The sequence below is a fragment of the Marinobacter salinexigens genome (assembly GCF_008370345.1).
GTDB classification, from domain to species: domain Bacteria; phylum Pseudomonadota; class Gammaproteobacteria; order Pseudomonadales; family Oleiphilaceae; genus Marinobacter; species Marinobacter salinexigens.
The window spans coordinates 115344-172719 of the sequence record NZ_VTUU01000001.1 but is presented as its reverse complement, the minus strand read 5'-3'; the positions used below and the strand labels follow the sequence as shown (position 1 = coordinate 172719).

Sequence of the window (57376 nt, the reverse complement as noted above, 5' to 3'; positions counted from 1 at the left end):
ATGGTTCACGCGAATATGACTACCTGTCGACAGCCGTGAATGGCAGCCTCTCCCGCTACCTCAACAACAAGAACACGACCCTGACTGGCGGTCTGTCCCTGGGGGTTGATATTGTTGATCCGGTTGGCGGCGCACCCGTCGGCCTCTCGCGAATGGCGCTGAGGGACAACAAGATTGAAGCAGAGTTCGATCAGGAGTTTGCCGCTACCCGCGAGAGTGACGACACCAAGACTCTGGTCGATGCTCTCTTCGGTGTTACCCAGGTTATAAATCGCCGCACGCTGATGCAATTCAACTACGGTGTCAGTTACTCAAGCGGGTATCTCACCGATCCATACAAAATCCTGAGCGTGATCGATGAGTCTGCAGGCGCCAACTATGGTGGCAACCTGATCGGAGCCGATGGTAACCCGGTCTACCTGTATGAAAACCGTCCCGACACACGGATGAAACATTCGCTGTACTGGCAAACCAAGTACATGCTGGACAACGGCGATGTGATGGACGGTTCCTACCGGTTCATGATCGATGACTGGGGCATCACCTCCCATACCATCGATCTGAAATATCGCTGGCGACTGGCGAACAGCTATCTGGAACCCCATTTCCGCTACTACATGCAGTCAGAGGCGGATTTCTACCAGCGCTACCTGACTGAAAGCGAATACAACAGCGGCACTCCGACAGTCTCGGAAGCCAGTGCCGACTATCGCCTGGGCGAGCTCACCGGCATGACCTTCGGTGCCAAGTGGGGATACCGCCTGGACGAGGACCGGGAACTGGCCATCAGGGCCGAGTATATGATCCAGAGCAATGACGGCGACGAGGGCTTTGGCAAGCTCACCAGCCACGATCTTTACCCTGATACCAACGCCATGTGGCTGCAGCTCAGCTATAATTTCTGACCGTAGCGAATGCAATCCAGCCAGCCCCGCCCATCCTCCGGATCGGGCGGGGTCTTTGTTCAGGACGCCATGACTTCTATCACCATTGCTCCCGCAGACAACCCTGCCAAGCATCCTCAGCCACAACTAGAGGGCTCCGGGCGCAACTGGCAAGGCCGCTTTAAGGCTATGGCCAGCCCCTGTGAAATTCTGATGGAGGGCGTAAGCCGGGCTCAGGCGGAAGAGGCACTCCGTTATGCGGCCCGGGAAACCTGGCGCCTGGAACACAAGTTTTCCCGTTACGTCGAAGGCAACCCGGTCGACAGGATCAACCGAAGTCACGGCAAACCTGTCGTTGTCGATGACGAGCTCTCACTGATGCTCGATTACGCAGCCCAGTGTTTCGAACTCAGCGATCGCCGATTCGACATCACCTCTGGTGTTCTGCGCCGGGCCTGGAGATTTGATGGCAGTGACCGCCTACCGGAGAAGTCCGATACGGACAACCTCCTGCGACTCGTGGGCTGGAACAAACTGAACTGGCAACGCCCCACTCTGACATTACCAGAGGGCATGGAGATCGATTTCGGGGGAATCGGAAAGGAATATGCGGTCGACAGAATCGTGCTGGATCTGAACCGGAGCCTGCCGAAGGGCACCTCTCTACTGGTCAATTTCGGCGGCGATCTTGCCTGCAATGGCGCCAGAACCAACGGCCAGGCCTGGGTAGTCGGGGTGGAGGATCACAAGAAGCTGAGCGATAGTACCGAAACGCTGTCACTTCGAGGCGGTGCCCTGGCGACCAGCGGTGATAGCCGACGCTACCTGGTCAAAGACGGTGTTCGCTATGGCCATATTCTGGACCCGCGAACCGGGTGGCCGGTGCCCGAAGCACCACACAGCGTAACGGTTGCTGCCCCCACTTGTACCCTCGCCGGCATGCTGGCCACCTTCGCCATGCTTCAGGGCAGCGAAGCCGAAGAATTCCTGCAACAGCAACAGGTGCAATACTGGGTACAACGCTCCTGATGCACCCCTCCGGGGCGTTAGCGTTTGAGCCCCATCGCCTCAGCTGCAATGCGATTCTTGACCGGTGCGAGCTGGTCAAGCCAGCGCATACCGGTGTTACGAAGCCAGCGCAGAGGTAACTCGTCCCGCGCAAACAGTTGCTTGAAGCCTTCCATCGCAGCCATCATGGCGAGGTTCTCGCCTTTACGACGGCGCTGAAAACGCGACAGCACCATGGAATGCCCGGGGGCCAACCCTGATTGCCGGGCGCGAGCCAGCTCCTCCAGCAGGACACGGACATCGCCATAGCCAAGATTCGCACCTTGTCCAGCCAGCGGATGGATGGTGTGAGCCGCATCACCCACCAGAGCAAAGCCGGGCGCAATATAGTCCTTGGCGTGACGCTGCCTCAACGGGAAGGCAAAACGCCGGGAAACCTGCTCCACCACTCCCAACTCTCTCTCGATAGCCCGCTCCAACTCCGCCCTGAAGCGCTCTTCATCCAGCGCCATCAGGCGCCGGGCCTCGTGGGTGTCCTGGGACCAGACGATCGAACAGAACCGGTCTTCACCCTGTTCATTCAGCAACGGCAGGAAAGCCAGCGGTCCGGAGGGAGAGAAGCGCTGCCAACAGGTATTCTGATGATTCTGGGAGGTTTGGACCGTACAGACAATGGCCTGCTGATCGTAATCCCACTCCCGGGTAGGCAGGCCAACCCACTGACGCAACCGGGACTGGGCACCATCAGCCGCTACCACGAGCCCGGCAGAAAGAGTCTGGCCATCGGCCAACTCAACAGAGCGGACATCCCCCCGCTGGCGACAGCCAACAACCTGCGCTCCGTCCATCACTGCCACATCACTGTCGACCAACGCCGCCATCAGTGCACGGACAATGCTCCGGTTCTCGATGATGGTCCCCAGAGACCGGGACTGAAGCTCGGCAGCATCGAAGTGGATACGGCCGGTGCCGTCGCCATCCCACACGGTCATCGCCTGATAGGCGCAATGGCGCCCGGCGGTAGCTGACCGCCAGACTCCGAGTTCATCGAGCAATTGCTGACTGGCAACGGAAATGGCACTGACCCGGGGTTCAAAATCATCAACATCCCTTGCCGGCGCAGACTCCTCCAGCAGCACATCACGCTTGCTGCCTTCCACCAGACCAACGCGCCAGCCCTGCCGGGACAGGCCCAACGCCAGTGCGGAACCAATCATACCGGCACCGACAACCAGCACATCGTACGGTTCATTGCACGGTTCTTTGCGCTGTTCATTGAAACTACGACGATCACTCATGCCCTGACAACTCCCCGACAGATGATCCGCGACCGTGAATATCAGCTCGCCGGCCTCCGGTTCCCATTGCTTTGCGTGCAAACCAGCGTTTTGCGCCAGGCAGCATATCCAGCCCGACCAGTCCTACATCCCTGGCCGCCAGTATGGGTACAGAGCCATCACCAAAGACACGAATCAGGGAATCGGAAAACTGCACCGTTTGCTGCCAGTCCTGGCGATGCTGTTCCTGATAGCGGCGCAGCACCCTGAGATCACCAATGGATCGCCCGGATGACTGGGCCAGTCGAAACTGCTCCACAAGGGTCATCAGGCCTCTGAGCGCCAGATTGAAACCCTGACCGGCAACCGGATGCAGGGCATGTGCTGCGTTGCCAACAAGCGCCACGCCAGCCCGCACCGGCTCGTCAACGGTGGTCAGCGTCAGTGGGTAATGGCTGCACTCTCCAATACGGTTAAAACGGCCAAGCCGCCAGCCGAACCGCTCCTGCAGACGCTGGCACTTCCCGGCATCGGACAGTGACAAAACCTCGGCCAGCGCTTCATCTGTCAACGTCCATACCAGCGCGGACTGATTGCCCGCACGTCGGGGAGAGCCGTGCGGTAACAGAGCCATGGGACCAGCACTTGTGAAGCGTTCGAATGCGGTAAACTGATGGCTCTCGCCGGTCGAGACGTTGGCGATCAGAGCATTCTGGCCATAGGACTGCTGGCGAACCTGAAATCCCAGTTTCTCCCGGAGACCAGAACGGCCACCATCGGCCACCACCAGACATTGTGCGGTCAGGGTGCGAAGATCGCCCCCTTCTTTAATGGACACGCCGACACCGCCCGGTTGCGGCGTCATATCCACTACTTCTGCAGGGGCCAGCCACTGAACACCGGTCGCCAGCAATTCACGCATCAGACACAGCCCCAGCCAACGATTATCCGCTACATAGCCCAATGCCGGCTGGCTGTGGTCTGAAGCATTCAGTCGTGTGGCGCCAAAACGGCCGCGGTCCGAGACATGAATGTGCTCAATCGGTGTTGCGTGTTCTGACAGGCGTTGCCAGAGGCCAAGTTCCTCGAAAATCAGGCGGGAGCCCCACGCCAGCGCCGTGGAACGGCTGTCATAGCTGGGCTGGTAGTCTTCCGGGACAGCGTCAGGCGACAGAGGGAACGACTCCACCACCGTGACCCGCAGCTCCGGAACCGCTCGTGATAAAGCCAGCGCCAGTGTCGCCCCGGCAAGGCCGCCACCAGCAATAATCAGGTCGGTATCGGTTGTTGCCACGGGGTCAGTCCGCCATCAGCGCTTCAATCTCTGCAATGGTTTTAGGCACGCCATCAGTGAGTACCCGGCAACCTTCTTTGGTGACGACAACGTCATCCTCAATGCGGATGCCAATCCCCCGCCACTTTTCGTCTACGTCTTCGTTATCCGGCGCAATATAGAGCCCTGGCTCAACGGTCAGGACCATCCCGGGCTCCAGTTCTCGCCAGGCATCGCCCACTTTGTAGTCGCCCACATCGTGCACGTCCATACCAAGCCAGTGGCCGGTGCGATGCATGAAGAAGGGCTTGTAGGCCTCGTTGGCAATCGCATCCTCCAGAGAGCCGGACAGCAGTCCAAGATCAATCAATCCCTGGGTAAGCACTTTCAGCGCAGCTTCGTGGGCATGGTTCCAGTGATTACCGGGACGGACTGCATCAATCGCTTCATACTGAGCAGCCAGCACCACCTCATAAAGTGCGCGCTGTTCCGGGCTGAACTTGCCACTGACGGGGAAAGTACGGGTGATGTCAGAGGCATAGCACTCCAGTTCACAACCGGCATCAATCAGCACCAGATCACCGTCCTTCAAAGGTGCCGTGTTTTCGATGTAGTGCAGGATACAACCGTTGACCCCGGCACCGACGATTGACGGATACGCGGTCGAGCGGGCGCCATTCTCCATAAAGGTATGGATCAGCTCGGCCTCCAGGTTGTATTCGAAACCACCCTGGCGAGCCCGCTTCATCGCGCGGCAATGAGCCTCCGCACTGATCGCACCCGCCTTGGCCATGACTTTGATTTCGTTTGCACTTTTGTATAGACGCAGGTCATGCAGCATGTATTCCAGGGCGACGAATTCCCCGGGGGGATGGGCGCCGGTGCGCACCTTGCTGCGAATCGTCTTGACCCAGTCCATCACGCGGCTGTCAAAGCTGTCGTCCTTACCCAGAGGATAATAAACACGGCTCCGGCCTTCTATCATACCCGGAAGAATGTCGTCGATATCCGAAATCGGGAAGGCATCGTCCAGTCCGAAACGTTCTATGGCACCCTCTGGCCCCACGATAAAACCGTCCCACAGCTCTTTCTCCGGATTCCGTTCCTTGCAGAACAGAACCGATTCACCATGCTCCCGACCGGGAATAAGCGCCAATACAGCTTCCGGCTCATCAAAACCTGTGAGGTAGTGAAAGTCACTGTCCTGCCGAAACGGATGCAGTACATCCCGGTTGCGCACACGCTCGGGCGCAGCAGGAATGATGGCAATACTCTCGGGCGCCATCCGCTCCATCAGCTTGCGGCGACGTTCAGCAAATTCCTTGACGGGTATCATGGACGACATATTCTCTCCCGCAGTCTTCTGCCTGCTTAGTGCAGGGTCGGTGATTTCGAATCTGAGGTTTCCGGGGCATTGAATTCGGTAAAGACCGCCAGAGCGCCGAGCCGGATATATTCGGTAATTTCCAGCAACTGCTGTTCGCTCTCCTCGTCAGCTTCCTCATCCTCGGAAAGCTGGCTGATCGCAACCATGTCCTCTATCAGTTCCCGAATTTCATCGGGAGCCTGCCCCAGAGACTCTCCAGCAGCCAGCGCCATTCCTTCCAGGAAACCGCGCACCCAAGCCACCAGAGCTTCAAGTCGCTGCTCAATGGCGTAATCATCATCCGGCAACAAGGGGTGGAAACTCATGTCCGCCGCCTTCAGAAGATCCAGCGTCTGTTCGTAGGCCTTATTCATGAACGGCGCCAGGTCCGCAGACTCATCAATGGCAGTGTCGGGCAGGCCCATGTGTTCACACACCATCGTCAGCCATTCCGGTTCTTCTATGCGACTACCGGCAGCAAGACGACCACACAGGACGCCATGCAACTCTGAAGGGTGACTGAAAGCCTTGTGGGCAGTAAAAACGTTGGCCCAACGCTCGAATTCGGCGGCGCGTGCAGCACCAGAAGTGTCAGTTTCTGACATGAACCGGAGCAATCCTGTGTTATTGAGTGAAGTGCCTATCGTAGCATCCAGGGTGACTGGAGGCACTGATCGGTTGCTTTTCCCAACGCGAATACCCAATATGTTATAACATATCAACCTGAAGGAGTGCCCCGTAATGAAGTTCACCCCCGCCCTATCGCTGCTGGCCTTCTCACTTTTTGTCAGCGCGCCGCTACTGGCCAGCGACAACCCGGCGGCCCATCAACATGGACATGCAGAAATGCAGTTTGCAATCGACGACGGCCGGGTTGACCTGATCTTCACCTCCCCAGCCCACAACCTGCTGGGATTCGAGCACAAAGCCAGAACACCTGAGCAGAAGCAGCAAGTACTGGCAATTCAGCGCTGGCTGGAGAACACACCGCTGATCAACACCATCAGCTCAACCTGTACTGTCGAAAACGCCGTGGCCGATATTGATGCACTCAAAGATCGCGAAAGCGACGAACACGGACATGACGAGCATGCCGGCAACCACGAACAGAGCCATTCCGATATTGAAGTAACACAGGTACTTGCCTGCACCGAGATTGCTTCCAGCAGGGAACTGGTCACCAGCCTCACTCGTCAGTTCCCGGCCGTAGACCGACTGGACATTTCCTGGGTCGGACCTGAAGGACAGGGCTCAACCCGGCTGGCCAGTGGCGAGAATAACGTCAGCCTCGCCCAGTAGGTTTACTCTTCATAGGGCGAGACCGAGTCCGCCACAATGGCATACGACGAGGTGCCAATCGCGTGTTCGGTACGCTGGATCATCAGCGTACCCTCAACCCATATCGGATCGTAGAGGGCCTCGATGGTGAAACCCTCGGGGTATTTCACATGAATGATCTGGTTGGGCGGCGGGGGTGGCACGTGGATGCAGGCGCCGTAGTAAGGCACCAGGAAAAATTCGAGAATGCGCATGTCCTCCGTGGTTTTCAAAGGCACAACAAACCCGGGAATTCGCCCATTGACGTTCTCCATCTCCGGAACCACACGGCCAGTCATGATTTCATCCGGCAGCAGAGCCGGGCCGTCGCCCTGATGCTCCACTTCTGGCATATTCTCCAACAATGCGAGATCTTCTGCCGGCATGAGTTCAAGCCAGTCGATTTCCCGGGGCTCCGCGTGAACCCTGAACGACACAACGCACAAGCACGCCAATACAACCGACAACATGAGCCTCGCGGGCAACGAGTGATAAACAGAAAACATCCGACAGCATTCTCCGTGTCAAATAAGCGATGAGACCTGACGCATCATACACGGACCAGGCCACAACCAACATGAACAGCGAGACAGCATCCATGCCCCACGGTTCCCCGGACACGACACCGGCACTGCACGTGAGCAATCTGAGTTTCCGTTGGCAGGCAGACCTTCCGTTACTCAGGTTCCCGGATATCCACATTGCGGCCGGCGAGCACCTGTTCATTCATGGGCCCAGCGGCACCGGGAAAAGCACCTTCCTCAGCCTGCTTGCCGGTATGCTGACGCCGTTAACTGGCACCATTCACATGCTGGGGAAGGACATTCATCAGGCACGGTCCGGAGAAAGGGACAGGTTCAGGGCCGATCACATCGGCGTGATATTCCAGCAGTTCAACCTCGTCCCCTACCTGACTGCAGAAGCCAATGTCACTCTTCCCTGCAAGCTGTCGGCTACGCGCCGGGAGGCAACCGACCCTGACCCTGAGAATGAAGCCCGCCGGCTGCTCACCGCCCTGGCCATCCCTGAGGACCACTGGCAGCGCAAGGTGACCAGTCTCAGTATTGGCCAGCAGCAACGAGTGGCGGCAGCCCGCGCGCTGATCGGCTCCCCGGAGTTGATCCTGGCAGATGAGCCCACGTCAGCTCTGGACGCCGATAACCGGGACCGATTCCTGGATCTGCTGCTGACCCTGGCCGAAGAACGGGGCACTTCGGTGCTGTTTGTCAGTCACGACCGATCCCTTGCGCCCCATTTCCATCATCAGATTGAGCTGGGAGGGCCTGCTGAATGAAGCTGAAGCTCGCACTTTTCCTGGCCCGGTGCAGCCTGTGGCACCGGCGCCGGGTACTGGCCCTGGTCTGTCTCACCCTCACCCTGAGCGTCACCCTGCTTTTGGGCATCCAGTACCTGAGGACCGAGGTCAAGCAGTCGTTCACCAACACCATTTCAGACACCGACCTGATCATCGGTGCCCGCAGCGGCCAGATAAATCAACTGCTGTATACGGTGTTTCATATTGGCAACGCCACCAACAACATTCGCTGGTCCACCTTCCAGCAGCTGGAAGAAGACCCGAGAATAAGCTGGCTGATCCCGATATCACTGGGTGACTCCTACCGTGGGTACCGGGTGGTCGCAACCGACAAACGGATGCTGGATCACTTTCGCTACGGCCAGGGCAGCCCGCTGGAGCTGGCCAGGGGCCGGTGGTTTGACAAGGTATTCGATGTAGTGCTCGGTGCTGGCGTCGCCCGCGGGCTCGGGCACAGCCCGGGTGACCGGATCGTGCTGTCCCATGGCGGAGGCAAAACCAGCTTTTCCAATCACGAGCAAACCCCCTTTACCGTGATCGGAATCCTGTCTCCTACGGGTACGCCTGTCGACCAGGCTGTTTACATCAGTCTGGACGGAATGGAGGCCATGCACGTGGGCTGGTCTTCCGGAGTCGCAATTCCCGGGCGCACCCTGACGCCGGAAAAAGCCGATGGCCTTAGCTTTACTCCGGACGCCATTACTGCCGCCTTTGCCGGACTCGATCAGAAGATCCTCACCTTCAGGGTTCAAAGGGAGATTAACCAGTCTACCTTGGAGCCTTTGTCTGCCATTCTTCCCGGTGTAGCCCTGAGCGAGCTATGGCGCCTTATGGGCCAGTTCGAACGGGCATTGCTCGGCATTACCGGCTTTGTCGTGATCACCAGCCTGATCGGGCTTATTGCCGTGTTGCTGACACTACAGGCTCAAAGAGCCCATGAGATTGCGGTACTAAGGGCCATCGGGGCATCCCCCTCCCTGATTGCAGTTCTTTATGTGATCGAGTGCGTGGCACTCGCTGTGGTTGCCTGCATGTTTGCGGTGATACTGGGGGCACTGGCCATTGCCACCCTGAGCCCCTGGATGCTGGCCAGCTATGGACTGCACATACCCTTACGCCCCCTGAACTCGTTTGAATGGGCACTGTTGGCAAGCATCCCTGCCACGGCATTTGCAGTGGCACTTATCCCGGCCTTCAGCGCCTGGCGCCAGAGCCGGGCCATGGGCCTCGGGGATACAGGAGAGAAGTGACAGACGTCACGCAGTGTGGGCCATGACAACCCTGTAAATTGACCGACTTAGCGTCCACACTTATAGTTACTTGCATTCACAACAACCGATGTTGGGCAAGTCATGGAACAGTCCGAAGTACAGGTATTAGCGGACAAGCTGGACAAGCTGATAGAGCACTGCCAAAAACTGGAGCGCGACAACGCCACCCTCCGGGAGCTACAGGACGACTGGAACCGGGAACGGGCCCAGCTCATGCACAAGAATGATCTTGCCAAAAACAAGATCGAAGCGATGATAGGCCGCCTTCGGGCACTGGAGCACCACTGATGTCACAGCACCCCACCACCGTTGAGGTGAAGATTCTCGACAAGGAATACCTGGTGGCCTGCCCGCAAGAGGAGCAGGCAGCTCTGATTCGCGCTGCCCAGCATCTGGACGGGAAAATGCGTGAAATCCGGTCCAGCGGCAAGGTGTTTGGCACCGAACGCATCGCGGTCATGGCCGCATTGAACATCACTCACGAATTGCTGGAACAGGACACCATGTCTGATGCCACCAGCACGCTGTTGAAGGCAATGAGTGGAAAACTCGACAGTGTACTGGGCGAAAAACCAGCAACCTGATCAGTTGTTGCGCGACACCTGAACAGTCTCTGAACAGTGCCATGCCAGAGACACGGATTTTCCGAGACAGGTGTTGCAATCGGCCCCGTGTCTGCCCCTATAATGGACTCAACTTCCTGGGCTGTTCGCGATGGTCGGATACGTCCTCGAGCCGATGCGCACTACCCAGGTGGCTACTTCAGGACATTGTGAGCAAGTCCCCGTCAGGGGAAAGCCTAATATGTCACAGCGGCCACCGACCTTGAACTTTGGGTTCAAGGGCCACATCCGATAACGGCAGCCCGGGAAGCTTTATTTTCAACGAGTTACCCTGAAAACAGTTACTTACGGTCTTTGTTCAATACCGAACTGGTACAAAAGACTGGTACAAAAAGTGACTGTTCTACGCCTCAAAGCTAGCCTCCACCGACGCCCTGAAAGCGTCAACCTTTTCTTCCGAAAAGCCATCCCAGTAGAGTTGCGTCCCTACTTCGGCAAACGCGAGATCAAATACAGCTTCCAGACTGCAGACCCGGTAACAGCACGAAGCCGTTATTACCAGATCAGCGCATGCGTTGAGCGACAAATTGCCAACGCGAGAGCGCAACTTTTTGGTACCGTGGAAATCACCGACCTCCAACTACAAAAGCTGGCGAACGAATGGTATTCCCTCGCGAGGTCCGGTGCCGATTCCGGTGATCCAATATCCCCACTCTCTCTTCACCAATTGCCGGGTGGACCAAGAACGTCTTCCTCATTTCTTAATTTAGATTCCTGCCCTCAAGCCAGCAGCCTGGAGAAGTTGGATAAAGCACTCGGTACAGATGCTCGATCCCTACTCCTACACCACGGCATTGCCCTCAACCACAAGAGCGCGAAATTTCATCAGCTGCTCATTTTATTGGCAGAGAAAGCACTCCTAATCGAGGGGCGCGACCCTGTCGAATCTCGCAGGCAAAGCACCATCGTCGAAAACACAGAAACACCGACACTAAAAGACATTTGGAATCGATTTGAAGCCCTCTACAGCGACTCAGCCAACCCCAAAGACCGAGGCAAGGTGGCAACCTATCGCAGCGACTTTTCCAAGCTCATACAGCACACAGGCGACATTAGGTTATCAATGCTAACTCGCGAGCATGCGTTATCGTTCCGCGACGCGCTCCGCGAACTTCCCGATACCACTATTCCAAACTTTGAGCAGCGTTCGGGTATAAAACCAAAAGAATTTCGCCAGCTGTCACTCGATCGACAGCGAGACATGGCAAGCGAAGAAAACCTTCCGGTCCGAACCGCTAGCGGAGTCACAGCCGCTCTGAAGCGGGTTGCCGCAGTAACGGGGTAGAACCCCTTCTTCTAGTTCGACCTTAAGCATTTGATATCACGTATACTTTGGGGTAGCCTCCGAATTGGCTTATGGGCAGATTTTGGATCGCGGATCGCGATCAGTGGAAAAAATGTCCCAGTACATTGCCCTTAAGATTGCGTCTCGTAATGCTGCAGTCTCCCCCAGGGTGCGTAGGAGTGCCCATAAGCCACTCTCTTTCCCCATCTTTGAGCAGGCTGAACTGTGAGCAAGCTTACAACCTTAAAATCAATAACCACGAAAAAAGAACTTGCAGATTTACTGGAAATAAAACGATCCAATTTGACTTATACACTATATGTTCTAAAGCCCAGCACTCAGTATTTTCAGTTCCAAATCCCCAAAAAAAACGGTGGCTTCAGAACAATCGATGCGCCAGCCAAAAGACTCAAAGATATACAGTCCAAGCTATCAGACCTTTTTTTAGACTGCATTGACGAAATAAACAAAGGCAAAGAGAAAAACCAGCACAACGAAAAGCATGGCATCCACACCTACCCAATGCTCTCCCATGGTTTCTCAAGAAAAAAGTCGATCATCACAAATGCCTTGATGCATATTAACAATAAAAATGTACTTAACTTAGACTTAGATGACTTTTTTGATAGCTTCAACTTTGGACGCGTCAGAGGATTCTTCATAAAAAATAGAAATTTTGAGCTTCACCCAGATATCGCTACAGTGATTGCTCAGATAGCATGCTATAACAATAAACTTCCGCAAGGCAGTCCATGCTCACCGGTTATAACAAATTTGATCACCCACTCGCTTGACATAAAGCTCGCGAGTTTGGCAAGAAAATACTCATGCACTTACTCAAGGTATGCAGACGACATCACTTTCTCTACAAGAGAAGAAGTTTTTCCGCGCCAGTTGATGGCTGAAGAAAAGGGGAAATACACTCCTGGAAAACGACTTAGACGAGAAATAGAAAGTTCGGGATTCACGATAAACTCAAAGAAAACCAGAATTCAATACAAAGACTCAAGACAAGATGTTACCGGCTTGATTGTTAACAAAAAGCCTAACATTAAAAAAGAGTACTGGCGTACTGCGAAGTCTCAATGCCATTCCCTTTTTAGAACCGGAACATTCTACAAACTTACAGACCAAGGCATGGCGATCGGAAACATCAATGAACTGGAAGGTCAGTTGAACTTCATTGATCAAGTTGACTTTTTCAATCGACTTCGCCAAAAACCACCACTAAACCCTCTTTACAAGTTAGAGAACCATAGAAAAAATACCAGCAATCTTCTAACCGGCAGAGAAAAAACTTTCAGCCGATTCTTATTTTATAGGTACTTCTATGGAAATAATAAGCCGACCATTTTGTGCGAAGGAAAAACGGACAATGTATACCTGAAAAGCGCGATTAATGTTCTTCAAGACCATTATCCCAGGTTAGCAAAAAGCAAATCTAAACACGGCGAATATAAACCTATAGTTCATTTCTTCAACTACTCGAAGAGAACGCGATTCTTGCTGGAAATATTTGGTGGCGCAGACTACTTAAAAGGATTTGTCGAAAACTACCAGAAAAACTATTCTTTCTATAAGGCTCCGAAGCCAAAAAACCCTGTCATACTGCTGCTCGATAATGACTCGGGGTCTAATGGAATAATAAACCTTATTAAAGGTCTTCGCACTACTACCATTCATCCAAGTACTACCAAGAAAAATGATATAAAAAATGCAGACTTTATTCATATAATGCACAATCTTTATCTTATCTTAACACCACTGAACGGATCATCTGATACGGCAATCGAAGACCTTTTTGACGCAACGACAAAGAGTATTAAGGTCGGCGGAAAATCCTTCAATCCAGGAAAGCCTGACACCTCCAAAGAATATGGTAAAGAAATCTTCGCGAACAGAGTTGTTAAAGAAAAGAAAAACTCAATCAATTTTGATGGTTTTAAACCTTTACTGAATCGAATTTCCGCAGTCATCGAACATTACTCTAAGCACACTTAGCTTGAAACTTACTCAGAAGCGCAGAGGGCGAAAGCGAAGCCTTCCCTGAAATCTTAGACCAACGTATCTCCTAAGAGGCGATTGAGAATAGCAGCTTACTCGTATTGAGTTCACGCCAACGGGCGGGTGTCGACCTCAAACACGAAATCCAAAACGAACGTAACCAATCTAAAGTAGCCCGAGAGCGATTCTAGTTTACATCATTCACAATAGTTGACAGACCGGAAGCTAGTTGACAGATTCTATTTTTTGCATCAAACTTCTGCCAGGTGATCATTGATGGAGTGGACCGGCATGCTGCAACCCTTCGAAATCAACGAAAAGCTGACCAATGAACGAATTGATACTGTTGGTCAGTTGCTTGTTGAAGCTCACAACGAAGTGATTGATAAAGAGGAAACATACGACAACGGCTGGAGCACTGGCTGCAGGTCTTATGCCTGGAGAAGCTCCAAAGTCAGCCAAGCCGTTGATAGTGGAGAGTTTCCTTGGCTTTCAATCATCGACGGCTCTTTGCGGTTCATTTTTTCAATAGGCGGTACCCCGGTGAGTATGTTTAGGGGCAATACCGACAAACCAAAGCAAAACATCCTATCCCGAGCCACCTCTTATCCTGAGCTTCGACAGTTTGGGCTTTTTACCGAACTCGAGGATATACCTAATCTGGTGTGGTCCTATGCCATGGAGACAGGTCCGGGCGGAGAAGTTTTATCTCTGCAATTTGTTGGATTAACAGACTTCGGAGAAGTGATAGCTCAGCGGGATGTTCCGGTGGACGAAATGCTCACACCGTTGAGCAGCATTTATGATGAAGAGTACAAACCAGTTTCCCTACCTGCTGCCTCCGTCTCGATTAGGCAAAATCCGAGACCGAAGACCGGAAATGAAGAAGAGACAGAGGAAAAGCGCATGGCAGGGAATGATGATTCGGGAAGGTAATGACTGATGAACACTCCTGAATTTTTCGGAGATAGCCTTAGAATTGCCCGGCTCACGTCGGGCATTTCTTTGCAGGAGCTTGGGGCACGCGTGGGAACGACGCGGCAGTATCTGAGCCAACTCGAAACAGCTGATAAAAAGCCATCAGCTGATCTTTTGGATGCCCTCAGTTTCGAGCTGGGCGTAACCCCCGGCTTCTTCAGTAGAGCGATAGGCAACACCGTCAAAGATGAGGAGTGTCACTTCAGGAAGCTGTCTTCCGTTCCGATGTATTCAGTTCGTGAATGTACCGCACGGATTACCTTGGTTCACAGAATCGTTGATGCACTTAGCCAACATCTTGAGCTGCCTCAAGTGAACTTCCCTGATTTTGGACCAATTGAAACTAGTCTGGATGCTGCAATTGCCGCGAAGAGGTGCAGAGAATACTGGGGACTTGGTAAAGGACCAATCGAGAGTGTCGCAAGGGTGATCGAACACGCAGGGGGCGTCATTACGTCTTTAGGTGATATCTCCGAGAAAGTCGATGCGTTATCTGTCCACCGTGAACGACCAATTATTGTGATCAATAGCAAAAAGAATTCACCGAGGTTGCGTTTCGACCTTGCTCACGAGCTTGGTCATATGGTGATGCACAAAGGCGTTGAATCGGGATGCAGAGACACAGAATCCCAGGCAGACCAGTTTGCAAGCTATTTCCTTCTCCCTCAGGAAGCTTTGCTAACCAGTTACCGGCCCAGCAGCCGCATTAGCTGGCAATCTATCAAACAGATCAAGGTCAAATGGGGCATCAGTATGAGGGCTACTGTCTTTCGACTTCGGCAAGCCAACTTGATCACGCCCAGCCAATACAGGACCGCTAATATTACGCTGAGCAAGAAAGGTTCACGGAACGAAGAGTTTGATGACTTAGTGATTCGCGAAAAGCCAGAATTACTAAGAAACTCTTTTGAGCTTCTTGGTGAAACATTTGGCTCAAGTTTTGGTGGAATTTTTGAACGACTGGGTATATCTCGCCAGATAATAGGCACGCTTACGGATACGAGCGATCTCTTGATGAATACCCAATGGGAGACGAACGACAATGTCGTCGCATTCCCGTCACAAGTCACTTGATGAACGCGCTGGAGACTGAGATGATGCACAACCTGCTGGTACAAAACCAGAAGCATGGCGACCGTAAGCCATTGTTTTCACGCCCTCCGTTCACCGAAAACCTGAACTTTGGGTTCAAGGGCCACATCCGATAACGGCAGCCCGGGAAGCTTTACCTTGACTCAGTTCATCCCCCCTCAACCGTTCGAACCTCATCCCGACAACCTGTCCCGCAGCCAGCTACGCCAACGTATTCGCCGGCTTCGCCGCTCTCTGAGCACGGAACAGCAACAGCGGGCATCCGAATCCCTCGCCCTGAACCTGTTAAACCACCCCGATATGCATCGGGCCAGGCATATTGCGATTTATCTTCCCAACGATGGCGAGATTGACCCACATCTGTATATGACCATGGCACGGCGTAAGGGCATCACCTTTTATTTGCCGGTACTACACCCTGTTCATGAAGGCCATCTTGTTTTCAGCCCCTATCATGATGGCATCAAGCTCTCGGCCAACCGCTTCGGCATTCCGGAACCGTCCTTCAGCAAAGGGCTGAAGCGCCCACCCTGGGCGTTGGATGCAGTGCTTTTTCCGCTGGTGGGTTTTGATGAGAAAGGAGGGAGATTGGGAATGGGTGGAGGTTTCTACGACCGAACGTTTGCTTTCAGCCGAATCAGACCCAGATTGGCACCCAAACTCATCGGCCTGGCCCATGATTTCCAGAAGGTGAATGAGTTACCGGTAGAACCTTGGGACGTGCCACTGCATGGGGTGGTCACAGACCGGCGGAGTTACCGGTTCAGAAGGTTATCCGAGGACTGAACAACGCCGACAGTGACGCTTTCCTGAGCCCGCGGCTTCTCTTCAGAGGCGTGGATGGAAGTAAACCCGGTGATTACAAGTCCGACAGCAAAAATCAGCACGATGGCCTTAATGATGTCAGGTTTAGCACCCATGGCTTTACAATCCTTCCTGTGTGATTGGCAATTTGTTTAGAAATCAGTCAGCTATTTCTGACTTCGAGAATTAGACCAAAGACTAACACGCATCTTCAATTTTACAATTTTTCACTGGTTAAAATTATGTAATAACCAGACATAACGGGAGAGCCCAAGTGGAGCGGCTTTCCAAAACTCGCTCCTTGCGGCACGTCCATGTGACGCTTGAGCTCCGCCATCCATGGCTCCGCACAGTTTTGGAAAGCCGCTCCACCCGGGCACCAGAGATTATCGGTTGTTTCCAGCCCCCAGGAACAACTGATAGGCCTCATTGTCGGTCATATTTTCATAGCGGAAGCCGACCTTGCTGAGCATCTTCTCGAAATCCGCCACCTCGTCATGTTCAACCTGGGCCCCCAGCAATACCCGGCTATAGGCCGCCCCGTGATTGCGGTAGTGGAACATTGAGATGTTCCAGCGGGTGCCAAGAGACATCAGAAACTTCAGCAAAGCCCCAGGGCGCTCGGGGAACTCGAACTGGAAGACCTTTTCGTTGGTGATGGCTGGCGCGTGGCCACCCACCATGTGGCGGATGTGCTGTTTGGCCAGGTCGCTGTCAGTAAGATCTACCACCGAGTACCCGTTTTCCCGGAGATCCTGCACCAACTCATCACGGCCATGCCCGCCAGCCTGGATCTGGATGCCAACGAAAATGGTGGCATCGGCGCTATCAGCATAGCGATAGTTGAACTCGGTGATACTGCGCTTGTGCAGGGCATTGATGAAGGTCTTGAATGCGCCAGGCTTTTCAGGGATGGTCACCGCCAGAATGGCTTCACGCTTTTCGCCGATTTCAGTGCGCTCAGAGATGTACCGTAAACGGTCAAAATTCATGTTGGCGCCGCTGAGCACGCCCGCCAGATTCTCGCCTTCGATCTGTTCACGCTCGATGTACTTCTTTATACCCGCGACAGCCAACGCACCTGCCGGCTCGGCAATGGAACGGGTATCTTCAAAAATGTCCTTGATTGCTGCACAGATTTCATCCGTGGAAACGGTAATCACCTCATCCACATTATCCTTGCAGACCTCCCAGGGCTCCTCGCCGATCTGCTTGACGGCTACACCGTCAGCAAAGATACCCACTTCGTCCAGAACCACACGCTTGCCGGCTTTCATCGCCGCCTGCAGGCAATTGGAGTCTTCCGGCTCAACACCGATCACTTTGATTTCCGGGCGCAGGTACTTGATATAGGCAGCCATACCAGCCACCAGTCCGCCACCGCCTACGGGAATGAATACCGCATGCAGCGGCTGGGAAAACTGCCACATCATTTCCATGGCAACCGTTCCCTGCCCTGCAATAACATCCGGATCATCGTAAGGCGGGATGTAGGTGTAGCCATGCTTGGCGATCAGTTCCTGCGCGTGGGCAGCAGCCTCGTCAAAGGCATCACCCTTGAGGACCACTTTCGCACCATGGGATCTGACGGACTTCACCTTGATATCAGGCGTGGTCTGGGGCATCACAATCACCGCCTTGATCCCCAGCTTTTTGGAGGCAAGTGCAACGCCCTGAGCGTGGTTACCGGCAGAAGCACAAATAACCCCTTTCGCCTTCTGCTCTTCAGAAAGCTGAGCAATCCGGTTGTACGCGCCACGAATCTTGAAGGAAAACACCGGCTGAAGGTCTTCACGCTTGAGCATAATATTGTTGTCAAAGCGCTTGGACAGACTACGGGCCTCGGTCAGGGGTGTTTCGATGGCTACGTCATAGACGCGGGCATCGAGAATCTTCTTGATATAGCGTTGCGGCATAGTGGTTCCGGTTGCTGGTGAGTTTTCGCGGGGAAAAGGCCACAGTGTAGAAAGTTTGCACGGTAGCCGTCTATAAGCAGACCGACGTAAGAGGCTATAATGCGCGAAATACTATCCAGATTTTCTGCCGGAGCCCGACAATGACCCAGGACGAACTCAAAAAAGCCGTCGCCAAAGCCGCCGTGGACTATATCGCCCCCCACTTGCAGAGCGACAGCATTGTCGGCGTTGGCACCGGAAGCACCGCCAACTTCTTCATTGATTACCTGGCGGAGTTGAAGAATGAGTTCGAGGGCGCCGTCGCCAGTTCCGAAGCGACGGCCGACCGCCTGAAAGGTCACGGCATCCCGGTCTACGATCTCAACAGCGTTGCCGAGATTGAGTTCTATGTGGATGGTGCCGACGAAAGTAACGAACGCCTGGAACTGATCAAGGGCGGCGGCGCAGCCTTGACGCGCGAGAAGATCGTAGCTGCTGTCGCCAAAACCTTTGTGTGCATTGCCGATGAATCCAAGATGGTCGGCGTGCTCGGCAACTTCCCGCTACCGGTCGAGGTGATCCCTATGGCCCGTAGCCATGTAGGTCGTGAAATCGTCAAACTTGGCGGCGACCCTGTTTACCGGGAAGGTGTGGTGACCGATAACGGCAACATCATTATTGACGTTCACAACATGGACATCTCACGTCCGATTCACATTGAGGAACAGCTCAACAACATTGTCGGCGTCGTGACCAACGGCCTGTTTGCCCGCCGCGCAGCAGACTTGCTACTGCTGGGCACCAAGGATGGCGTAAAGAGCATCCCCCGACAGGGCGCCTGACATCAGTCCGGTATCGAGCTCCTGAAAGCTGGCCCATCAGGCCAGCTTTTTTTATTGCCCGCAAAAACCAAAACCAAGCGCTTGCTTGGTACATGATTGTGAGCGACACTGCCTTACCAACAAAAACAGACAGGGAGGCTACCGTGTCCGACTATTTCAGCGACATCCACGAACAGGCGCGTATCAGCGCCCGCAAGTTTGTAACCACCCACATACTTCCACACATCGATGAATGGGAAGAATCCGGCGAGTTCCCCCGTGAGCTCTATCAGAAAGCAGGCGAAGCCGGGTTGCTGGGCATCGGGTTTCCGGAAGCATTGGGCGGCACCGGTGAGGGTGATGTTTTCCTGAAAGTGGCAGTATCGGAAGAGTTGATGCGCTCCACATCCGGAGGGCTGGTTGCCAGCCTCGGCTCTCTGGATATAGGACTACCTCCGGTCGCCAAATGGGCGCGCCCGGACATCCGCCAGCAGATCGTACCGCCCGTCCTGAGTGGAGAAAAAATCGCTGCTCTCGCGATCACTGAGCCCGGAGGTGGCTCTGATGTCGCCAATCTTAAAACACGTGCGGTGCGTGAGGGTGATCATTACATTGTCAACGGCAGCAAGACCTTCATAACCAGCGGCATCCGCGCAGATCACTACACCGTTGCTGTTCGTACCGGCGGTGAGGGACATAGCGGGATCAGCCTGCTGCTGATCGACCGGGATACGCCGGGTTTCTCGAGGGGCCGTAAACTCCGGAAAATGGGATGGTGGGCCAGTGATACGGCGGAGCTTTTCTTCGAGGATTGCCGGGTACCCGCAGACCGCCTGATCGGCGCCGAAAATGCCGGCTTCATTGCGATCATGAGCAACTTCCTGGCGGAGCGCCTGATGCTGTCCATCATGGCCTACATGACCGCTCAGCTTGCCTATGAGGCGGCCCTTGATTACTCCCGCCAGCGCCAGGCTTTCGGCCGTAACATTTCCGGTTTCCAGGTAACCCGCCACAAGCTGGTGGATATGGCGACTCGAATCGACATTGCCCGGGAATACACCTATCGCTGCGCGGCCCTGATGCAAGCCGGGAAGAATCCAGTCAAGGAAGTCGCGATGGCCAAGAACTTCGCCGTCGAGGTTTGCGAGGAGGTTACCCGGGAGGCTGTTCAGCTGTTCGGTGGTATGGGATACATGCGCGAATCCGTGGTGGAACGCCTGTACCGGGATGCCAAAATTTTCTCCATCGGCGGTGGCACAACGGAGATCATGAAGGAGTTGATTGCTAAGCAGCTCCGGATCTAGCCTTCCCTTGCCCCTCATTGCTCGGAGTTAGGGGCAGGTCACCCTGCTGTCCAAAACCCGCTCCTTGCGGCACATCCCTGTGGCGCTTGAGCTCCGCCATCCATGGCTCCGCACAGTTTTGGACAGCAGGGTGACCCGCCCCATCAAAGGCTGTGCAAGCCTTCCCTTAATCGCCATTCAATTTTCAGAGAGCAATTGCAGTATCTGGGCGTCGATCTGGTGAAGCCTTCCGAAAACGTGGAGCGCCAGGGATGGCGCGACCGAGCCCTACACGGACGTATTCACGGGCGCTTTTCGGAAGGCTTCACCAGATCGATGCTCGCACCATCACGGGCAGACCTACCAAGGTTTAGTTTCGAACTGCAGCGGACTTCCGTATAATTGCGCCCACTTTTTAACCGCAGTTAAACGTACCTTACGTACCAGGAAGGATCGCACATGCAATTCGACAACATCCCCGCAGGCAAGAACCCGCCTGAAGACATCTATGTAGCCATCGAAATCCCGGCCAACAGCTCTCCGGTCAAGTACGAACTGGACAAAGACATGGGCGCGCTGCTGGTAGACCGCTTCATGGCTACCCCGATGTTCTACCCGGCCAACTACGGTTTCATCCCGCACACCCTGGCCGACGACGGCGATCCGCTGGACGTGCTGGTTGTGACTCCGTACCCGGTTCAGGCTGGCTCCGTAATCCGCTGCCGTCCGGTTGGCGTTCTGAACATGGAAGACGAAGCTGGTGGAGACGCCAAGCTGGTTGCTGTTCCCCACGACAAGCTGACCACGACTTACCACGACGTGAAGGAAATCACTGATCTGCCGGAACTGCTGCGCAACCAGATCCAGCACTTCTTCGAGAACTACAAGACTCTCGAGCCGGGCAAGTGGGTCAAGGTTCAGGGCTGGGACAATGCAGCCGCAGCCAAGAAAGCCATCGAAGAGTCTATCGCAGCTTACAAAGGCTGATAGTACGGATTCCGAATGGCATAAAAAAACCGGGCCCAGCGCCCGGTTTTTTTATGCCTGAATTCAAGCATCAGCCACGGGATAACAGGTCTCGCATGTCACTGATTGCCGCATTGGCCCGGGAAAGGTAGGCCGCCATGGTCAGCGAGTGATTGGCCAGAACGCCAAACCCACTACCGTTGAGAATGATCGGACTCCACATTGGCTCCTGAGTGCCCTCCAGCTCGATGATGATCTGCTTCACACTGGCTGTTGCGTTCTTATCCTGCAGAACTTTGCGAAAATCCACCTCTATGGCGCGGAAAATATGGAGCAGAGCCCAGGCACTGCCCCGCGCTTCGTAAAATACGTCGTCTACCTTGGTCCAGGGCGTTTTTACATCAATCGCGCCGGTTTCTTCATCCAGCGGGTTGTCCTGATCAACGTTCGCCACGGCATCCGAGACCGACGCTTTACCCACACTCTCGCCCAGTGTCCGGGACAGGCTACCCAGGCGGGTTTCCAGATCCGCCAGCCAGTTCCCCAGGTTGTCGGCCCGGGCAAAGAATTGCGCGTTCGCCTGCTCCGGCGCCGAGAGCCGGTTCAGGTAGCGCTTGAGTGCCTCTATACCCCGGCGGTATTCAGCCTCGGTGGACGGAATCGCCCAGCTGTTGCTGTCAAAGTGGAACTGCGGCTCCGCAATGATCAGGTCCGGATCTTCCGCGGACTGGCTCTGGGAACGGCTGATGTCCTTACGCATGGCACGGGAAAGATCCCGCAGCTGAACCAGAACGCCATATTCCCAGTTCGGCATATTATCGAGCCAGAGTCCCGGAGGGAAAATGTCGTTGGTTATGTACCCACCCGGTTTATCCAGTAATGTTTCAGCTATGCGAATCATGGTCGTGGTGGTCGCGAACCCGGTGACCGGCTCACGCTGCATGCTGTTGGCCACCGAACGGGTGTGCTCCCTGACAGAGAACGTGTCCGGCTCACTACTCCAGTACATCCCCAGAACAGTCGCTACCAGCAGGTAGATCACCAGTACGACAAGCACGAATTTGAAGATGACTCCGCTACCGCCCGCGTAATCTTCCACGTCGTCCTTACGATCCCTGAAATACTGTCTGATTCTGCCTGGCATAGACTATTGATCCCCTATCGAATGATTGTCGGCAGCATATGGCCGGCCCAGATGGTAACCCATGGCCCCGTCGATACCCAGTTTACAGAGTACTGAGTATTCCGCAGCAGTTTCCACCCCTGTCGCGAACACTTTCACCCCCCGACTGTGGGCGATAGACACCACCGACTCCAGGTAAAACCGGTTATCCTCATGAGTGTCGATATCGTGAATGAAGCTGTTGTCGATACGCAACGCCTGGAATCTCAGATTTCTCAGGTAGGAAAATGGCACGCCTCCTACCCCGAAGCGATCAACAAGTACCGGTACCCCGAGACGTCCGAGCGCCTTCACCAAAAGGCCCACAGCAGTACGGTGATGATGGATGGTCTGCTCAGAGATGCCCACCCAGAGGTTCTTCACCTCCGGGCCAGCCGTTCTGAGCATTGCCACCACATCCTGCCGGAACTCATCACTGGCAACCGAAGCACTCCCCAGGGAAACCGCCAGTGGCCTCGCCGGGGCATTGGCTAGCCGTCGAAGCACCCGTTCTATCAGCAGGCGATCAATATCAGCGATCAGCCCGAAACGTTCGGCCATAGGTACAAAGATGCCCGCCTTGAGCGATCCTTCCGGATTCACGATGCGGGAAAATACCTGATGGTAAACGGGCTCATCCTGGTTTTCCCGCACCATCGGCTGGAGCCACAGCGACAGGCTCTTCTCACGGATAGCCTGGTTGATAATGACTCGCCAGGTTTCCAGATTGTGGAAGCCATCCTTGCCGCCATCCGCCACGTGGCAGCCGGTCTCATCCGAACTTTGGGCCACCCTCAGTGCTTCATCAGCGGCAGCCAGCAGGTCCCGCACACCCTGACCTTCCCGGGTTCGGGTCAGGCCAGCGTGGACCGCTGTATCCATCGGTGATGCCAGATCCGCGTATATGCCATCAACACTCGAAACCAGTTCCCGACACCAGACGTCGGCATCTGCCGGCATGACCCCCGGCACAAATATCGCGAACTCCGCCCCGGTCCTCCGGCCAGCAAAGGCTCCCGAATGCTGCCCGGCAAATTCACGGACCATCCCCGCAACTCGCACCAAGAGCCGGTCTGCCTCCTCGCGGCCGTAGGCCTGGTTATAATCGGCAAATCCCGCCAAATGGAGCAGCATCAAGGCGCCAGGCGCCGATTTCTCCTCGGACTCCACTTCTACCTTCAGGCGCTGGTCGAACGCGCTGCGACTGTCGAGGCCCGTCACCGGATCTTCGTTGTTGACTTTACGCAGGTGCTGAATCAGTTTGGCCTGCCCCTCAAACAACTGCCCTAGGTCATCTGCCATCTGGTTCATCGCTTCGGTAACCAGGTTCAATTCCCGGGTAGAACGCACCGTTACCCGCTGACGAAAGTCCCTGTTGCCCAGCGCCTTCGCCTGTTTTTCCAGCGCGTTAAGCGGTTTGAGCGTTCGCCGCAGAAGCAGATACAGGACAACAAGGCCAACACCACCGATCAACAGAGTGCTGAGAATCAGCCAGAGAGAAATCCGCCAGAGGTCTTCATAGGCCCTGCCCGGGTGGCTCACCACCTCGACCGTACCCAGACGATTCCAGCCCCGGACAACTTCAGCCCGCGCAACCTGGAGCGGCAAGTCCACCACAAACAGAAACCAGGGCGGCACCCGGGCTTCCTGCAGCCCCATTGAGCGCCCAGCCACTTCATTACCGTGATGATCCAGATAACTGATAGACAGGTAGCGGCCACTGTCAAAAACCGCATCTATAACCGACGATGAGGCCACCGGATCACGTGCATCAATGGCATTCGAGAGGGAAAGGCCGATCGCCGTCGCGCCATCCCGGGCATGGCCGGCCAACTGATCGGAAACGTAGTTCCGGAAAAAGCTATAACTGGTGAAAAATCCTGCAAGCAGGACCAGCACCAGCAAACTTCCCGTAAACAAGAGCAGGATAGTACGCAGGGTCGCATTACCCCGCTGCGGGCCTTTCGGTCTGATGTGCTTCCGAACCATGGAGGCTTCTCCGATTGGCTGTATAACAGCCGGCCAGAGGTTTGTGACCTGCGCCGCAGAGTTGACAAACATTTACATAGAACAACCTACGCCGACAACTCTAAACACTATAGACTCTGGAAAAGGATTAAGGTTGAAAAAATCGTCGTCCACGAAGGGAAGGACGACCTAAAAATGGAAGCAGACAGGCCGGAGCACAATGAACGACGAAAGCCAGAAAGAGAAACTCAGGCAGCACTTCGCACGACGTGTGACAACCCAGGCCCGGGTTGTTCTGGACACCTGGCAGAAAATTCACGGAGACCGGGAACTGGCAGGCGCCCATCGTGATGAGTTCGCCGCTGCAACAGACAAACTGGTTCGCTACGCACAGAGGTTCGAAATGGCGGGTCATGCCCAGGCCGGCCAGAAAATTCTCGATCTTGTCCGTGGCTGGAGTAGCGGCCAGACCCTTCAAGATGATCTGGCGCGCCAACTTCAGGACGCTATGGAAACCCTGTCCCGCTGTACCTGCAGACGCACCGATCAGGACAGTACTGAATCCCCGAACCAGTATCGCCGTACACCGGTCTACATTGCTCTGGCCAATAACGAAATGGCCAGCCGCCTGATCCGCCAACTGGAGTTCTTCGGCTTTCGTGCTTCAGCCTTTACCTCCTCCCGCGACCTGACTGAGGCCTGTGCGCTGCATAAACCCGAAACCATCCTGATGGATGTGGACTTCGGTGGAGAAAAAAATGCCGGTCTCGCTTGCATCGAGCAGTTGCAAGAGCGCCACGACACCCCCATCCCGATCATTTTCGTAAGCGATGAGGATGGCACCATCGAAACCCGGCTACGGGCCTCCCGCTGCGGCGGCGAAGAGTTCTTTTATCCCGCCGTCGACCCTGGCCAGTTGATCGAGAAGATCGAGACCTATACCCACGGCAACACCGTGGAACCATACAAAGTGCTGGTTCTGGACGACTCACGGGCCCAGGCCAAATACATGGAAACGGTTTTGAAAAAAGCGGGCATGATCGCTCACATCATTACCGACCCCATGGCGATCATCACTGCACTCGAAGAGTTCTCACCGGAAATCATCATCCTGGACATGTACATGCCGGGTTGTACCGGCATGGAAATCGCCAGGGTAATCCGCCAGCAGGACAGGTTTCACAGTGTCCCGATCATCTATCTGTCTGCCGAGGACGATGTCAGCAAACAACTACATGCCATGAGTCTTGGCGGTGATGACTTCCTGACCAAGCCCATTGATCCCAAGCACCTGATCTCGACCATTCATAACCGGGGGCGCCGGGCCCGCTCGCTGCTGGCCCTTATGATCCGGGACAGCCTGACCGGCCTGTACAACCACACCCACACACTGAACCTGCTCGAACAGGAGATTGTGCGGGCACGGCAGAAGGATCACCCGCTGTGCTTCGCGATGATCGATATTGATTACTTCAAGAAGGTAAACGACACCTTCGGTCACCCCATCGGCGACCGGGTTCTGCGCAGCCTGTCCATGTTTCTCAAACAGCGCCTGCGCAAGACGGACCACATCGGTCGTTACGGGGGTGAGGAGTTTGCCATCATTCTCCCCAACACCCGCGCCAGCGATGCCCGGAACGTGCTAAACGAAATCCGGGAGCGCTTTTCGGAACTGCTTCAGCCAGCCGGTGACAGGGAGTTCAACGTCACCTTCAGTTGCGGTATTGCAGCCTGGCAGGGAGAGTCCTCCCAGGCGCTGTGCGAAAGGGCCGATCAGGCCCTCTATTCGTCCAAAAACGCTGGCCGGAACTGCGTGACAACAGCGCAGGAACAGAACTGATCGAACATGACACTGGTGAATTCAATCATCCACCAGTGTCATGTATACCGCTGTCTGGTTCAGCAACTGGTAAGCCACCTCACCAAAGGTCACCGGCCCCGTCAGGCCTGGAGTAGCACGACCCTCAAGGCCGGAGTGCAGGTAATTCAGGATGCAGTTGCAGCCAAAAATAATTCGGCCTGGTTTGGCAGGCATGGCCTGAGCGAAGGCCTCGGGATAATCGGCTACGGGCCGGGCAACCCGGTACTGAACCCCCTTAAAGACCGGCGCGTAGAACTGAACCGCACCGCTCGATGACTCCAGCGACTGAATGCTGACATTGATCAGCGCCCCGCAATAGTCCGCCAGCAGCGGTTGACGTGTATCCAGGCCACGATCTTCGAAGTATTCCGGCAGGCCTTTCTGCTCGCCATTCACTATGCAGTGTCGGGCGGAAAAGCTGGTATCACTGAACTCGATATCATCGCCTTCATCAGGCTCAAAGAGATTAATTGCGTGCACCATCGCCGAGACTCCCGGAGGCAGGCTCGCATGCAGGACCACCGCCCGATTTCCGAACGATTCTCCGGTTCGCCCATCTACAACCACAGCCGTTCCGCTGGCCAGATCATCCAGGTGCATACCGGCGACCCAACCAACGACGGGCTTCAGGTACATTTCCGGAAACCCCGGAGCATTTTCGGCATAGGAACGATGCACATCGCTCCCCGCTGGCAGAATAATAATGGAGTATCCCTGTTCGGGGGCGTCTTCCAGAAACCCGGGAAGAGCATCCATGTCATAGGATTCAATGGTCACCTGCTCGGCATCCAGTATCTGGACAAATACCTTGTTGCGATCACAGACGCCTGCGTGCTCGGTCATGAAATAGGGTGTACTTCCGGCAATCCAGTTACCCGTCGGCAAGGAAGCCAGCAGGGCTTCATCCCCCGCCAGGGCCAGTGGCAGGCCCTGCTGGATCAACTCAGACACCTCTGCAACGGTGAGGAGACGACTGTTCAGGTCACTCATTCGGCAACCTCCTTCTCCCAGTGCTCTCTGTCACCCGACAGTGCACGAACAGCCCTGAGGGACTGCAACTGCTCAATCTCATACCCAAGCTGCTTTCTATGCTTGATAAAGAAACGGCGGATCTCATTGATTCGTATCATCCGGGCAGATTCATCTTCCAGACGACCAAATTCCTGCCGTGCCCGCGTCAGCAAGAGCCTGAGACTGAGCAAGCGGGGGTTGAGCGAACCTTCGGAACTGAGCAGGCGGCGCCATGCAACATCGGAAACCGGGGGAATATCGGGGAGGACGTCCTGCTCCAGGTCTGTGACCATCGAATCCGCCAGGGTAGACATATCTTTGCCCAGCAGTCCTTCCTGAATCGCATGCCGGATCTGCCAGGCCAGGTGCACGTCGATGTCCAGCAACTGGCACACCTCGCGATAGCGCAGGCCAGCCTTCAGGCAGTCGGTAACTTTCCGGGCCAGGCCGGTGGTAAATTCGGTATCCGGGCGACCGATAAATGCCACCCGCTTGTCCTCATCGGAAAAGCCATCCGTAACGGTGGCATGAATAAACGCCTTATATGCACCCACGTTGCAATGGCGCCACCGTGATTTAGGCTGATCGGGCACCACCCTGGCCAGCCAGCCCTGTCCCCGCCCGACAAACGCGTGAAGCTCTCGCGTCTGGGTGTCTATCCGCAAACGGTTTACTGTCCATGGTTCTTCAATACCGAGCAGGCGCCGGCATACTTCCGTATCCCTCATTGCGACATCTCCTGAAATTATTTTTGTTGAGTCATCTGCCAGTGTCTCCCTCTGCAAACCGGGACTAAACTGAACGTTGGCATCGGATCACCGAGACTTCAGGAGCAATGCCTGTGTCCTGCCTTGACCGGAAAGACGCGCTGACAACGAGGTTATGAAACCAACGTCGTATGGAAGTCCCGCCATCCCTTGACGACAATGATTGTCATCAGTGGAAAGATCCTGTCGGGACTCTAATGCCGTCTTTTTACGACCAATGGACGACACGGAAGATTGTCAAAAAGTGTTGATCTGAGAGAAACAAGTACGCACCATTGAGGGAACGTGCTGTGATTTTCGGCGATCATCTAAAAAAAGACACAAAGGCAAACTGAATCATGTCGACAATTCTTGTGCTCCACGGCCCCAACCTCAACATGCTCGGCACCCGCGAGCCGGAGGTTTATGGCCACGAGACTCTGGCCGACATCGATGACAGGCTACGGCAGCAGGCAGCAGACAACGGACATCATCTGCTTCATCTGCAGTCCAACGCCGAATATGAACTGATTGATCGGGTGCATGAAGCCCGGGCGGAAGGCGTGGATTTCATCATCATCAATCCAGCAGCTTTCACCCACACCAGTGTCGCCCTGCGGGATGCCATTCTGGCTTCAGAAATTCCGTTCATTGAAGTACATCTTTCCAATGTGCATGCGCGGGAAGCATTTCGCCATCACTCCTATTTTTCCGATATCGCCGAAGGCGTTATCTGTGGATTGGGTAGCCAGGGATACGAATTTGCCCTGCAGGCAGCCCTGAAACGAATCAACTGATAGACCTGACAAAACGGGACTGGATTGACTATGGATATTCGCAAGATCAAGAAACTTATCGAGCTGCTCGAAGAATCTGACGTAGAGGAGCTGGAGATTCAGGAGGGAGAGGACTCAGTACGCATCTCCCGTCGTCGCGAACAGGTTGCTGGCACCCAGTACGTAAGCCAGGTTGCTGCTCCGGCTCCGCAACCGGTTGCAGCTGCGCCTGCTCCGGCAGCCCCGGCTGCTGCTGAAGAAGCCGCTCCTGCCGCCATCAGCGGCCATGCAGTGAAGTCGCCGATGGTCGGCACCTTCTATCGGGCGCCTTCTCCGACTGCCTCTGTATTCGTTGAAGTTGGTCAGTCAGTGAAGGCCGGTGACGTTATCTGCATCGTCGAAGCAATGAAGATGATGAACCAGATTGAAGCCGACAAGAGCGGTACCGTCACTGAAATCCTGGTCGAAAATGGCCAGCCGGTGGAGTTTGATCAGCCTCTGATCGTCATTTCCTGAACTCGGTGATAGCTACTCATGGCCATGCTAGAAAAAGTTCTGATCGCAAACCGGGGTGAAATTGCTCTCCGGATCCTGCGCGCCTGTAAGGAGCTGGGCATCAAGACGGTTGCTGTGCACTCCCAGGTCGATCGCGACCTGATGCACGTCCGTCTGGCAGATGAATCTGTCTGTATCGGCCCTAACAGTCCGCTGGAAAGTTACCTGAACATTCCAACCATCATCAGCGCCGCTGAAGTCACCGACTCTGTGGGCATCCACCCCGGCTATGGCTTCCTGGCGGAAAACGCCGATTTCGCAGAACAGGTGGAAAAGAGCGGCTTCCGTTTCATCGGACCGTCTGCCGACACCATTCGTCTGATGGGTAACAAGGTATCCGCCATCGAGGCCATGGTGAAGGCTGGCGTACCCACCGTTCCGGGCTCCAACGGCCCGCTGACGGATGATGACGAGCGCACACTGAAGATCGCGCGCCGCATCGGTTATCCGGTAATGATCAAAGCCGCCTCCGGTGGCGGTGGCCGCGGCATGCAGGTCGTTCACTCTGAAGCCGCCCTGCTGAAAGGTGTCCAGATCACCCAAAGTGAGGCCCGAAACGCCTTCGGCGACCCGACGGTCTACCTTGAAAAGTTCCTGGAAACACCGCGCCACGTTGAGGTTCAGGTGCTGGCCGACATGCACGGCAACTGCATCCATCTGGGCGACCGCGACTGCTCCATGCAGCGCAGGAATCAGAAGGTTATTGAGGAAGCGCCGGCTCCGAACATCAACCAGGAGTCCCGGGCCCGCACCCTGAAGGCGTGCGTCGATGCCTGCAAAGAAATCGGCTACGTGGGCGCAGGTACCTTTGAGTTCCTGTACCAGGATGGCGAGTTCTACTTCATCGAGATGAACACCCGGGTTCAGGTTGAACACCCGGTTTCCGAGATGGTCACTGGTGTCGATATCGTCAAGGAACAGCTGCGCATTGCCAGCGGACTGCCTTTGCAGTACACCCAGGACGACATCAAGATCTCCGGCCACGCCATGGAATGCCGGATCAACGCGGAAGACCCGAAAACCTTCATCCCGAGCCCCGGCAAAGTGAAGCACTTCCACGCTCCCGGCGGCAACGGCATCCGGGTGGACTCCCACTTGTACAGCAGCTATACCGTGCCTCCATACTACGATTCCCTGGTGGCCAAGCTGATCACCTGGGGTGAGGATCGCGAGATTGCTCGCCGGCGTATGAAGAACGCTCTGGATGAACTGGTGGTCGAGGGCATCAAGACCAACCAGCCCCTGCATAGAAATCTGGTGCGCGATGGTGGCTTTAAACAGGTAGACTTCACCATTCACCATCTTGAAAAACTGATGCGGGACTGACGTCCTGCATCAACATTGCAGGAAAGACTATGCCCTGGATACAACTCCAGATCCCGGCTGATCCCGAAAACGCGGATCAGCTGGAGGATCTCCTCATGGAAATGGGCTCCGATGCCGTTTCCATGGAAGACGCTGCAGACCAACCCCTCTTCGAACCGGACCCCGGCACCACCCCTCTGTGGAACCAGACTACGGTTACCGGCTTATTCCAGTCTGATCGAGATATCGAGCAACTCTGCGCGGAACTGAGAGATGCCTGGCATCAGCGCACCCAGCAGACGCTACCGGAAATTGAAGTCACTCTGGTGGAAGACAAGGACTGGGAACGCGCCTGGATGGATGATTTTCACCCGCTCAAGTTCGGCGAACGGCTATGGATCGTGCCCAGCTGGCACGATGCTCCGGATCCCGATGCAGCCAACCTGATGCTCGACCCCGGGCTTGCCTTCGGAACCGGCACTCACCCGACAACCGCCCTTTGCCTCGAATGGCTGGACGGTAAAGACATGGCCGGCAAGCAGGTGACCGACTATGGCTGCGGCTCCGGCATCCTGGGCCTGGCTGCCCTGCTCTTGGGAGCCAACCACGTTGTGGGCGTCGATACCGACCCTCAGGCCCTGGAAGCCAGCCGCGACAATGCCCGCCGCAATGGTGTAGAGGACGAACGACTGGACCTCTACCTGCCGGAAAACGAGCCGGACACCCAGTGCGATGTCATGCTGGCCAACATTCTTGCCCAGCCCCTTATCGGCCTCGCCCCTCATCTCGCAAAACTGACCAGACCCGGCGGTGATCTCGTACTTTCAGGCATCCTCTCCAACCAGGCCCGGGATGTCATGGCCGCCTATGAACCCTGGTTTATCATGGATGAACCGGAACAACGTGAAGAGTGGATACGCCTCACAGGACGGCGTAACGACAGATGACGTACATCGCTGTAACGTCTAAACTCCGACAGTTGTAGCCCAGACGCCTTCAGGAACGAAGCATGACCCAAAGCAGCCTGCAGACCCAGTGCCCCAATTGCCAGACCCGTTTCCGGGTATCCGATGAACAGCTTGGTATCGCCAAAGGCAAGGTGCGTTGCGGAAACTGCATGGCTGTGTTCAACGCCATCGAACATCAGGTCATACCGGAAGCCCCGAAAAAGGCCGAGTCCACGCCGGTCGATAGAGCGGATGCCCCGGAAGACCAGGGCCCGTCGAGCTTCACGGAAGAGGATTTCGTATTTCAGGACAACCCCGAGGAAGATGCTGCCGCGGGACAGTACGCAGGCACCAGACTCGGGTTTTCCGACGCTGAACTGAGTGACAGCTTCCGGGAGGTCGAACAGGGAGGAGGTTCCGACTTTCACCACCATGATGACGATCATCATAACGAGTCCATTGATGAGAGCTGGGCCGAGGAAATGCTTACCGAACCCAGGGAGGCAGAAGCTGCCCCGGATTCTGTCAAAGAAGAAGCGGCCAGCTTCGATTCGGCACAACCGCTGACGGCGGACCGCTCGGAAGACGACAGTTTCTTCATCGAGTTCGAGGAACAAGCCGGTTCGAAAAAGGAAAGCACGCCGGAACCAGCTGTAGCCGAGGAGCCTGAACCGGCACCACAAACACAGCCAGCGCCCGAACCAGAACCAGAACCAGAACAACCGATCGCAGATACAGTCAGTGCCAGCCGGCCATTTGACGACCTCCGCCGCGAGCCCGTATCGGTATCGGGTAACGGCGGAAGCCGATTGCGTACCCTATTCTGGACCATTATTGTGCTGGCGCTGATTGGTGTTCTGGTCGCACAAGTGACCTGGTACCAGTTTGACCGTCTTTCGGCCATTCCCCAGCTACGGCCCTTCTATGAAAAAGGCTGTGAACTGGCAGGCTGCGAACTCCAGCCTCTACTGAATGTCGACGAGATCCAGAGCCGTAAACTGGTCGTCCGTTCCGATCCAGATAACCGCACCCAGCTGATTGTAGATGCCGTCATCATCAACCGTGCGGAGTTTGAGCAGCCCTTCCCCGCAATTGCGCTCACCTTCTCCAACCTGAATGGTGATGTGGTTGCCCAGAGCGTTTTCACACCTGACGAATACCTGGCCGGAGAAGGCAGCGCCCTCAAGGCCATGCCCAAAGACACACCGGTGCGCATTGCAATCCAGATCCGTGACCCCGGCCGGGATGCGGTGAACTACAACATCAACTTCCGCCCCTATACCCGCCAGGGGCGTTAGCAAGCATTCACTGAACGGTCTGCACCAACGCCCATCGACCCGAGCAAAAGTCAACCAGAAAGGGCGAAAAATAATCAATTTTTTCGCCCTTCAGCCCCTTCAATCACACCGCCCCCAGCGGTATCATTAGCGCCCTTCGGAAACCGGATCGATCACTAATTAACCAGTCGAGCCATTCCTACGCTTGCTCAACTCGCTGTGAGATGGACTCAGATCATGCTGCCGACGGCAAAAATCGGGCCGTACACATTGCCCAATCCGCTGATTGTTGCCCCCATGGCGGGTGTAACCGACCGCCCCTTCCGGCTACTGTGCCGAAAGCTGGGTGCAGGTCTGGCAGTCTCGGAGATGGTTATTGCAGACAGCAAACTCTGGCACACACGTAAATCCCGTACGCGCCTGAATCATGACGGCGAACCTGAGCCCAGGTCAGTACAGATTGCCGGAGGTGATCCCCAGATGCTGGCTGATGCGGCCCGGATGAATGCTGAGTTCGGAGCCCAGATCATCGACATCAACATGGGCTGCCCTGCGAAAAAAGTGTGTAACAAAGCCGCAGGCTCAGCTTTGATGAAAGATGAGGGTCTGGTCAGAGAAATCCTGGAAGCCGTCGTTAACGCAGTCGATATTCCGGTCACCCTGAAAATGCGCACCGGCTGGAATACTGACAACCGTAACGCACCGCTCATTGCCCGGATGGCTGAAGATGCTGGCATCCAGGCGCTGGCCATACATGGCCGCACTCGCGCCGACAAATACAATGGCGAGGCGGAGTACGACACCATCGCCGACGTTAAATCCCGGGTCAGTATCCCGGTGTTCGCCAACGGTGACATCACCTCGCCGGAAAAAGCGGAGCAGGTTCTCAGACACACCGGCGCTGACGGATTGCTGATTGGCCGGGGAGCTCAGGGACGCCCCTGGATTTTCCGGGAAATCCTCCACTATCTGGAGACCGGCAAGCACATGCAGGCCCCGTCACTGGACGAAGTGGAAAGCATCCTGACCGGACATCTCGCCGAACTGCACAGTTTCTACGGCGAACTGATGGGTGTACGCATCGCCAGAAAGCATGTTGGCTGGTATTTGCAATCCCACGATCCGGGAAAACAGTTCCGAAAAAGCTTCAACGCCATCGACGATGCGCTGGAGCAAAAAGACGTTATTCAACAGTACTTTGAAGGCTTACGAAATCGAGAGGTATTCGCAGCATGATCGCTGACACTTTGGCAAACGACAACCTGAGCACACCCGCCAGTGAAGACATTCACCAACTGCAGACGGTGAATAACAGCGGCAATGCCGTTACCCTCCGCGACAGCGTCGAACTTGCTCTGAAAAACTACTTCGCGCAACTGGACGGAGCTCCGGTAACCGAGGTTTATCAGTTGGTACTCTCCGAAGTGGAAGCACCGCTGCTGGAGCAGGTTATGAAGTACACCCGCAACAATCAGACCAAGGCTTCCACCATGCTTGGCCTGAACCGCGGAACCCTGCGCAAGAAGTTGAAGCAGTACGGTCTGCTATAATCCAGACACCCTGATTTGATAAGGGCCTCCCGGACACCATTCGCGAGGCCCTTATTCGTTCATCTCCAGCGAAGAAAGTGACTCATGGCAAACCAGGCTAACACCCCCGTCCGTCGCGCACTGATCAGTGTCAGTGATAAAACCGGCATCGTCGATTTCGGCCGTGCCCTCACCGAACGCGGTATTGAACTGCTGTCCACTGGCGGAACCTTCCGCCTGCTCCGGGAGAACAACATCCCGGTAACCGAGGTTTCCGATTACACCGGATTCCCGGAAATGATGGATGGCCGTGTCAAGACCCTGCACCCGAAGATTCACGGTGGCATTCTCGGCCGTCGCGGCACCGATGATGCCGTGATGGGTGAGCATGGTATCAATCCGATCGACATGGTGGTGGTCAACCTGTACCCCTTCGAAGAGACGGTCGCGAAGCCAGACTGCGATCTGCCGACCGCCATCGAGAACATCGACATTGGCGGCCCGACCATGGTTCGTGCCGCAGCCAAGAACCACAATGACGTGGCCATTGTGGTAAACGCTTCGGACTACAGCCGTATTCTCTCGGAACTCGAATCAAACAACGGCGAGCTGGCCTACGAAACCCGCTTCGATCTTGCGGTGAAAGCCTTCGAACACACCGCGGGCTACGATGGCGCCATTGCCAACTATCTCGGTGGCCGCACCCCGGACAACGACAATGCCGAGTTCCCTCGCACCTTTAACGCGCAGTTTGTTAAAGTTCAGGACATGCGTTACGGCGAAAACCCCCATCAGCGCGCTGCCTTCTACGCCGAGCGCGCGCCGAAGGAAGCCTGCGTGGCAACGGCCACACAGTTGCAGGGCAAAGAGCTGTCCTACAACAACGTTGCCGACACTGACGCTGCACTGGAGTGCGTGAAACCGTTCGCTGATCCAGCCTGTGTTATCGTCAAACACGCCAACCCCTGTGGCGTGGCCATCGGTGCAGATATCCGTCAAGCCTACGACCTGGCTTTCGCCACTGACCCCACCTCAGCATTCGGCGGCATCATTGCTTTTAACCGTGAACTGGATGCGGAAACCGCCAAAGCCATCGTGGACCGTCAGTTCGTGGAAGTGATCATCGCCCCGACCGTCGCGCCTGAAGCGGCTGAGCTGGTTGCGGCCAAGAAGAACGTACGCCTGCTGGCCTGCGGCGAGTTTGATGGTGAGCGCGCCCAGACCATGGACTACAAGCGAGTTACCGGCGGCCTGCTGGTTCAGGACCGCGACCTGGGCATGGTAGCAATGGAAGACGTCAAGGTTGTCACAGACCGCCAGCCGTCCGAACAGGAACTCAACGACCTTCTGTTCGCCTGGGAAGTAGCCAAGTACGTCAAGTCCAATGCCATTGTTTACGCCAAGGCCGGCCGCACTATCGGTATCGGCGCGGGCCAGATGAGCCGGGTATACAGTGCTAAAATCGCGGGTATCAAAGCCGCAGATGAAGGCCTGGAAGTACCGGGATCGGTCATGGCCTCCGATGCGTTCTTCCCGTTCCGGGATGGCATCGACGCTGCCGCCGCAGCCGGCATCACTGCCGTGATTCAGCCAGGCGGTTCCATGCGTGACCAGGAAGTTATCGACGCTGCCAACGAGCACGGCATCGCCATGGTCTTCACCGGCATGCGCCACTTCCGTCACTGATACAGGGTAGAGAAGGATTCCGACTATGAACATTCTTGTTATCGGCAGTGGCGGACGTGAACACGCCCTGGCCTGGAAAGCAGCCCAGTCCCCGGACGCTGACCGGGTATTTGTCGCTCCCGGCAACGCCGGCACGGCCCGTGAGCCGGGGCTGGAGAACGTCGATATTGACGTGCTGGATCTGGAAGGTCTTGCCAACTTTGCAGCGGGCAACAATGTGGGTCTGACCATCGTTGGCCCTGAGGCACCACTGGTCGCAGGTATCGTCGATCAATTCGAAGAACGCGGCCTTCGCGTCTTTGGCCCAAGTGCCGGCGCAGCCCAGCTGGAAGGGTCCAAGGCATTCACCAAGGATTTCCTGGCACGCCAGAAAATTCCTACCGCCGGCTACGGCAACTATACTGACGTGGACGAGGCCTTGGCCTATGTGCGCGAGCAGGGCGCTCCGATCGTGGTCAAGGCTGACGGTCTGGCCGCTGGCAAAGGCGTTATTGTCGCCATGACCCTGGAAGAAGCCGAGGACGCCATCCGCGACATGCTGGCAGGCAATGCCTTCGGTGACGCCGGCAGCCGCGTGGTTATCGAAGAATTCCTCGAAGGCGAAGAAGCCAGCTTTATCGTCATGGTCGACGGTGAGAATGTGCTGCCCATGGCTACCTCCCAGGACCATAAACGGGTTGGCGACGGTGATACCGGCCCCAACACCGGTGGCATGGGCGCCTACTCCCCGGCCCCGGTCGTGACCGCGGAAGTGCACCAGCGCATTATGGACGAAGTCATCTACCCCACGGTTCGCGGCATGGCAGCCGAAGGCCATCCTTACAAGGGCTTCCTGTATGCCGGCCTGATGATCGACAACAATGGCGCTCCCAAGGTTATCGAGTTCAACTGCCGCTTCGGCGACCCGGAAACCCAGCCCATCATGCTGCGCATGAAATCGGACCTGGTTGAACTCTGCGGCGCTGCCATTGACGGTAAACTGGACCAGTGCAGCTCTGACTGGGACGAACGTGCTTCCGTAGGCATCGTACTTGCTGCAGGCGGCTACCCCGCAGATTACGAGAAAGGCGCGGTTATTTCCGGCCTGCCGGAATCGGAAGTCGAAGGCGAGAAAGTGTTCCATGCGGGCACCAGACTCAACGGCGACGATGTTGTCACAAGCGGCGGCCGGGTGCTGTGTGCCACCGCCCTGGGCAATACCGTGACCGAAGCCCAGAAGCGCGCTTACGAGCTGGCCGAAAAGATCAGCTGGAAAGATGCCTTCTACCGCAAGGATATTGCCTACCGCGCAATCGCACGGGAACAAGCCTGAGCCAACAGGCTCAGCAGGTACAGGCCCGGTCGCTGACCGGGCTTTTTTTTGCCCTTTTTTGAGCAAAATCAGTCGGATTAGACCAGCATCGACTACACCAGACCGGTAAAACACGATAGCCTTGAGCAAATACCCGAACCAGCCTGAAAAGACTACGTAATGCCTGAAGCCCTTTGGATTTCCTTCGCCTTCGCCCTTGGCCTCCTGGTCAAGACCATCGGCTTACCGCCACTGGTGGGCTATCTGGCCGCAGGTTTCGTACTCAGCGGGCTATCAGCAACAGCCGGTCTTTCCGTGGGTCCGACTCACACACTGGAGCATATCGCCCATGTCGGGGTGCTGCTTCTACTGTTTACCGTCGGCCTGAAGCTGAAGCTCCGCTCCATCGTCAGCCCCGAGGTCATTGGAGGCAGCCTGCTGCACTTCGCCATTACCTGTCTCGTGTTTACTCCAGGCCTCTATCTGCTGATGGACCTGCCATGGAGTACGGCGCTGATGCTGGCCATTGCGCTATCGTTCTCATCCACCGTACTCGCAGCCAAGGTACTGGAATCCAAACGCGAGCTTCGGGCGTTCCATGGCCGTGTAGCTATTGGCATTCTGATCATGCAGGATCTGATTGCCCTGGTCGTGATGAGCCTCGCCGCCGGCCAAACTCCCTCCAAATGGGCCCTGATCGTTTTTGGTTTACCTCTGCTCCGCCCGCTCTTGTTCCGGCTGCTGGATGCCAGCGGCCATGATGAGTTGCTGGTGCTTCTCGGGCTCCTGCTGGCTCTGGTGCTTGGTGGATACGGTTTCGAGAGCGTTGGTCTCAGTTCAGAGCTGGGTGCCCTGGTGTTTGGTGCCATGCTGGCCAGCCATCCCCGGGCTCAGGAACTCTCCAAATCACTCTGGAGCGTCAAGGAGATGTTCCTTGTTGGCTTTTTCCTGCAAATCGGGATCGGTGGGCTACCAGACAGCCAGGCGCTGATCTTCGCCCTCGTAGCCACTCTGGTACTGCCGCTCAAGGGGCTGCTGTTCTTCTTCCTGCTTCTGGTTTTCCGCCTTCGTGCCCGCAGTGGCTTCCTCAGCGCGCTGGCATTGACCAATTACAGCGAATTCGGTCTGATTGTTGCCAGTATCGCATTACCCGAATGGCTCGTTCCCCTTGCCATATCGGTGTCCCTGTCATTCGTGATCTCAGCTCCGTTAAACCGCTCCGCCCATATTCTCTACGAACGTTTTGCAGAAGGCCTGAGCCGATTCGAAAGCCGAAAGCATCACCCGGATGAACAACCCCTGTCTCTGGGTAATGCCAGGGTTCTGATCATGGGCATGGGCCGCACCGGTACCGCGGCCTATGACTGGATAGCGCCCCGGGCAGGAGAGCTAATAGGCCTGGATTCCGATCCGGCAAAAGCAAGGGAGCATCAGAAAGCTGGCCGGAACGTCGTCTTTGCCGATGCGGAGGATGCGTCCTTCTGGCATGGACTGCACATGCCGGAAGTACACTCGGTCATTCTGTCGCTCGGGGATATCGAAGGCAAACTGATTGCAGCTCGAATGCTGCGCAAGCTCGGCTTCCGTGGCTACATCGTGGCTCATACCATGTATGAAGACGAAGCCCGGCAGATTCGCGAAGCAGGTGCAAACGACGCCTACCTGACCATGAACGAGACCGGGGTCGCACTGGCCAGTCACGTGGCCGGGCGGAACGCCGACCAAACCTCCTGAACGCGACGGACCTTACAGAGCGCAGGTCCGGAAGCCGGTATAGACATCGTTACGCTGAGGCAAATAGGCCTGTCGATAGGTCCCCCGGATCAGGCAGGATGAGGTGGCGCAGCTACCGCCACGAGTCACCTTGTGATCACCAAACTGCAGGGTCGACATGAACGGATACATATCCACCTTGAAGCCGTCATAGGGGAAAAACTGACTGCTGGTCCACTCCCAGGTACTACCAATCATCTGCCGGCAACCAAAGGCACTGTCTCCGGCTGGGTAGTCATACACAGGATTCCGGGCCATGGCACCACCGTCCAGATCAGCCCGCACTTCCGTTGGCGCCTCATTGCCCCAGGGGAATCGCCTGAATGGCGTCTCCGGCCGATTGCCCAACGCCGCCACTTCCCACTCAAACTCCGTTGGCAGCCTGCGTCCGGCCCAGTTACACCAGGCCTCAGCTTCCCAGTAGCTGACGTGAAGCACGGGAGCCTCCAGTTCCAGAGGCTGCCACTGATCAAACACCCTTTCCTGCCATTGACTGTCATGCCAGCGCCAGTACAACGGGTGCCGCGGCGTTCTCAGCATAGGCTCCCGGCAGCCATGCACGAGCGCTACGTCTGTTTCGGTATCCAACCATCTTCTGCCGCCAAATGACCAGAGTTCTGGCTTCTGATACCCGCCGTCTTCTACAAACGCCAGAAATTCCCCACGGGAGACGGCCAGCTTTGAAATCGCAAATGCCGGCAATTCAATCTCAAAGCGGGGCTTCTCATTATCGAAGGCAAAATCGTCAGTAGCGAAATACTCTGAATTGCCCGGCATTCCGATCAGCCAGCGCCCGCCCGGAATTTCCGCATCGCCACCACCAGGTTCGCCCGGCGCGGTCCGTGCTAACAGGCATGAGCCCGGCGCAGGGTAGCCGACAGTCTGGCGGCACCAGATCAGCGACTCGACATGCATGTTCTGATGAAAAATCCCGTAGCGGTACAAATACCTTTCCTGCTCGCTCAATGGCCGGGCACGAATACGCTCCTCAAGCCGGTCATACACCGTCTCAAAGTACCGCAACGTCGCTTCCCTGCCCGGGAACAGTTCCCGGCACCAACGATCCTGATGGTCTACATGGAAAGAATCCCACAGATCATCCATGGATGGATCAATACTCGGAGTGCCGTCCAGCAGGTTGAAAACAAAGACCTCGTAGAAGAAGGCAGCATGCCCCATTTCCCAAAGCGGCGGATTGACGCCCCGATGATAAGGAACATTGAGGGCTTCCTCCGGCAGGGATGTGATCAGGTCGCGTGTTCGCCTCCGGGTATTCGCAAGTTCAGAAAGAAGCTCTTCGCGGGTGGGTGACCGGGAGGTTACGGTTTGCATATCGCCCATGGGTTCTGCCTGGCTGCTAGGGTCTGACTAACAGAATATCAAACTGAGCGACCAAGGTAGTAACGGGGAAAACGTCGAATTACTTTACGACCGTATAAATAAGATATTCCTTCCGCTCAGGTAACCCCTCTGAAAACCGGATCTATCACAATAGTGGCACGTAATCTGATTAAATCTTAACCGTTTTCCAGAGAACTTCTCTGGCAATAGATTGGGTCACAGGGTCGTGACCGGAGTTCTCGCCGTACCGGTTATCCCCAAACAACAATATGAAGCTGTCCGATTCCCCACGAATCGCCCTCATGGGAGACTCGCATGACGGAAAAGCGACCGCTCGTCTGGCTGTCGGCGGCACCCCATAACACCGAGCTGAAAGCGCTACTCACTCAGCAATGGAAAGTTGTTGAGCATAGCTACCTTTCCCCACTTCCCATCGTTCTTCCCAACCGCAAAAAAGCCCGATTGGGAATACTGGACATGACCAGGCTCCCTGACCTGGATACACCCGGGATTGAAGCATGGCTGGAAGCACTGAACCCCACATACTGGATAGGACTTGTAGACGAGAAACCGGCAACTGATTCCAGGACGGCACACCTGATTTCAAGATACTGTGCCGACTTTCATACACTCCCTGTCGACACGCTCCGCCTGGAATCCATGCTAGGTCATTTTTGGGGCATGGCAGCCATTCGGGATAACACCCCAGGCTGGCCGAACGATGACTATCAAGCCTTTGCTCTGCAGGGCGACTCACAGGCAATCCGGCAGATCCGGGATCTGTTACGTCGATTCTCGGAAACCAAAGAGCCGGTGCTCATCATCGGCGAAAGCGGCACAGGCAAAGACGCCGCAGCAAGGTTTATTCATCGGCATTCCCCACGCGCCTCTGGCCCCTTTATACAGATCAACTGCGCTGCCCTGCCTGAGTCTCTGACCCAGAGCGAGCTGTTTGGTTATGAGAAAGGAGCCTTTACCCACGCTCTTCAGGCCAGGCCAGGCCGACTCGAGCAAGCAGATGGAGGATCGCTGGTGTTGTCTTCCATCGATGAACTCCTCCCCGAGCAGCAGTCGGCCCTTCTACGATTTCTCCAGGAAGGAAAAATTGAACGCATCGGCAGCAACCACTCCATTTACGTCGACAGCCGAACGATCACGACAGCCGCCCACCCACTTCAGGAGCTCATTGACAGACAGCGCTTCCGGAGCGATGTGTTCTATCGCCTGGGAGGGCTGGAAGTAAGGCTTCCCGCACTCAGGGATCGTCGTGAGGATATCCCACATTTGGCTAAAGCACTTATATCCACTCACCAGGGAACTCGCCACAGACAACTGAGCAAGTCAGCCCTGCAGCACCTGGTCAGTCATGCCTGGCCAGGTAATCTTCGAGAGCTTCAGAACAGGCTGCGGAGGGCCATGCTGCTATGTGATCGAAAATCCATAGAGTCGGCTGACCTCGGACTCGAAGGCAATGAATGGCAGGGCGATGCCATCGACACACTCACTCTGGAATCTTTCCGAGCCCAGGCCGAGCGCCAGGCGATCTCTTACAGCATGACACTTGCACTTCATAACGTATCCGAGGCAGCCAGAATCCTCCAGATATCAAGGGTTTCTCTCTATCGGCTAATGGATAAATACAACCACGCACAGCACTCCGCCGCCCGCCATAAAGGAGACCTGTCATGACTTACCGTATGTTTGTACCGGCACTGATCTGCTCCTGCCTTTGGCCCGCCACGCTCGCAGCCAAACCCGAAAGTGAGCCAGAAGGCACAAAAATCACACCGACACAGCAGGATCAGGAAAAGCAGGAGCACGCTTCAGAAATTGCCTCTATCACAGCGGACCGAGGCATTGTTACCCGCCCTGGCCGCCTGACTATCGAGCCTGCTTTTTCCTATGCCCACAGTAATTCCACACTGGTAGCCGTAGAAGGCTATACCGTAATCCCGGCACTACTGATCGGGTTAATCAACATCTCTGAGATACAGCGGGACATTTTTGTTTCCTCCCTGAGCTTTAAATATGGCTTTACCAGCCGCCTGGAAGCTGCAGTGCGAGTTCCGTGGCTAAACATCAGTGAAGATCTCAAAGAACGCCAGGCTTTCGAAGGAACGCCTGTCGACACTCTGCGAGAATCGTCCGGAGAGGGGTTGGGAGACGTGGAGCTGACCATTCGCTATCAGTTGAATGATGGCCTGCGCGGCTGGCCTTACGTAATAGGAGTGATTCGGGTAAAACCACCCACTGGAGAGGGCCCCTATGACGTAGACAAACGGACGGTATTCGACAGTGAGGGCAACCCAATCGGTATCGAACTAGAGGAGCGCCCTACGGGTTCCGGTTTCTGGTCGTTTGAACCAGGCTTTTCCTTTATTCTGCCATCCGACCCGGCCGTGCTCTATGGCAATTTGAGTTACGTCTGGACTCAAGAGGAAGATCAGGGGGAAGAAAACGGTGGCATCGTAGACCCGGGAGACGTGATACGTTTCGGTTTTGGGATGGGCTTTGCGTTCAACGAAAGAACATCCTTCAGCCTCAGCTATGATCACTCCGTCATTCAGAAAACAACCTTCGAACGTGACTTCGACCTTCTCGGTGCCGCATTTGATCGCACTCATGTAGGGACGCTCTCGTTTGGGCTTTCGCAGCGGCTTTCCAACGATGCCGCATTAAACCTGACCGTTGGGATTGGAGTAACCGAGAACGCTCCAAACACCGAGATTACGCTGAAACTGCCTTTCAGCCTCTAGTCGCCGGTTCAGAGCCACGCAGTTACGGGCGCAGATAGCTTGGAACGGGGTCCCTCGAAACGCCAGGGATCCCGAAACCACCCCCCAGGTTATTGAGTTCAATAGTCAGCTCCCGGGCATTCTGGATGGTAATTCCGTTAAGGTTATTCTGGATGACCGTCAACCACCGACCATCACCCAAAGTCGACGTCACTAGCGTCCCGGCCCCCAAACCATCAACCACCTGCCTCAATTCTGTGTCGAACTGATGCGGAATACCTTGCTCACTGACCAATTGATTCAGGTTTGGGATGGTCAGCCGATTGATAGCCATAAGCTCCCCATTGACGGATATCGCCTGCTCAAGCCCAATCATTATTTCCAGATCGTCCAGCAGGAAGCCACCCCTCAGACCATCAAGACTGGCATCACTTAACGGCGACTCCAGATACAGTGACTCTGCCCGAACGACGAACGTCGTGCTCAGGAGAATGGTGATCATCAGACACTGATTCAAGCGCAAATTGCACATAACCCTACCACTCCCGTGAAGAAGGCCAGTGTGGCAATGTCTGGCTCAAAGACGGGCCTTGCTGTCCCCTGGACAGAGGCGCACGAACGACCATAGGCCACTGACCATCATCCTGAAATGTGGACCGGCCATGCTGAAGATGGCTTCTGATCACAAACGCTGCACCGTTCCAGTGTTTTTCAAATTGGTCCCGGGGGTAGACTTTCAGCCCCCTGGCGGGGTCACCCACCAGTACTTCCGTTTTACTGATGCCTTTGATGATAACGAAATGCCGATACCCTTCCAGACTGATCAGGGCTATTACCGGCACCCTGACCTTTTCCCGTATGCCCGAAAGGGGCATTCTGAAACCATCAGCGCTGTAGCCTTCAGATTCAAGGTAGCGTTTCATGTCGAGCATCGAGAATCCTTCCCGGCGCACCTTGTCTTCATCGGCAAGCGCGAGCATCCCCTCAAAAACATCCTGTTCAGTAACATCGTGTCCGTAATGAAAAGACAACAAAGAAGCCACCGCTGCGGAACCACAGCTAAAGTCGTATTGCTGCTGGATAACCGAACGGAACTGCTGTTCCTTGAAGCTGCTCACCCCAAGCTGTATATCACTGCCAAACCCGGGTATGACGACGGTACCTGCAATCGCGGTGGGCCATGCCAGACTCATAACACAGAGAGCAATCATTCTGCCCGGGATTTTCATGGCCCACCTCCCGTTATCGGTTTATGAGAATATTCACCTGTGTACTGTCCTGAATCACCACCTGGTTACCAGTATTCTGGATAACCGTTGCAATGCCGCTCATATTGCCGAAGGCATTATCCGAAATGCGGTTGTCTCCGGTTTCAGATGGGCCACTAAGCGTGTTCCCCGTTACCAACGCGTTTTGTTCACTCTCGTTGAGTTGCCACTGCATGGGAATGCCCTGGCGCCCACTGGACCATTCAAGTTGTTCCTGGCTCATCGGCTCGATGGCCAGCAACTCTTCCGATGAAGCGGTCACGACAACCCCCTGGCATAATACCAGGCACACAACACTGAACATTCCCTGAGTCATCTTACCCATGATGCCCTCCTGGCAATGCGGGCCGCCCCCACCTGGAGCACGGCCCGACCATGCTCAGTTGCTTCCGCCACCCGCGGTCAGGTTAGACATCACACTCACGTTGGCCTGAGTAACACTGCCAACCCCGGCATTCTGGGCAAAAGCCCCAACCCCGGTGAAGTTGGCCGAGCCTCCTGAGATCTCATTGGAAGCCCTTGCTTCGGTGTATGCACCGCCAGCATTCGCGTCACCATAGGTCACGTTAGTACCGCTAACACTGCCATTAAGCTCAGCGTCGTTCATAAACACTTCCACAGACAGGTTCAACTCAGTAACACTGTTGTCCGAGTTGTCACTGCTATCGGTGTTGTAGGAATCAGCGGTATTGGTGGAGTTATCAGAACTGTCGCTGTTTCCACTGTCAGCAACCTTGAACGAATCACTGACGTTGGTGCTGTTGTCAGAGTTATCTGAGTTATCGGAATTGTCCGAGTTATCAGAATTGTCTGAGTTGTCTGAGTTATCTGAATTATCCGAGTTATCGGAATTATCAGACATGTCGTTACCACTATCAGCTATCTTGAATGAGTCGCTGACATTGGTGCTGTTATCGGAACTGTCGGAGCTATCGGAATTATCAGAATTGTCTGAGTTATCAGAGTTATCAGACATATCGTTACCGCTATCCGCAATCTTGAACGAGTCGGCTACATCCGTACTGTTATCCGAGTTGTCGGAGTTATTTGAATTATCCGTGTTGGTGGAGTTGTCATTCCCGGAATCAGAGTTTCCAGAATGGTCATTGTTGGCAGTTGAGGTATCGTCAGCATTGGTATTGGGGTCACCATCACCTCCCTGGTCAGCCCATGCAGCTCCAGAAAGTCCCAGACCAAGTGCTACAGCAATCGCTAGCAAACTTTTGTTAGTTTTCATGACGTCCATTCCTTTGATGAAGTTGGCTAATGGGGATCTGTCCAACCCGTCAGACATCGGGTAAGCCATGGTGCAGACCCGCATAATAGACAAAGCGATTCCTGTGCCACTATCCGGCTAAAACCTATATCTATTTGAGGTCAAACACGTTTTTTTGAAGCGACATTCTTCAGAACCACGCCTGGAAAGGGCAACCTGTTTCAATTCTGGAACACGCCCAGCACGCATTTTCTCCAAGCGTAGAAAATTAACCCATTTATCAGGCTGTTAGGCGGGCATTGTCAGTGTAAAAGTTGATCGGAACATTTTTGATATACAAAAAAACCCCACCAGAAATGGCGGGGTTTTCGGTAACTCCCGGCTATCCCGGGAGCAACAACCAGACTGTTCGATTAGCCGAACTGGTTCATGGTGTTGTCTTTACCACCGGCCTTCAGGGCCGCATCACCAGCGAAGAATTCCTTGTGGTCGTCGCCGATGTTAGAGCCAGCCATATCCTGGTGCTTAACAGTGGCGATACCCTGACGGATTTCCTTACGCTGTACACCTGCAACGTAGGCCAGCATGCCTTCGTCACCGAAGTAGCCCTTGGCCAGGTTGTCAGTGGACAGAGCCGCAGTGTGGTATGTCGGCAGAGTGATCAGGTGGTGGAAGATACCCGCTTCGCGAGAACCATCACGCTGGAAGTTCTGACACCACTCGTCTGCCAGCTGACCCAGCTCGGTGTTGTCGTACTCTTCGCTCATCAGGCCTGCGCGGTCGTATGCAGATACGTCCTTGCCTTCTTCCTTCCATGCGTCGAATACTTGCTGACGGAAGTTCAGAGTCCAGTTGAAGGACGGGCTGTTGTTGTAAACCAGCTTGGCATTGGGCACCACTTCACGGATGCGGTTAACCATGGCAGCGATCTGACCAACGTGCGGCTTCTCGGTTTCGATCCACAGCAGGTCGGCACCGTTCTGCAGGCTGGCGATACAGTCCATAACAACGCGGTCTTCGCCAGAGCCGGCCTTGAACTGGAACAGACCGGAAGCCAGACGCTTCGGACGAACCAGTTTGCCGTCCTGCTTGATCACAACGTCGCCGTTGGCAATGTCGTCAGCACTTTCGATCACGTCACCGTCGATGAAGCTGTTGTACTGGTCACCCAGGTCACCCGGCTCGTTGGTTACAGCGATCTGCTTGGTCAGGCCTGCACCCAGGGAGTCGGTACGGGCAACGATAACACCGTCGTCTACACCCAGCTCTAGGAACGCCAGACGTACAGCGTTGATCTTGGCAATGAAGTCAGCGTGCGGAACGGTTACTTTACCGTCCTGGTGGCCACACTGCTTCTCGTCAGAAACCTGGTTTTCCAGCTGGATACAGCAGGCACCGGCTTCAATCATCTGCTTGGCCAGCAGGTAAGTCGCTTCCGCGTTACCGAAACCTGCGTCGATGTCAGCGATGATGGGCACAACGTGAGTTTCGTGACCGTCGATAGCGGCTTCGATTTCCTTCGCCTTGGCAGCGTCGCCAGCGTTTTCAGCGGCTTCCAGATCGCGGAACAGGTGGTTCAGTTCCCACGCGTCAGCCTGACGCAGGAAGGTGTACAGCTCGCCGATCAGGCCGGATACAGCCGTCTTCTCGTGCATGGACTGGTCAGGCAGCGGACCGAACTCGGAACGCAGAGCAGCAACCATCCAGCCAGACAGGTACAGGTAACGACGCTTGGTGCTACCGAAGTGCTTCTTGATGGAGATCAGCTTCTGCTGACCAATGAAACCGTGCCAGCAGCCCAGGGACTGAGTGTACTGGGAAGAGTCAGCGTCGTACGCAGCCATGTCTTCGCGCATGATCTTGGCGGTGTACTTGGCGATGTCCAGACCGGTCTTGAACTTGTTCTGGGCGCGCATGCGGGCAGCGTGCTTCGGGTTAATAGCGTTCCAGGTAGGGTTCTGCTCCACGAGGGAAGCGATTTGGTCAACGTCTTGTGCGTAGGGCATGCTCTCAATCCTTTCTACGTTGGTTTTAATTCTGTACGGAGAAGCTTTTACTGCGACTTCCGAAGTCAATCACTTGCTTATTATTTAAGCAAGCCCTGACGTTGACCGTTACTTTAGTGCTTCCAAATTTATAATTGAAATTTATATCATCTATTTTCAGCATTTTTTAAATGAATAGTGGTCGCATATCAGGCCTGGCACCCTGTCACGACCTTATTCAGTAAGGCACAGCACCACCAGGCGATCCCCCGTCCGCAGATCCAACCACGCCTTTCTGGGCGGGTTCAGCTCAAGATGACGGCCATCCAGGTTCGGTTCAGCCCGGAAAACACCGAGGGCAATTTCACCTTCATCCGCCAGAATCTTCTCCAGCAGTTGAAAGTCAACGCTGGCTGGCAATGGGTAGTCGTCAGGATCCCGGAACTGTATTTCAGCACCGCCAACGGTAAACAGCTCATCCAGTACGATGCGTAACTCCCGCCGCAGGGCGACCTGCCCCAGTACATGGCTAAGTATCATCGGACTAATCAGCATTTCACTCTGATGGCCGTACAGCAGATGCCGGTTATCCGGGTCGCTCAGCTCCATGAGCAACTGGGGGCGCCGCGCAGCGTCAGCCAGGATGTCATCAAGCTGGAGGTATCCGACCATGGCCCGCGCATCCGCTTCCTCACCGGACGCAAGACGATCGCTACTCAACAACATGATGGCATCGTATCCGGCAGGATCTGCACGCCGGAGTTCATCTTCTACCATGTAGTCTGCTTCAATATGATGGCAACGGACCTGGGGGCATTCGCCAACATATTGGGTGATCGCCAGTTCACGTTCTTCTTTTGGCACCACGGACACCATATCCACATCGAACGCCAGCTTGCGATAACTGGCCAGTTCCGCGACCAGGCTGGGCACACGCCGGTTCCAGCCCAGCACCAGAATCCGATGGGGCACCGTTCCGGAGTTCGACATTTTTTTGCGGATATCGATCCTGGAGATCTCAGGCAACGCCGGCAACCTGGGGTTCGGATCCGTTTCGGCATAATCACGGGCCATCATGATCACCCGGTCATCCGCCTCAATGCGGACATCTGAGCGGGCAACCAGTTGCACATTCCAGGCCTGCTCCTGCCGGCGCAGCAGCCCCAGCACGATGACCTCCGGGCGTTCAGACGCCAGTTCAGCCAGCGATTTTCCGGCTACCAACTCACCGCCGCGTACGTAGATCTCGTTGCCTTCGCCTGCCGTCAGCAGCTCGTTATAGACCTCCGACAACCCCGGATGCAGAAGATTCTGAACCATCAGCCGGCTGATGGTGGCATCACCCGCCACAACCTCCACAGCCCCCGGATAGGCTCGTTCGATCACCGGCAATTTTCGAACATCCTGAATCTCAGCAACCACGTAGGGCAGCGACGACCTGAACTGCCGGGCCTGGGCAGCGATCGAGAGCAGGGCTTTTACAGTTTCCACGTCAGAGGTCACCAGGCTGCCGGCTTCATGGGTAGCACTCGGCACAATGACCGCCGCCGCATCCAGGCAGGCAACCCGATGCAGGGCATCAGGCTGGATAGGTGATCCCGAGCGCAGAATCACCTGCCGGGCACGACGACCAATCCCCGGCTCCGAACGCAACTCGTGAACCTGCTCCGCGGAGGCATCTTCAGAGAGCACGACCAGATTCAGTTTCTGGGTGTCGTGTTTCTCCAGAAACCGGCGCATCCGGCCGGAGGCGCCCAGCAGTTCTGTCACCAGAGGCAGGGTCTGACTGGTCCAGCCGAGGACAACAATATGGTTTTTCAGCGTGACTGGTGTCAGCCCCCGCTCCAGATCCGCCATTTTGGCAATCAACCAGCGGGTCAGGATGGCCACCAGCGTACCCATAAAGACCACATACCCGCTGAGGGTCAGCAAGGTCGAAACGATACGCTGCCAAACGCCGACGTCGTCGCCAAGATAGCCAGGGTCTGTCAGCCTCAGGAAGGCCCACCAAATGGCCGTGCCGGCGTCATCGAAGGTTTCCCCGAGAGGTAACACCAGTATTCCCCCCAGCAAGGAAATGAACGCAATGAACGCCGCTACGACGGCCAGCTGGAATCCGGCCCCTTTGACCAGCTGTCTTTCAACAAGGAATTTGATTCGGTCAACAATTCGAAAAGGAAGCATGTAATGCCCTGCACTGGAATCACGGGAATACCGCTAGCATAGCCGATATACGCCTGATTTCAGTACCGTTAGGGGCATTACTCCTGGCCGACCAGCCTCAGGGCTTGCTCCAGGGAAGGTGAAAACTGACTGACGCCATGAATGGGCTGCACCCCGGCCCGGGCCAGCGTGCGAAGTGGCTGGAACTGAAGGTCAGCAATGACAATCTTTCGCTCCTCGGCCTGGCAGGTCGCAATCAGCTTGTTCAGGGCAGACAGACCGCCCGCATCCAGAATGGTGACGCCATCCATATACAGCACCAGCCCCCGGGCATTCTCAGTCAAGGCGGCGAGCTCGCCAAACACCCGGTCTGCGGCGGCAAAAAACAGAGGGCCGTTAATTTTGAACACCCGCCAGCCATCCGGCACCCCGACCTCGGAAATCCGTTTGCTGTCCGTGATGTCAGTCACCCTGGTCATCTGGGCCATCTCCTGCATGAACAGGATGGCAGCCAGCAGGACACCGGCGGTAATGGCGATCACCATGTCGAGCATCACCGTCAGGGAAAAGCAGGTGAGAAATACCAGAACATCCCGACGCGGCGCGGTTTTCAGAAGATGCAGGGCTTTCGGCGCCTCACTCATGTTCCACGCCACCATGAGCAGCAATGCAGCCATGGCAGGCATCGGGAGATAAGCCAGCACGCCGGCCAGGGATACCAGTGCCAGCAGAACCACCAACGCATGCACCATGGCTGCAACCGGAGACTCTGCACCGGCCCGGTAGTTCGCCGCCGAACGCGCAAGCGCCGCTGTGGCGGTAATGCCTCCGAAGAACGGCGTAACCATATTGCCGATGCCCTGCCCCATAAGTTCACTGTTGGCACTGTGGCGCTTGCCGGTCATGCCATCAAGGACCACCGCGCACAGCAAGGATTCGATGGCACCCAGCATGGCAATCGCAAAGGCGGCAGGCAGCAGGGACTGGACCATATCCCAGGACAACCCGATGGGCTGACCGTCAGCCCCGGGCTGGTTCCAGGGCCAGGCAAACTCCGGTAACACCGGGGGAATGCCCGCACCGATGGAACCATCGGGTAACAGATAGGAGAACCGGGAGCCGATGGTATCAATATCAGCGCCACTGGCATTGAGCCAGAGTGCCATCAGGCTACCCGTAACCACCGCAGGCAAATGAGGGGGAACCGGTGTCCTGAGCCGGGGCCATAGCAACATTACCGCCAGAGTGACCGCTGCGACCGCTGTACTGGACACATCCAGGGCCGGCATAGCACCAGCCAGCACGTCCAGCTTTGCCCAGTAGTGCTCCGGCATTGCAGCCAGGGGCAAGCCAAAGAAATCCTTGATCTGAAGCGTTGCAATCACTACGGCGATACCACCAGTAAAGCCGAGGGTCACCGATTCCGGGATATACTCAATCAGCCGCCCCAGACGCATGACGGCCATCAACACCAGCATCACCCCGGACAGGAAGGTTGCAACCAGCAAGCCTCCCAGCCCGAATGCCTGAGCGATCGGGTATAGAATCACCACAAAGGCCGCGGTGGGACCGGATATGCTGAATCTGCTGCCTCCGGTCAGAGCAATAATAAAACCGGCAATAAATGCGGTATAAAGCCCGTATTGCGGTGGCACACCACTGGCGATTGCCAACGCCATCGACAGAGGAATGGCAATGATGCCGACCGTCAGCCCGGCCAGCACATCTCGCCCCAATCGACGACGGGTATAGGGCTCGTCAATACAGGCCTCGCGGAAACCGTGGGCTAACCGAAGCGAAAAAAGGTGGGCACGGTGAGGCATTTCATGAGGCCTGTTGCGATGCGTGTATTTTCATTATATGGTCATCACATATTCATTCAATGTTAATCTGATTAACATGCCATCAGCGAGACAACCAACCCGTTATGGAAAAACGCACTGCACGCCTTACGCTATTGATTGATCCGGATAAGAAGGCCGCCTTCGAGGCACTCTGTAAGGAAGAAGACGTGACACCCTCCCAGAAAGTCCGGCAGTTCATTCGGGAATACGTCGAACAGAAGCTGGGTTCAGACTGGCGCGAAGAACAGGGCAGGAATTAATCCCGGAAACAGCGAGATAACCGGCCGATGAAACACACTGTAGTCGCGTTTACCATGCTTCTGATTCTGAGTGGATGCACCGCCATGCCGCACACGTTCTCTGCACCTGAATCCCAGTACGATGCCATCGTCATCGATCCAGTGGACGGTATGCCCGTGACCATTGAGCAACTGGCCCAACGTCTTCAGACCAGAGACGTGGTGATCGTCGGTGAATACCACGGTCATCACGGAAGCCACCTCCTGCAGGCTCAGCTGCAACGGGCGCTGTTCCGGCTAAACCCGGCTCAGGTGTTGTCCATGGAACAGTTCAATGCCGATCATCAGCAGGAGCTGACCCGGTACCTCGATGGCAAAACCGGCGAAACGGAGATGATCGAGGATGCAGAAGCCTGGGACAATTACCGGGCATCCTACCGGCCTCTCGTGGAGTTCGCCCGCACCCACCGGCTTCCGGTGATCGCCGCTAACGCCCCTTCCCGGATGGTCCGCTGTGTTGGCCGCAAAGGCCCCGACTACCTTCAGAGCCTTCCCCCCGAGCGCAAAGCGCTGCTGCCCGACCAGCCGTTTATGGACACAGAGTCCTACCGGGAGAAATTCATAGCAGCCATTACGGGCAGCCATGGCACAAGACATGGCGATACCGGTGCAGAGGATGAAGATGACAGGATGAGCCCACGCATTCTTAACAGCTACCGCGCCCAGTTGCTGAGGGACAACACCATGGCCTCCCGTATCATCGCCGCCGCCCAAACGCACCCGAACAGCCAGATACTTCATCTGACCGGCACCTTCCACAGTGAGGACGGGCTGGGTACCGTTGCATTGCTGAAGCAGCGGGCACCAGAACTCAGAATCACCGTTATCTCACCCCAGTTCTGGACGGATCAAAGCCTGGATGAACAAGTAACTTCGAACCGTTTCAAGGGCGATTACCTCTACTTCATCCGTCCCCTGCCGGACGAGTTCATTGATGAGGAACGGGAGCGCAAAGCCATGATGGAGCGTTTCAGAAACGCCTCCGACAATTCCTGCGATTGACACCCCAGCCCGGGTCAGGAAAACCGGCGCAGCGCCTGCTGGAACTCCGCAAGGTCCTGCTCGCTGAAAAGGACAAAGCGTACCAGCCGGATTGATGTCAGCCGCACCAGGGTTCCCATCACGGTCTGCACCGCCACTCTCGCCGCCTCATGAATCGGGTAGCCGAATACTCCGGTGGAAATGGCCGGAAAGGCCACCGATGAAAGCCCTCTCTGATCAGCCAATAACAGCGCATTGCGATAACAGTCTGCCAGTAATGGTTCAGACGGTTCATCCACGCCATAAACCGGCCCCAGGCAATGGATCACATGGGAGTTGGGCAGATCATGCCCGGAAGTAATAACCGCCTGCCCTGGACGGATAGGAGCCAGCCCGCGACATTCCCGATTCAGCCCTGGCCCCGCAGTGCTGTGTATTGCACCCGCCACTCCACTCCCCGGCAGAAGGTCGGCATTAGCCGCATTCACCACCGCATCCACGTCAGGCTGGGACGCAATATTCCCACGGACACACTCAATCTCTACATCTGTCATCGTTATCCCCTTTTCGCGCCATACGATAGGCGATAGTCTTGACCCCATTTGATCGCTTTGAACCCGTTCACAGGATAGCAGCCCGCGCACCGGCGCAAACCACAGGGACACCAGTTATGAAAATCATTGTTGCACTGATTCTGGCCTTCGCCGTCATCACCTCCGCATCACTGATCGGCGACGGACTGACAGATCTGCGTACCGGGGACCGCTACGTCTCTGTAAAAGGCGTCGCCGAGCGGGAAGTCAAGGCCGACCTGGCACTCTGGCCCATCCGCTTTGTCGCCACCGGCAGCACCCTGAGTGAAGCCCAGGAAAAAGCCCGCAAGAGTCGCGACACCATCATCGCATTCCTGACGCTCCACGCTATTGAAGAACAATCGGTGGAACTCCAGAGCCTGGGTGTCACCGATACCCGGGCCAATGCCTACCAGCAAAATGCCGTGGAGCAGAAGTTCATCATCAGCCAGACACTGATGGTACGCAGCACCGACATCGACAAAATCCGCCAGGCATCCCAAAGCGTGAGTGAACTGGTGGATTCCGGCGTGGTGCTGTCTTCAGATTATGGCGTTTCAGGCCCAACCTACGTGTTTAACGGCCTCAACGACATTAAACCCGCAATGATTGCCGAGGCGACCGCATCGGCACGGGAAGCGGCAACCCAGTTCGCCGAGGATGCCAATGCCGAACTGGGCGGACTGCGGCGGGCCAACCAAGGGGTCTTCCAGATTCTGGCCAGGGATCAGGCCCCCGGCATCATGGAGGGACAGCAGCCGGTGAAAACCGTGCGCGTGGTCTCCACCATCCAGTATTATCTCCGCTGATTCGCCAATTTACTGGGTGGCCACCATCTCGTCGGTCACCTGGTATTCACCGGCAAGCCAGCGCAGGATTTCATTGGCCGCCGGGTGATCAAAACTGTCATAGGTGTGCTGGAGCCTCTGCCTCTTTTCCTCACTGATCCGGCCAAGGCCGGCATCCTGTAGCACCAGAAGATCAGCCAACACCTGAGTTGCCAGATCCCGCCCCAGCACTTCCCGGGCCACATGCCGGAAAACCTGGCCATACTCATAGCCTGGCCCCTGACGATAGGCCTCTGCCAGGGAGATCGCGGGAATCGCCGTGAGTGTTGGCTGCAGAGCAGGATTGATGCAATGGCCAGCAAGATGGGCCGCATTTGCCGCTGGGCGCCCGGTAAAGGCCCGAAGATGCAGGTGGCGGGACATCCGGTCACCGTCGTTCACCGGATAGTTATCCCATAGCAGGGGCTTGCGCCCGAGTATATCGCCGATTCTCTTGAGGTGGCCCGGTGAGATTTCCCGGGAGCAGACTTCTTCGCCGGTCCAGAAAACGTCTACCTCGTGGTCTAACTCCCGCCCCAGTGTCTCCAGGTAATCCGCCGGGCGATCACCGAACACACGGTCCAGCACGGGATCTTCGGAATAGTAAGTGGGGCACATGCTGAGGTTTTTCGCACCGGAATGCTGACGAACCCAGCGCATGATTTCCGCCTGGGTAGCTGCAAGCCCATCCGTCTCCGCTTTCATATCGTCAAAAAGGATCGACAGATCATCAATACCGAGACGATCCAGCAATCCCAGTTTGTCGGCCAGGGCTGCCCGGGCATCACCATCGAAGCGGTTAAAAATCTCGTAGGGACTCAGTCCCACACCGAAGCGCACACCCTCTGCCCGACAGAAACGGGAAAAATCCGCCAGTTCTGCGGCAATAGCCGGGGGATGGGGCTCCTGCCAGCGTTTACGAAGGAAGGGGTCCGCTTTGGGTGCATACAGATACAGGCTATAACCATGCGGGACCAGAGCGCGAACCAGTTGCCGGCGTTCCTGCCAGTTCCACATCGGGCCGTAAAAGCCTTCGATAATTCCCAGCGTCGTGCTCATGAATTGACTCCCTGCATTATTCCCCGGATTGCATAGCCATAAGGCTCCCACATCGTATAACGGTATCCATTGGGTGGTATATCTCTACGGCAATAATCTTGACTAGACTGGAAGAAAACCGACCACGCCAAAACCCTGCAAAGAGGGACTATCCATGGAAATTAAAACCTTCGGGGATCTCATCGACTGGACCCGCCAACTACACACTTACCTGGCAAAATGTCTCCATGAATCGGCCGCAAATAATCCGGACGAGCGGGCAGGCGCCTTGCTGGATTATGTCAGCCAGCATGAAAGCCTGCTGGCCAAAGCCGTCACCGAATTCGAGAAGCAGGCGGACACCAAAGCCATGCAGACCCGCCTCTACGATTACACCAATCACAAACCCATCGAAAGTCACCGGACGTGCGATACCCATTATGCCGAACTGGATTTTCAGGGCATCGCCCGGGAAGTATTCGACTTTCACGATCAGGTCATGGCGCTGTATGACATCCTGATCAGTAAAGCGGAGATTCCGGAAGCCAGGTCACTGCTGGAAGATCTCAAATCCCTGGAGGAACACGAGGCCATGCTGTTGGCCCGGCAAATTGGCCGAATGGACGACCTGTAGGCAGGTATCATTAAGACCAAGGTCGTACGATACGAGATTTTTCATTTCAACCGGGGGCGATCATTGCTACTTTGAGCTACCCTGAAGGCTTAGACGTCCCTACAGGGATCAAGTCTCAAAAACACAACAACGACAATAGAGGATAGAAGAGCAATGAAGATCCGTTCTGTTCTTTCCGCGGCTGTGCTGGCTGTCGCAACCACCTTTGCCGCCACACAGGCCCTCGCGCAGGAAAAATTCACCCTTCGCCTTGCAGAAACCTGGGGACCCAACTTCCCGATTTTCGGGGACACCACCAAAGAATTTGCCAAGCTGGTTGAAGAAATGTCGGATGGCCGCCTGCGCATTCGCATCGACTCAGCCAATAAGCACAAGTCGCCCTTCGGCGTCTTCGACATGGTCAAGGCAGGCCAGTACGACATGGGCCACTCAGCGTCCTACTACTGGAAAGGCAAAGTACCCGAAACCCTATTCTTCACCAGCATGCCGTTCGGCATGACAGCTCTTGAACAGTATGCCTGGTTCTACTATGGCGATGGCATGGACCTGATGCAGGAAGTCTATGCTCCGCACAACATGATTTCCTTCCCGGGCGGTAATACCGGCATCCAGATGGGTGGCTGGTTCCGCAAGGAAATCAAATCTCTGGATGATCTTCAGGGTCTCAAGATGCGCATTCCGGGCTTCGCGGGCGAAGTCTTTGCTGAAGTGGGTGTAAGCCCCACCAACATTCCGCCGGGCGAGCTGTATACCGCCCTGGAGCGCAACACCATTGATGCCGTGGAATGGGTAGGACCGGCACTGGATCTGCGCCTCGGTTTCCAACAGATTGCTGACTACTACTACACCGGCTGGCATGAGCCTGCGACCGAGTTGCAGTTCCTGGTCAACAAGAAAGTCTGGGAGAAACTGCCTTCTGATCTGCAAACCATCCTGAAGACGGCCATGCGCGTCTCCGCCTACGACATGCTGGTTCTGTCCCAGCACGAGAACGCGGAAGCCTGGGCCAACATCAAGAAGGATTACCCGAACGTTCAGATCAAGAACTTCCCATCCGACGTGTTCCAGGCCATGTATGACGCCAACAAAAAGCTGCTGAAAGAAGCTGCTGGCAAAAATGACGT

The 57376-nt window shown here is 55.7% G+C and carries 54 protein-coding genes and 1 other RNA gene (2 of these 55 only partly in view); 34 read left to right on the top strand and 21 right to left on the bottom strand.

Annotated features, from left to right (window positions below):
* Both FWJ25_RS00825 and FWJ25_RS00820 read left to right on the top strand, forming a co-directional pair.
* On the top strand, positions 1 to 905 hold the 3' portion of the coding sequence (locus FWJ25_RS00825) for a DUF3570 domain-containing protein (protein WP_149598353.1). Its footprint begins 448 nt before the window's first position; 905 of the gene's 1353 nt are visible here — the last part of the coding sequence; the start codon falls outside the window, past its left edge; the stop codon is at positions 903 to 905.
* A 69-nt stretch (positions 906 to 974) separates the two neighbouring features.
* The gene (locus FWJ25_RS00820) at positions 975 to 1913 is read left to right on the top strand and encodes an FAD:protein FMN transferase (protein WP_149598352.1); all 939 of its coding nucleotides are present in this window, start codon (positions 975 to 977) and stop codon (positions 1911 to 1913) included.
* 17 nt (positions 1914 to 1930) lie between these two features.
* Here FWJ25_RS00820 and FWJ25_RS00815 read toward each other — a convergent pair whose 3' ends face one another.
* The 4 genes from FWJ25_RS00815 to FWJ25_RS00800 are packed head-to-tail and all read right to left on the bottom strand — an operon-like array spanning position 1931 to position 6413.
* Positions 1931 to 3190 (bottom strand): FAD-dependent monooxygenase, encoded by a 1260-nt coding sequence (locus FWJ25_RS00815; protein WP_149598351.1) that lies wholly within the window; start codon positions 3188 to 3190, stop codon positions 1931 to 1933.
* Entirely contained in the window at positions 3183 to 4463 is a 1281-nt protein-coding gene (gene ubiH / locus FWJ25_RS00810; RefSeq protein ID WP_149598350.1) for a 2-octaprenyl-6-methoxyphenyl hydroxylase, read from the bottom strand. The genes FWJ25_RS00815 and ubiH overlap by 8 nt, the downstream gene beginning before the upstream one ends.
* A gap of 4 nt (positions 4464 to 4467) precedes the next feature.
* Positions 4468 to 5787, bottom strand: a complete 1320-nt coding sequence (pepP, locus tag FWJ25_RS00805) for a Xaa-Pro aminopeptidase (protein ID WP_149598349.1) — start codon at positions 5785 to 5787, stop codon at positions 4468 to 4470.
* A 26-nt stretch (positions 5788 to 5813) separates the two neighbouring features.
* Positions 5814 to 6413, bottom strand: a complete 600-nt coding sequence (locus FWJ25_RS00800; RefSeq protein ID WP_149598348.1) for a UPF0149 family protein — start codon at positions 6411 to 6413, stop codon at positions 5814 to 5816.
* Between the two features lie 136 nt (positions 6414 to 6549).
* Here FWJ25_RS00800 and FWJ25_RS00795 point away from each other — a divergent pair, with 136 nt between their 5' ends.
* Complete coding sequence (locus FWJ25_RS00795; RefSeq protein WP_149598347.1) at positions 6550 to 7107, top strand: ZrgA family zinc uptake protein; 558 nt, start codon at positions 6550 to 6552, stop codon at positions 7105 to 7107.
* Positions 7108 to 7109: 2 nt separating this feature from the next.
* Here FWJ25_RS00795 and FWJ25_RS00790 read toward each other — a convergent pair whose 3' ends face one another.
* Positions 7110 to 7631 carry a DUF3299 domain-containing protein gene (locus tag FWJ25_RS00790; protein WP_149598346.1) on the bottom strand — a complete coding sequence of 174 codons (522 nt, stop codon included), beginning with the start codon at positions 7629 to 7631 and terminating at the stop codon, positions 7110 to 7112.
* A gap of 71 nt (positions 7632 to 7702) precedes the next feature.
* Here FWJ25_RS00790 and FWJ25_RS00785 point away from each other — a divergent pair, with 71 nt between their 5' ends.
* The 10 genes from FWJ25_RS00785 to FWJ25_RS00740 all read left to right on the top strand — a co-directional run bounded on the left by FWJ25_RS00785 (position 7703) and on the right by FWJ25_RS00740 (position 16479).
* Positions 7703 to 8419, top strand: a complete 717-nt coding sequence (locus FWJ25_RS00785; protein ID WP_149598345.1) for an ABC transporter ATP-binding protein — start codon at positions 7703 to 7705, stop codon at positions 8417 to 8419.
* Positions 8416 to 9690: an ABC transporter permease gene (locus tag FWJ25_RS00780; RefSeq protein WP_149598344.1), complete on the top strand. Its 1275-nt coding sequence runs from the start codon at positions 8416 to 8418 to the stop codon at positions 9688 to 9690. Before FWJ25_RS00785 ends, FWJ25_RS00780 begins: the two co-directional genes overlap by 4 nt.
* A 102-nt stretch (positions 9691 to 9792) precedes the next feature.
* Positions 9793 to 9999 carry a TIGR02449 family protein gene (locus FWJ25_RS00775; RefSeq protein ID WP_149598343.1) on the top strand — a complete coding sequence of 69 codons (207 nt, stop codon included), beginning with the start codon at positions 9793 to 9795 and terminating at the stop codon, positions 9997 to 9999.
* Complete coding sequence (locus tag FWJ25_RS00770; protein WP_149598342.1) at positions 9999 to 10295, top strand: cell division protein ZapA; 297 nt, start codon at positions 9999 to 10001, stop codon at positions 10293 to 10295. Before FWJ25_RS00775 ends, FWJ25_RS00770 begins: the two co-directional genes overlap by 1 nt.
* Positions 10296 to 10405: 110 nt before the next feature.
* A non-coding RNA gene (gene ssrS, locus FWJ25_RS00765) (6S RNA) lies at positions 10406 to 10587 on the top strand.
* An 81-nt stretch (positions 10588 to 10668) separates the two neighbouring features.
* Complete coding sequence (locus FWJ25_RS00760; RefSeq protein ID WP_149598341.1) at positions 10669 to 11619, top strand: DUF6538 domain-containing protein; 951 nt, start codon at positions 10669 to 10671, stop codon at positions 11617 to 11619.
* 225 nt (positions 11620 to 11844) lie between these two features.
* Positions 11845 to 13620 (top strand): retron Ec67 family RNA-directed DNA polymerase/endonuclease, encoded by a 1776-nt coding sequence (locus FWJ25_RS00755; RefSeq protein ID WP_149598340.1) that lies wholly within the window; start codon positions 11845 to 11847, stop codon positions 13618 to 13620.
* A 279-nt stretch (positions 13621 to 13899) separates the two neighbouring features.
* Positions 13900 to 14559 (top strand): hypothetical protein, encoded by a 660-nt coding sequence (locus FWJ25_RS00750; RefSeq protein WP_149598339.1) that lies wholly within the window; start codon positions 13900 to 13902, stop codon positions 14557 to 14559.
* A 6-nt stretch (positions 14560 to 14565) separates the two neighbouring features.
* Positions 14566 to 15675, top strand: coding sequence for a helix-turn-helix domain-containing protein (locus FWJ25_RS00745; protein ID WP_149598338.1), 1110 nt, complete (start codon positions 14566 to 14568; stop codon positions 15673 to 15675).
* Positions 15676 to 15831: 156 nt separating this feature from the next.
* Positions 15832 to 16479: a 5-formyltetrahydrofolate cyclo-ligase gene (locus FWJ25_RS00740; RefSeq protein WP_149598337.1), complete on the top strand. Its 648-nt coding sequence runs from the start codon at positions 15832 to 15834 to the stop codon at positions 16477 to 16479.
* Here the strand turns inward: FWJ25_RS00740 and FWJ25_RS19570 are convergent.
* Positions 16449 to 16613: a hypothetical protein gene (locus FWJ25_RS19570; RefSeq protein ID WP_188093537.1), complete on the bottom strand. Its 165-nt coding sequence runs from the start codon at positions 16611 to 16613 to the stop codon at positions 16449 to 16451. The genes FWJ25_RS00740 and FWJ25_RS19570 overlap by 31 nt on opposite strands.
* A gap of 270 nt (positions 16614 to 16883) precedes the next feature.
* Positions 16884 to 18413: a threonine ammonia-lyase, biosynthetic gene (ilvA, locus tag FWJ25_RS00735; RefSeq protein ID WP_149598336.1), complete on the bottom strand. Its 1530-nt coding sequence runs from the start codon at positions 18411 to 18413 to the stop codon at positions 16884 to 16886.
* 140 nt (positions 18414 to 18553) lie between these two features.
* Here ilvA and rpiA point away from each other — a divergent pair, with 140 nt between their 5' ends.
* The 3 genes from rpiA to ppa all read left to right on the top strand — a co-directional run bounded on the left by rpiA (position 18554) and on the right by ppa (position 21483).
* On the top strand, positions 18554 to 19234 hold the full coding sequence (gene rpiA, locus FWJ25_RS00730; protein ID WP_149598335.1) for a ribose-5-phosphate isomerase RpiA: 681 nt from the start codon (positions 18554 to 18556) through the stop codon (positions 19232 to 19234).
* Between the two features lie 143 nt (positions 19235 to 19377).
* Positions 19378 to 20517: an acyl-CoA dehydrogenase family protein gene (locus FWJ25_RS00725; RefSeq protein WP_149598334.1), complete on the top strand. Its 1140-nt coding sequence runs from the start codon at positions 19378 to 19380 to the stop codon at positions 20515 to 20517.
* Positions 20518 to 20955: 438 nt separating this feature from the next.
* The gene (gene ppa / locus FWJ25_RS00720; RefSeq protein ID WP_149598333.1) at positions 20956 to 21483 is read left to right on the top strand and encodes an inorganic diphosphatase; all 528 of its coding nucleotides are present in this window, start codon (positions 20956 to 20958) and stop codon (positions 21481 to 21483) included.
* A 70-nt stretch (positions 21484 to 21553) separates the two neighbouring features.
* Here the strand turns inward: ppa and FWJ25_RS00715 are convergent, their stop codons facing one another.
* A complete protein-coding gene (locus FWJ25_RS00715) occupies positions 21554 to 22606 on the bottom strand; it encodes a DUF2333 family protein (RefSeq protein ID WP_149598332.1) in 1053 nt (350 codons plus the stop codon).
* Between the two features lie 3 nt (positions 22607 to 22609).
* Positions 22610 to 24613 (bottom strand): bifunctional diguanylate cyclase/phosphodiesterase, encoded by a 2004-nt coding sequence (locus tag FWJ25_RS00710; RefSeq protein ID WP_149598331.1) that lies wholly within the window; start codon positions 24611 to 24613, stop codon positions 22610 to 22612.
* A 199-nt stretch (positions 24614 to 24812) separates the two neighbouring features.
* Here FWJ25_RS00710 and FWJ25_RS00705 point away from each other — a divergent pair, with 199 nt between their 5' ends.
* Complete coding sequence (locus tag FWJ25_RS00705; protein ID WP_149598330.1) at positions 24813 to 26432, top strand: diguanylate cyclase; 1620 nt, start codon at positions 24813 to 24815, stop codon at positions 26430 to 26432.
* 21 nt (positions 26433 to 26453) lie between these two features.
* On the opposite strand, the gene FWJ25_RS00700 is transcribed toward FWJ25_RS00705, so the two are convergent.
* Both FWJ25_RS00700 and FWJ25_RS00695 read right to left on the bottom strand, forming a co-directional pair.
* Positions 26454 to 27443 (bottom strand): DUF6976 family protein, encoded by a 990-nt coding sequence (locus FWJ25_RS00700; RefSeq protein WP_149598329.1) that lies wholly within the window; start codon positions 27441 to 27443, stop codon positions 26454 to 26456.
* Positions 27440 to 28192: a hypothetical protein gene (locus FWJ25_RS00695; protein ID WP_149598328.1), complete on the bottom strand. Its 753-nt coding sequence runs from the start codon at positions 28190 to 28192 to the stop codon at positions 27440 to 27442. The genes FWJ25_RS00700 and FWJ25_RS00695 overlap by 4 nt, the downstream gene beginning before the upstream one ends.
* 377 nt (positions 28193 to 28569) lie before the next feature.
* On the opposite strand from FWJ25_RS00695, the gene aroQ reads away from it, so the two are divergent.
* The 10 genes from aroQ to FWJ25_RS00645 all read left to right on the top strand — a co-directional run bounded on the left by aroQ (position 28570) and on the right by FWJ25_RS00645 (position 39310).
* Entirely contained in the window at positions 28570 to 29007 is a 438-nt protein-coding gene (gene aroQ, locus FWJ25_RS00690; RefSeq protein ID WP_149598327.1) for a type II 3-dehydroquinate dehydratase, read from the top strand.
* Positions 29008 to 29037: 30 nt separating this feature from the next.
* Positions 29038 to 29502, top strand: a complete 465-nt coding sequence (accB, locus tag FWJ25_RS00685; RefSeq protein ID WP_149598326.1) for an acetyl-CoA carboxylase biotin carboxyl carrier protein — start codon at positions 29038 to 29040, stop codon at positions 29500 to 29502.
* A gap of 18 nt (positions 29503 to 29520) precedes the next feature.
* A complete protein-coding gene (accC, locus tag FWJ25_RS00680) occupies positions 29521 to 30867 on the top strand; it encodes an acetyl-CoA carboxylase biotin carboxylase subunit (protein WP_149598325.1) in 1347 nt (448 codons plus the stop codon).
* A 29-nt stretch (positions 30868 to 30896) separates the two neighbouring features.
* Positions 30897 to 31793, top strand: a complete 897-nt coding sequence (gene prmA / locus FWJ25_RS00675; RefSeq protein WP_149598324.1) for a 50S ribosomal protein L11 methyltransferase — start codon at positions 30897 to 30899, stop codon at positions 31791 to 31793.
* A gap of 62 nt (positions 31794 to 31855) precedes the next feature.
* On the top strand, positions 31856 to 33091 hold the full coding sequence (locus tag FWJ25_RS00670; RefSeq protein ID WP_149598323.1) for a DUF3426 domain-containing protein: 1236 nt from the start codon (positions 31856 to 31858) through the stop codon (positions 33089 to 33091).
* 216 nt (positions 33092 to 33307) lie between these two features.
* Positions 33308 to 34306: a tRNA dihydrouridine synthase DusB gene (gene dusB, locus FWJ25_RS00665; RefSeq protein WP_149598322.1), complete on the top strand. Its 999-nt coding sequence runs from the start codon at positions 33308 to 33310 to the stop codon at positions 34304 to 34306.
* The gene (fis, locus tag FWJ25_RS00660; RefSeq protein WP_149598321.1) at positions 34303 to 34620 is read left to right on the top strand and encodes a DNA-binding transcriptional regulator Fis; all 318 of its coding nucleotides are present in this window, start codon (positions 34303 to 34305) and stop codon (positions 34618 to 34620) included. The genes dusB and fis overlap by 4 nt, the downstream gene beginning before the upstream one ends.
* Positions 34621 to 34704: 84 nt before the next feature.
* Entirely contained in the window at positions 34705 to 36285 is a 1581-nt protein-coding gene (purH, locus tag FWJ25_RS00655) for a bifunctional phosphoribosylaminoimidazolecarboxamide formyltransferase/IMP cyclohydrolase (RefSeq protein WP_149598320.1), read from the top strand.
* Between the two features lie 25 nt (positions 36286 to 36310).
* The gene (gene purD / locus FWJ25_RS00650; RefSeq protein WP_149598319.1) at positions 36311 to 37597 is read left to right on the top strand and encodes a phosphoribosylamine--glycine ligase; all 1287 of its coding nucleotides are present in this window, start codon (positions 36311 to 36313) and stop codon (positions 37595 to 37597) included.
* A 159-nt stretch (positions 37598 to 37756) separates the two neighbouring features.
* Positions 37757 to 39310, top strand: coding sequence for a cation:proton antiporter family protein (locus FWJ25_RS00645; protein WP_149598318.1), 1554 nt, complete (start codon positions 37757 to 37759; stop codon positions 39308 to 39310).
* A gap of 12 nt (positions 39311 to 39322) precedes the next feature.
* Here the strand turns inward: FWJ25_RS00645 and senA are convergent, their stop codons facing one another.
* The gene (senA, locus tag FWJ25_RS00640) at positions 39323 to 40690 is read right to left on the bottom strand and encodes a selenoneine synthase SenA (protein ID WP_246166620.1); all 1368 of its coding nucleotides are present in this window, start codon (positions 40688 to 40690) and stop codon (positions 39323 to 39325) included.
* A gap of 315 nt (positions 40691 to 41005) precedes the next feature.
* Here senA and FWJ25_RS00635 point away from each other — a divergent pair, with 315 nt between their 5' ends.
* Both FWJ25_RS00635 and FWJ25_RS00630 read left to right on the top strand, forming a co-directional pair.
* Entirely contained in the window at positions 41006 to 42379 is a 1374-nt protein-coding gene (locus FWJ25_RS00635; RefSeq protein ID WP_149598317.1) for a sigma-54-dependent transcriptional regulator, read from the top strand.
* Positions 42376 to 43446, top strand: coding sequence for a transporter (locus tag FWJ25_RS00630; RefSeq protein ID WP_246166619.1), 1071 nt, complete (start codon positions 42376 to 42378; stop codon positions 43444 to 43446). Before FWJ25_RS00635 ends, FWJ25_RS00630 begins: the two co-directional genes overlap by 4 nt.
* A gap of 22 nt (positions 43447 to 43468) precedes the next feature.
* On the opposite strand, the gene FWJ25_RS00625 is transcribed toward FWJ25_RS00630, so the two are convergent.
* The 7 genes from FWJ25_RS00625 to dauA all read right to left on the bottom strand — a co-directional run bounded on the left by FWJ25_RS00625 (position 43469) and on the right by dauA (position 51880).
* Entirely contained in the window at positions 43469 to 43957 is a 489-nt protein-coding gene (locus FWJ25_RS00625) for a hypothetical protein (protein ID WP_149598316.1), read from the bottom strand.
* Between the two features lie 4 nt (positions 43958 to 43961).
* Positions 43962 to 44654 carry a C39 family peptidase gene (locus FWJ25_RS00620; RefSeq protein ID WP_149598315.1) on the bottom strand — a complete coding sequence of 231 codons (693 nt, stop codon included), beginning with the start codon at positions 44652 to 44654 and terminating at the stop codon, positions 43962 to 43964.
* A gap of 13 nt (positions 44655 to 44667) precedes the next feature.
* On the bottom strand, positions 44668 to 45018 hold the full coding sequence (locus FWJ25_RS00615) for a hypothetical protein (RefSeq protein ID WP_246166618.1): 351 nt from the start codon (positions 45016 to 45018) through the stop codon (positions 44668 to 44670).
* A gap of 54 nt (positions 45019 to 45072) precedes the next feature.
* The gene (locus tag FWJ25_RS00610; RefSeq protein WP_149598314.1) at positions 45073 to 45930 is read right to left on the bottom strand and encodes a dentin sialophosphoprotein; all 858 of its coding nucleotides are present in this window, start codon (positions 45928 to 45930) and stop codon (positions 45073 to 45075) included.
* Between the two features lie 392 nt (positions 45931 to 46322).
* The gene (locus tag FWJ25_RS00605) at positions 46323 to 47915 is read right to left on the bottom strand and encodes an isocitrate lyase (protein WP_149598313.1); all 1593 of its coding nucleotides are present in this window, start codon (positions 47913 to 47915) and stop codon (positions 46323 to 46325) included.
* A gap of 213 nt (positions 47916 to 48128) precedes the next feature.
* Positions 48129 to 50078 (bottom strand): CASTOR/POLLUX-related putative ion channel, encoded by a 1950-nt coding sequence (locus FWJ25_RS00600; RefSeq protein ID WP_149598312.1) that lies wholly within the window; start codon positions 50076 to 50078, stop codon positions 48129 to 48131.
* Between the two features lie 77 nt (positions 50079 to 50155).
* Positions 50156 to 51880 (bottom strand): C4-dicarboxylic acid transporter DauA, encoded by a 1725-nt coding sequence (gene dauA / locus FWJ25_RS00595; RefSeq protein WP_149598311.1) that lies wholly within the window; start codon positions 51878 to 51880, stop codon positions 50156 to 50158.
* Between the two features lie 104 nt (positions 51881 to 51984).
* Between dauA and FWJ25_RS00590 the strand changes: the two genes are divergently transcribed.
* Together FWJ25_RS00590 and FWJ25_RS00585 are read left to right on the top strand one after the other, a co-directional pair.
* Positions 51985 to 52161, top strand: a complete 177-nt coding sequence (locus tag FWJ25_RS00590) for a ribbon-helix-helix protein (protein ID WP_149598310.1) — start codon at positions 51985 to 51987, stop codon at positions 52159 to 52161.
* Positions 52162 to 52188: 27 nt separating this feature from the next.
* Entirely contained in the window at positions 52189 to 53202 is a 1014-nt protein-coding gene (locus FWJ25_RS00585; protein WP_246166617.1) for a ChaN family lipoprotein, read from the top strand.
* A 14-nt stretch (positions 53203 to 53216) separates the two neighbouring features.
* Here FWJ25_RS00585 and FWJ25_RS00580 read toward each other — a convergent pair whose 3' ends face one another.
* Positions 53217 to 53735, bottom strand: coding sequence for a macro domain-containing protein (locus tag FWJ25_RS00580; RefSeq protein WP_149598309.1), 519 nt, complete (start codon positions 53733 to 53735; stop codon positions 53217 to 53219).
* Between the two features lie 116 nt (positions 53736 to 53851).
* On the opposite strand from FWJ25_RS00580, the gene FWJ25_RS00575 reads away from it, so the two are divergent.
* Positions 53852 to 54562: an SIMPL domain-containing protein gene (locus FWJ25_RS00575; protein ID WP_149598308.1), complete on the top strand. Its 711-nt coding sequence runs from the start codon at positions 53852 to 53854 to the stop codon at positions 54560 to 54562.
* Positions 54563 to 54571: 9 nt separating this feature from the next.
* Here FWJ25_RS00575 and FWJ25_RS00570 read toward each other — a convergent pair whose 3' ends face one another.
* A complete protein-coding gene (locus tag FWJ25_RS00570) occupies positions 54572 to 55639 on the bottom strand; it encodes a beta-N-acetylglucosaminidase domain-containing protein (protein ID WP_149598307.1) in 1068 nt (355 codons plus the stop codon).
* A gap of 154 nt (positions 55640 to 55793) precedes the next feature.
* On the opposite strand from FWJ25_RS00570, the gene FWJ25_RS00565 reads away from it, so the two are divergent.
* A complete protein-coding gene (locus FWJ25_RS00565; RefSeq protein ID WP_149598306.1) occupies positions 55794 to 56252 on the top strand; it encodes an ATPase in 459 nt (152 codons plus the stop codon).
* A gap of 153 nt (positions 56253 to 56405) precedes the next feature.
* On the top strand, positions 56406 to 57376 hold the 5' portion of the coding sequence (locus FWJ25_RS00560) for a TRAP transporter substrate-binding protein (protein ID WP_149598305.1). 106 nt of this gene lie beyond the right edge of the window; 971 of the gene's 1077 nt are visible here — the first part of the coding sequence; the start codon lies at positions 56406 to 56408; its stop codon lies off the right edge, out of view.

Excerpts from the sequence above, each read along its gene's own strand:
- prmA (WP_149598324.1), top strand. The coding sequence starts at position 30,897 with ATGCCCTGGATACAACTCCAGATCCCGGCTGATCCCGAAAACGCGGAT.
- FWJ25_RS00625 (WP_149598316.1), bottom strand. The coding sequence starts at position 43,957 with ATGTGCAATTTGCGCTTGAATCAGTGTCTGATGATCACCATTCTCCTG.
- FWJ25_RS00620 (WP_149598315.1), bottom strand. The coding sequence starts at position 44,654 with ATGAAAATCCCGGGCAGAATGATTGCTCTCTGTGTTATGAGTCTGGCA.
- FWJ25_RS00575 (WP_149598308.1), top strand. The coding sequence starts at position 53,852 with ATGAAAATCATTGTTGCACTGATTCTGGCCTTCGCCGTCATCACCTCC.
- FWJ25_RS00570 (WP_149598307.1), bottom strand. The coding sequence starts at position 55,639 with ATGAGCACGACGCTGGGAATTATCGAAGGCTTTTACGGCCCGATGTGG.
- FWJ25_RS00800 (WP_149598348.1), bottom strand. The coding sequence starts at position 6,413 with ATGTCAGAAACTGACACTTCTGGTGCTGCACGCGCCGCCGAATTCGAG.
- FWJ25_RS00600 (WP_149598312.1), bottom strand. The coding sequence starts at position 50,078 with ATGCTTCCTTTTCGAATTGTTGACCGAATCAAATTCCTTGTTGAAAGA.
- accC (WP_149598325.1), top strand. The coding sequence starts at position 29,521 with ATGGCCATGCTAGAAAAAGTTCTGATCGCAAACCGGGGTGAAATTGCT.
- FWJ25_RS00795 (WP_149598347.1), top strand. The coding sequence starts at position 6,550 with ATGAAGTTCACCCCCGCCCTATCGCTGCTGGCCTTCTCACTTTTTGTC.
- FWJ25_RS00715 (WP_149598332.1), bottom strand. The coding sequence starts at position 22,606 with ATGCCAGGCAGAATCAGACAGTATTTCAGGGATCGTAAGGACGACGTG.
- aroQ (WP_149598327.1), top strand. The coding sequence starts at position 28,570 with ATGTCGACAATTCTTGTGCTCCACGGCCCCAACCTCAACATGCTCGGC.
- FWJ25_RS00710 (WP_149598331.1), bottom strand. The coding sequence starts at position 24,613 with ATGGTTCGGAAGCACATCAGACCGAAAGGCCCGCAGCGGGGTAATGCG.
- FWJ25_RS00695 (WP_149598328.1), bottom strand. The coding sequence starts at position 28,192 with ATGAGGGATACGGAAGTATGCCGGCGCCTGCTCGGTATTGAAGAACCA.
- FWJ25_RS00815 (WP_149598351.1), bottom strand. The coding sequence starts at position 3,190 with ATGAGTGATCGTCGTAGTTTCAATGAACAGCGCAAAGAACCGTGCAAT.
- dauA (WP_149598311.1), bottom strand. The coding sequence starts at position 51,880 with ATGCCTCACCGTGCCCACCTTTTTTCGCTTCGGTTAGCCCACGGTTTC.
- ppa (WP_149598333.1), top strand. The coding sequence starts at position 20,956 with ATGCAATTCGACAACATCCCCGCAGGCAAGAACCCGCCTGAAGACATC.
- FWJ25_RS00585 (WP_246166617.1), top strand. The coding sequence starts at position 52,189 with ATGAAACACACTGTAGTCGCGTTTACCATGCTTCTGATTCTGAGTGGA.
- FWJ25_RS00820 (WP_149598352.1), top strand. The coding sequence starts at position 975 with ATGACTTCTATCACCATTGCTCCCGCAGACAACCCTGCCAAGCATCCT.
- FWJ25_RS00775 (WP_149598343.1), top strand. The coding sequence starts at position 9,793 with ATGGAACAGTCCGAAGTACAGGTATTAGCGGACAAGCTGGACAAGCTG.
- purH (WP_149598320.1), top strand. The coding sequence starts at position 34,705 with ATGGCAAACCAGGCTAACACCCCCGTCCGTCGCGCACTGATCAGTGTC.
- FWJ25_RS00785 (WP_149598345.1), top strand. The coding sequence starts at position 7,703 with ATGAACAGCGAGACAGCATCCATGCCCCACGGTTCCCCGGACACGACA.
- FWJ25_RS00705 (WP_149598330.1), top strand. The coding sequence starts at position 24,813 with ATGAACGACGAAAGCCAGAAAGAGAAACTCAGGCAGCACTTCGCACGA.
- rpiA (WP_149598335.1), top strand. The coding sequence starts at position 18,554 with ATGACCCAGGACGAACTCAAAAAAGCCGTCGCCAAAGCCGCCGTGGAC.
- dusB (WP_149598322.1), top strand. The coding sequence starts at position 33,308 with ATGCTGCCGACGGCAAAAATCGGGCCGTACACATTGCCCAATCCGCTG.
- fis (WP_149598321.1), top strand. The coding sequence starts at position 34,303 with ATGATCGCTGACACTTTGGCAAACGACAACCTGAGCACACCCGCCAGT.
- FWJ25_RS00750 (WP_149598339.1), top strand. The coding sequence starts at position 13,900 with ATGGAGTGGACCGGCATGCTGCAACCCTTCGAAATCAACGAAAAGCTG.
- FWJ25_RS00780 (WP_149598344.1), top strand. The coding sequence starts at position 8,416 with ATGAAGCTGAAGCTCGCACTTTTCCTGGCCCGGTGCAGCCTGTGGCAC.
- FWJ25_RS19570 (WP_188093537.1), bottom strand. The coding sequence starts at position 16,613 with ATGGGTGCTAAACCTGACATCATTAAGGCCATCGTGCTGATTTTTGCT.
- senA (WP_246166620.1), bottom strand. The coding sequence starts at position 40,690 with ATGGGCGATATGCAAACCGTAACCTCCCGGTCACCCACCCGCGAAGAG.
- FWJ25_RS00745 (WP_149598338.1), top strand. The coding sequence starts at position 14,566 with ATGAACACTCCTGAATTTTTCGGAGATAGCCTTAGAATTGCCCGGCTC.
- FWJ25_RS00670 (WP_149598323.1), top strand. The coding sequence starts at position 31,856 with ATGACCCAAAGCAGCCTGCAGACCCAGTGCCCCAATTGCCAGACCCGT.
- purD (WP_149598319.1), top strand. The coding sequence starts at position 36,311 with ATGAACATTCTTGTTATCGGCAGTGGCGGACGTGAACACGCCCTGGCC.
- FWJ25_RS00580 (WP_149598309.1), bottom strand. The coding sequence starts at position 53,735 with ATGACAGATGTAGAGATTGAGTGTGTCCGTGGGAATATTGCGTCCCAG.
- FWJ25_RS00700 (WP_149598329.1), bottom strand. The coding sequence starts at position 27,443 with ATGAGTGACCTGAACAGTCGTCTCCTCACCGTTGCAGAGGTGTCTGAG.
- FWJ25_RS00565 (WP_149598306.1), top strand. The coding sequence starts at position 55,794 with ATGGAAATTAAAACCTTCGGGGATCTCATCGACTGGACCCGCCAACTA.
- FWJ25_RS00615 (WP_246166618.1), bottom strand. The coding sequence starts at position 45,018 with ATGGGTAAGATGACTCAGGGAATGTTCAGTGTTGTGTGCCTGGTATTA.
- FWJ25_RS00630 (WP_246166619.1), top strand. The coding sequence starts at position 42,376 with ATGACTTACCGTATGTTTGTACCGGCACTGATCTGCTCCTGCCTTTGG.
- FWJ25_RS00770 (WP_149598342.1), top strand. The coding sequence starts at position 9,999 with ATGTCACAGCACCCCACCACCGTTGAGGTGAAGATTCTCGACAAGGAA.
- FWJ25_RS00610 (WP_149598314.1), bottom strand. The coding sequence starts at position 45,930 with ATGAAAACTAACAAAAGTTTGCTAGCGATTGCTGTAGCACTTGGTCTG.
- accB (WP_149598326.1), top strand. The coding sequence starts at position 29,038 with ATGGATATTCGCAAGATCAAGAAACTTATCGAGCTGCTCGAAGAATCT.
- FWJ25_RS00645 (WP_149598318.1), top strand. The coding sequence starts at position 37,757 with ATGCCTGAAGCCCTTTGGATTTCCTTCGCCTTCGCCCTTGGCCTCCTG.
- pepP (WP_149598349.1), bottom strand. The coding sequence starts at position 5,787 with ATGTCGTCCATGATACCCGTCAAGGAATTTGCTGAACGTCGCCGCAAG.
- FWJ25_RS00790 (WP_149598346.1), bottom strand. The coding sequence starts at position 7,631 with ATGTTTTCTGTTTATCACTCGTTGCCCGCGAGGCTCATGTTGTCGGTT.
- ilvA (WP_149598336.1), bottom strand. The coding sequence starts at position 18,413 with ATGCCGCAACGCTATATCAAGAAGATTCTCGATGCCCGCGTCTATGAC.
- FWJ25_RS00635 (WP_149598317.1), top strand. The coding sequence starts at position 41,006 with ATGACGGAAAAGCGACCGCTCGTCTGGCTGTCGGCGGCACCCCATAAC.
- FWJ25_RS00590 (WP_149598310.1), top strand. The coding sequence starts at position 51,985 with ATGGAAAAACGCACTGCACGCCTTACGCTATTGATTGATCCGGATAAG.
- FWJ25_RS00605 (WP_149598313.1), bottom strand. The coding sequence starts at position 47,915 with ATGCCCTACGCACAAGACGTTGACCAAATCGCTTCCCTCGTGGAGCAG.